This window comes from Cognatundibacterium curvum, assembly GCF_014284235.1.
GTDB classification, from domain to species: domain Bacteria; phylum Pseudomonadota; class Gammaproteobacteria; order Burkholderiales; family Burkholderiaceae_D; genus Undibacterium; species Undibacterium curvum.
Genome location: NZ_JACOGD010000004.1, coordinates 288358 through 346028, shown reverse-complemented (window position 1 = coordinate 346028; position 57671 = coordinate 288358). Strand labels below are relative to the sequence as shown.

The window sequence follows — 57671 nt, the reverse complement described above, 5'->3', positions numbered from 1 at the left end:
CAAACTCCGGGTGATCGGTCGCCAGCAGCAACTGATACGCATCGATTTTGAAGAAAAGCCGACAGACAGTGTATTACGCGATAAGCTGAATCGTTTTAATGCGTTGGTGCCTGGCTTTGATGTCGTGGTGTTTTCGGATTACGCCAAAGGCAGCCTGGTCAATGTTCCGGCTATGCTACAACTGGCTAAGCAGCAGGGAAAAATTGTGCTGGTAGACCCGAAAGGCAGTGACTTTTCTAAATATGCGGGTGCTGATTTACTCACGCCCAACAAGTCAGAGCTTAAACAGATTATCGGCGACTGGACATCCGAGGCAGACTTGCAGGAAAAAGCGCAGAATCTGCGCCGTTCCCTGAACTTACGCGCCTTATTGTTAACCCGTTCTGAAGAGGGAATGACCCTGTTCACCGAAAACACCGTTACCCACGTCCCTGCTGTTGCGCGCGAAGTATTTGATGTTTCCGGTGCTGGCGACACCGTGATCGCAACGATGGCAGTGATGTTGGCCAATGGCATGACACTTGAGGATGCAGTGCATATCGCCAATCGTGCGGGTGGTATTGTGGTTGGTAAGCTTGGAACTGCCACAGTGACTGAAGCTGAACTGTTTCCCCAGCAGTGAATTGTATTAAAAATAGTAAAATTTAGTCAACCTTGTCGAAATTTCTGCGTTAATAGGAACAGAGCGTTTTTATCGTTCTCCCGGTTGAGAAACCGGGTTCCTTGCTTGATAACAATGATGACTATTTAGGGAGTGATTCCATGTTAAAGAAATTATTCTTCGCAGTTGCTGCTTTTATGTTCAGTATGGGTTTTGCATTTGCTGACGTGGATGTAAATAAGGGAGATCAGGCTGCTTTGGATGGTATCAAAGGTCTGGGCCCCGCAAAGTCCAAAGCGATTATCGATGAGCGTACAAAAAATGGCAGCTTCAAAGACTGGGCTGATTTTGAATCCCGTGTGAAAGGGATAGGCGATAAAACCGGTACGAAGTTATCTGAAGCAGGCTTGACCGTCAATGGACAGGCTAAATCAGGCGCACCGGCAAAAGCTGCACCAGCAAAAGCGGATAAAGCGGCAAAAGCTGAGAAGGCTGATAAAGCTGAAAAAACAGAGAAAGTAGAAAAAGCAGCGAAAGCACCAAAAGCAGAAAAGGCTGAAAAAGCAGAAAAGATGGCTGATAAGGCCAAAGCTGATGCTGCAGATAAGTCGGATAAATCCGCAAAAGCTGTAAAAGCTGAAAAAACAGAAGCCTCTGCTTCTGCCAAAGAAGGAAAAACCAAGTAATTTGTCTGGACTTGAAAATTGCCTAAGCCTCTGATGATATCAGGGGCTTTTTTATTAGCTTATTCGAAATTGATATAAGCCTTATTCAAGTTTACTAAGTCAATGATTTTTCGGATGAATTTTTCGTATCAGTGATGACTGGTACGTGCTTTAGTCGTTTTTTGTCTGAGCTTAGACGTTTGCTGACTGCAAGTCTGGGCGACAAGCATTAAAATAAGCACTTACCAATCTGAGAATGAGACTATGTCCTATCTGACTATTGAAGATACTATCGGCAACACGCCTTTGGTTCGTTTGCAAAGATTGCCGGGTGAAAAAAATGCGCTGCGCAATAATGTCATTCTCGGTAAGCTGGAAGGCAATAATCCTGCTGGCTCAGTCAAAGACCGGCCGGCGCTGTCCATGATCAAACGCGCTGAAGAGCGCGGCGAAATCAAACCTGGCGATACACTGATCGAAGCGACCAGCGGTAACACTGGCATTGCACTGGCGATGGCTGCTGCTATGCGCGGTTACAAAATGGTATTGCTGATGCCCGAGAATCTGAGCATAGAGCGCCGCCAGAGTATGTCCGCATACGGCGCACAGATTATCCTGACGCCTAAAACCGGTGGTATGGAGTATGCGCGTGATCTGGCAGAGCAAATGCAAAAAGAAGGCCAGGGTGTGATTTTGGATCAATTTGCCAATCAGGACAATCCACTTGCTCACTATGAAGGAACGGGGCCGGAAATCTGGCGTGACACTGGCGGGCGCGTCACCCATTTTGTGAGTGCGATGGGTACCACCGGCACGATTATGGGCGTTTCTGCCTATCTGAAGAATCAGAACCAGGAGATACAGATCGTTGGTGCCCAGCCTGAGGAGGGTTCCTCTATTCCTGGTATCCGTAAATGGCCGGAAGCGTATTTGCCTAAGATTTATGACAAAGCCAGGGTCGATCAGGTAATTTCAGTCAGTCAGGCTGATGCTGAGCATATGGCACGCAGGATGGCGATTGAAGAAGGGATCTTTTGCGGCATTTCGGCGGCTGGCGCCTGTGAAGTGGCTTTACGTCTTGCTGAAACTGTGGAAAATGCAACGATCGTATTTATTGTCTGTGATCGCGGTGATCGCTATTTATCGACCGGCGTATTTCCAGCCTGAGTAGTTGCCGCCAGCTCAGTGGAATGTTAAATCAGCCGAATTACCTGAACTAGCTATTTAACTAAAAAAAAGCGTACAAGCCTAAAACTTGTAGGCTTTTTTATGGCATCAAAGAAAAAAATACCGAAAGTGCTGAATTAGCAGTTTCGGTATTTTACCTGGACAATCCGCTAGGCGCGGATGGCAAGGCTTATTTATGCAGCGTCTTTTGGTTTAAACTGCTTGTCGCTGATACGGAACTTCGCACGACGGTCACCCATCAATTCACGCAGTTCTTTGATGCTGACATCGCTGATTTCATGCATACGGATCAGCAGGGACGCACCGACCGGCAGGCGGCGATGTCTGATTTTACTGATTACTGGAGGCGCAACTTCCAAAGCTCTGGAGAGTGCCGCATCGTTTTTTAAGTGCAATTGCTTGATCAGAGTGTCCAACAAATTGTTTGGATCGTAGTCGATTTCATCTGATTCAAGCTGGGTCAGATTTGCCATAATTACCTCGCTATCTAGTCTATTGATGCCTGATTTAATTGCTTCAATGAAATTAATCAAACGGTAATATTGTATCTTTAAAACAGAAATTGCTTATCAGAAAAATAGCAAAACATTGTTAAATCCCTTGACACAGGGAATGCTATTTACGCCATTGTGTCAATAAGGCAATAGTACTGTAGATCAATACAAGCTGAAAAGCAATTTACTTTTTTAACAGATTACCAATTGATTTCATTCGCTTTTTTTACAAGCTAACAATTGCCTGTACCTGAAGTATTGGGCAAAATATGCTTGAGATCAATTGGTGAAAACGAAAGATATTGTTAAAAAAGTTTCGTAGAATTGCATTTATTGTTTCCTATTGGAAATTTTGTGAGAGTGGTAATGCTTTGTACCGAAGCGCTTTCAAGCCATGGTCAGCGACAGCGTCCAGCCTTGGCATCCAGCAAAAATGTGGTTGAAAAAAACAATTACATTTGTTCCCGCGCCTGACGGATGACACGACCCAGATCTATCACAGACATCGCATAAAAGTAACTGCGATTGTATTGGGTAATCGCATAGAAGTTATCTGTGGCAATCCAATATTCTGTCGCTTCTTCCCCGTTTTGCAAATCGATCAATCCTAGCTTTAATTGGGGTGCAATATCTGCGCTGGCACTGCTCGCCAATTTGCTCAATTCCTGATAGGTATAGCTGGCGCGCAGGCCTTGCGACAGCACCGTGCGCAGTGTTTCTTTGTCGTCACTGATCAGGGTGGCAGGGAAGGTGACGGGCACGCCCGGTTTCCAACCGTGTTCCGCGAGGTAATGGGCAACGCTGCCAATCGCATCAATGGGGGAGTTGGTCAGATTGATGCGCCCGTCGCCATCAAAATCCACCGCATATTTCCGTATGCTGCCGGGCATAAACTGCGGCCAGCCTATCGCGCCCGCATAAGAGCCTTTGAAGGCAAACGGGTCGACCTGAGATTCTCGCGCAATCAATAGCATATGCATGAGTTCATCGCGGAAATACTGCATCCGTGTCACTCTGGTTGGCGTGTCCGGGTAATCAAACGCCAGTGTGGTCAGGGCATCCAGTACACGGAAGCTGCCGGTGTGTTTACCAAATATCGTTTCTACGCCTATTAGTCCGACGATAATTTCTGCTGGCACGCCATATTGCCGTTCTGCTCTTTCCAAAGCCTCGGCATACTGGTTCCAAAACTGTACGCCAGCTGCTATACGATAAGGCTCAACAAAGCGACTGCGATAGACCTTCCAGTTTTTAGGCTTGCCGGGCGGCGCAGGCTTCATCAATTGTTTGGCGGATTCCGCATGCCTGACCTGAGAAAATAACTGCCTTAATTTTTCTTCGTCAAAGCCATGTAAATTCACCATCTGGCTGATGAAAACTTCCACTTCCTTCCACTGCTCGAAGTGTATATTTTCCTGTTGTTGGCTGGATGTGCTGTTCGTGGTTTTCGCTGTTTTTTTCGAGACTTTTTTGTCAGCGGCAGCAACGTCGGGATGTAAAGAGCAAGCCAGTAACAGCATCAGGCCAGAGAGGAGAAGGGAAGGGCGAGCGATCAACATGACATCCAGTTTATTTACAGGCAGACAGTAACTGCTTTAATTGTTTCAATGAGGCGGCATCGGAGCCAGCCTGTTTGCCATAGCAGCACAGGCTGTAATAATCAATAAATGCTTTTGCCCTGTGCCATTCTTCGGGAGCCAGCCTGGCTTGCAGCCGCACCAGATAGGCTTGTGGGCCTTCATGTGGTTTGCGTGGCAAAGCTTTCCTGGCCATCCGGTGGCAAAATGAAAAGTATACTCTATCAAGCGCCGGGATAGCTGGTTTGTTAAGCAGCAAAGGCAGGCTGATCACGCCCAGGATAAGGCTGCCAGCCAGGAACAGTATCCATGTCATTTGCACCCAGTCGACATCCTTCCATCCCAGCTTGTTGAGCAGCGATTGCTGCCCTTGTTGATTGTAATTGAGTACCCACTGATTCCAGTTATTGTTCATCGCATTCCATTGCATGCGCAAAGCCTGGCTGAATGAGTTGCCCTGCAGCGCCAGATTGACCAGACCAGCCAGACCGCTGGCTGGCAAAGCGCGGCTCAGGTTTTGCATCACGCGTTCAGGCGCTACCGCGGCGGTCGGATCTACCCTGGTCCAGCCCTGGCCGCTTAGCCAGACCTCGGCCCAGGCATGTGCATCTGACTGACGTACTTCAAAATAACCGTCTACCGTATTCAGGTTACCGCCCTGATAGCCAGTGACGATACGGGCTGGTATCCCGGCCGCCCGCATTAAGACCACGAAAGCGCTCGCATAATGTTCACAAAATCCGGCGCGGGTAGAAAACAAAAAATCATCGATCGCATCTTTGCCCAGCCGCGCAGGTTCCAGCGTATAGATGAAATTTTGCTGGCGGAAGTGTTGCAACACAGCCTGAATGTATGCCTGATGACTGCCTTGTTGCTGGCGTAATTCACGTGCATAGGCCTGGGTGCGCGGATTGAAGCCGACTGGCAGACTGAGCTCGCCAGCCATGTCTTGCAAGTCGGCCTGGGCATCCAGCCGGAAGTCAGGGTAAGACTCAACTTCATAGCGTATTCTTTGTTGCAGCACTGTGCGTGAACGCAGCTCGGACACATTGTTCATCACGCTGTCAGTGCCATCCGTAAAGCGGGGATTGTGCTGGCTTAACTCAAGCGCGAACAACCAATGCTGGCTGTGTGGTTCCAGAATAATGAGCTGCCGCAGCGGCTTGCCTGTGACGACCAGCTGGCTTGCATCATGCTGATAGCGACGACCCGGTGTCCAGGTTTTACCATCGTAATCTGTCATCACGATGCCGCGCCAGTACTGCAGGTTTTTTATGGGCGGCGCCTGATCGAATTTGACCCTGAATGCGATTTCTTCCGACAGAACCAGATTACTGATACCGCCCGGCGTCATGCTATTGGATAAACCTGAGCGACCCTGACCTGCATCTCCGGGCAAACCCCAGAGCGGGCCCTGAATACGTGGGAACAGAAAAAAAGCACACAACATCAGGGGCAACGCGAGGCCCAGCATAGAAAAACCAGCCCGTAAGCGTTGTCTAAGCGGTGGCAAAATGCCCGTGTACTGAAATGAAATCTGCGCACTTAACAGCAGACCAACTGCGCACAGGCTTAACAGGCCAACGCCTATCGTCTGTTGGTAAAAGTAACTGGTCAGTAACAGGAAAAAAGCCAGAAACAGCACCACGAATAAATCACGCCTGGCATGCATTTCCAGAAGTTTGCAGGCCAGCAAAAGTACTAACATGGTGACCCCCGCCTCTTTACCAAAGAAGGTGCGGAAGCTCAGGAAGATGCCCGCCATCATCAGTAGGCATACCGGCAGCAATAACCACATAGGCGGCAGGCGGCGGCCAGACAGCGTGAGCCAGATACGCCAGCCCAGAGTCAATGTGCAAGCGATGCTGACCCACAGATGCACATGCCAGAAATGCGGAAGCAGCACGCTGATACAGGCTGCTATCAGCAACAGCGTATTGCTCTTGTCGGCGCTGATATGATTTTTGTGGTGAGCCTTGTCCGTCATGACGTCGCCTCAGCCGGATGAAGTGCGAGCGCACGCAGACAGGCGTCCCTGTGCTGAGCACCCAATGCAGGCGCAAAGTTCAGCGTGCCAAGCCGGAATGCATACGGCAGCCCCTGGCGTTCTGCTTGCAGCACCCAGCTGCACATGCGCGCCAGCTTGAGTTCCGTGTCCAGCCGGCGTGGCAGGCGGGCGAAATCAATCACCACGTCGGCACCACTTTGTCCGTTAAACAGCTTACTGACTAATTGCCCGCCAGCGGCTGTGTCGACGCGCGCGATTTGCTTCCATGCCAGTTGGCGCAGCGGATCACCGGGCTGATAAGTGCGTACACCGGCAAAGTCTTCATCACCGTGCTGACCCGCATTGGCGCTTGATTCTGTGCCGTCCACAGGCAGCGGTGGTGGCTGCAATTCCGGCGCCGGATACACCAGCGCCTGTACATCCGGCAGCCAGGTGCTCCAGGCGCGCAGCAGACCCAGTGGGAACCAGGTCTGAATCGCGATTCTGGTCGCGGGTTGCCAGCCACGTTGTACAGAAGGGGCATGCAAAAATACACTGAGCTGTGATTGTGGCGCGATGTCACAGGCTTTACTGATCTGATCCTTAGCTTGCCAGCCGACCCAGATTGCATAGCGCGGGTTGCGGCGTGGATTGTTCAGATAGAGCGGAAAACGGATTTCTTCGCCAGCAAACACTGGATCGGGACTGCCAGCATGCAATTCCAGATAAGCGAGATTACGGAATCCCAGCAAGGCATTCACCACCATCACGGCAGCCAGCATAAAGGTTAGTGCAAAGCCCAGGCTGAGGCTGTAATTGGTCGCGGTCACAAATAACAGCAGCAGTACCAGCAACATCATCCAGCCTGGCCGGCTGGGCAAGGTATACACCCGGCGCTGTTTGAGTATCACACTGCCGGGCTCGGGCTGCTTTTCCAGAAAGATCACTCTGCGCAGATAACTGCGGATCGCATCGTTAGCCATGTTTGCAAGCGGCTTTCTCAGACGGGAACACTGCGCATCATTTGCAGCAGCAAATCCGCACTGCCACTGGTTTGCGTGTGTGAGGCGCGGAGCGGACGCAGCCTGTGAGCGATCACCGCTACCAGTACCGCCTGCACATCTTCCGGCACGACGTGATCCCGACCTTCCAGCGCGGCCCAGGCACGTGCCGCCTGCAGCAAGGCCAGCGAGGCACGTGGGCTCATACCTTCGGCAAAAACATCACCCTGGCGCGTTGCCTGGGCCAGTGCATATACATAGTCGATCAATTTAGCGGAGACATGGATGCTGCGCACTTCCTTTTGTGCCTGCATAAATTCTTCCGGTGCCATTTGTGCACGCAACTGGCTCAGCAACTGGCGGCGATCTGCGCCTGCCAGCAAAGCCTTTTCTGACGCGGCATCGGGATAGCCGAGCGACAGGCACATCAGAAAGCGATCCAGCTGAGATTCCGGTAGTGGAAAGGTGCCGATCTGATGCGATGGATTCTGGGTCGCAATCACAAAGAAAGGGGCGGGCAGACGGCGGGTCTGACCTTCTGCCGAGACCTGTTGTTCTTCCATCGCTTCCAGTAGCGAGGACTGGGTCTTGGGTGTGGCGCGGTTGATTTCATCGGCCAGTAAAACCTGAGTAAACACCGGGCCGGGATGAAACACAAATTGATTTTTTTCGCGCTCAAAGACGGAGACGCCGATGATATCTGCCGGTAGCAGATCGCTGGTGAATTGCAGGCGGTTGAAACGCAAACCCAGCGACGTTGCCAGTGCGTGTGCCAGCGTGGTTTTACCTACACCCGGTACATCCTCAATCAACAGATGGCCACCGGCCAGCAGGCAGACAATGGCCAGGCGTATTTGCGGCGATTTGCCCATGATGACTTGATTGACCTGATCTGCCACGCGGTGCACTTTTGAAAACATAGCTGCCTGCCTCTGTCCTGAACGAAACTCGCAGTGTAATCTGATTCTGCTAACGCGGTTGTAACGGCGAGCGTGCAGACGTCTGATTACGCGCAGAACTTATTGTGTCCAGTTTGCAAATTTATGCAATTCGCGGGAAACTGCCGGTAATTGAACTCAGGCATGCCCATGACCACCGCTTACTATACCCACGATGATTGCAAACGCCACGAAATGGGATCCTGGCATCCGGAATGCCCGCAGCGTTTGCAAGCGATAGAGGATCAGCTGATCGCCAGCCGTATCAAGGACCTGCTCGACTGCCGTGACGCACCCTTGGCAAGCGAGGCCAGTCTGGCAAGGGTGCATAGCGCCGATGCGATTTATCGTATCCGTGAAAACTGTCCGTCAGAACGTTCTGAATATGATCACTTCCCGTTAGATGCAGATACGGCGCTGAATGCCTATAGCTGGAAAGCCTCTTTGCGCGCTGCCGGTGCCGCGATTGCTGCGACTGATGCGGTGCTCAACGCTGAAATCGATAATGCCTTTTGCGCGGTGCGTCCGCCTGGTCACCATGCGACGGCCAAAGAGTCTATGGGCTTCTGCATGTTTAATAACGTCGCGGTGGCAGCACGCCATGCGCTGGATGTACGTGGCTTGAAACGGATTGCCATCGTGGATTTCGATGTTCATCACGGTAATGGTACCGAGGATATTTTCAGGAATGATGCGTCTGTGCTCATGGTGGGTTTTTTTCAGCACCCGTATTATCCCTACTGCGGTACTGAGCAGCCAGCCAGCAATATGGTGAATATTCCTGTTCCTGCACATAGCCAGGGGCAGGAAATCCGCAGTCTGGTAGAGCAGCACTGGCTGCCGGCATTACGTGCATACCGGCCGGAGATGATATTTTTTTCTGCCGGATTTGATGCGCATCGCGAAGATGATATGGGCCAGCTTGGTCTGGTCGAAGCAGATTACGTGTGGATCACGCGCGCAGTGATGCAGATTGCCGGTGAATTTGCAAAAGGGCGCGTAGTCAGCTGTCTCGAAGGTGGGTATAACCTGTCTGCACTGGGGCGTAGTGTCGCTGCGCATATCAAAGTGCTGGCGGGGCTGGATTAGGAGTCATCTATGAACACAAATCAATTAGCCATCTGCTTTGTATTTCAAGGCTGCTTATCTGCTGCCGTGATACCGGCTCAGGCTGCGCCACAATTTGCGAATACGGCAGTCATCGCTTTACCTGCGCGTGCCGCGACTCAGTTGCAGGAGGAAGTCAATCGTTTTCTGAACGAATGGCACGACGATGCAGCGCATTCCCGGTTAAGCTACTTTGATAAAATGACGCCTGATGCGGTGTATATCGGTACCGATAAAACTGAACGCTGGACACTGGATGAATTTAAAACCTGGGCAAAGCCGCATTTTGCACGGCCATCTGCCTGGGCTTTCAAGGTCAATGGACGCCATCTGCAAATGACTGAGGACCAAAGCGTGATCTGGTTTGACGAGCAGCTCACCACGGCAATGGGCCTGTGTCAGGCCAGTGGCGTCATCCGCAATACGCCTCAGGGTTTAAAAATCGCGCACTACCAGTTATCGCTCGCGGTGCCAAATGAGTTAGTCGATTACCTGGGTAAAGCCGTGCGTCAGTGGGAAAGCAGTGGCAAATTACCGGCTGGCGAAGTGAAATGATGCCGGTATCTGCGCCGAACTCTTTATAGGCTGTGATCCCCAACTAGCTTCAGCGTCATCAGAATTTCTTCTTGCATCTCTCCATTCACAGACAGTGCATCAGGTTCCCGTCCATACTCTGTCCAGCCAGCACGCAGATAGAGTTGATGCGCGGCCGTATTGCGGGCATTGACGCTCAGTCGTATATGCAGCAAGCCGGGCTGCTGGCGCGCGATACGGATTAACATCTGTAACAGACTTGCTGAAATGCCCTGGCCACGATAGGCTGGGGCAGTAAATACCCCCCAAAGCTTGGCGCAATGGCGCCGTTTAAGACCGCTGTCACGCTGTAATCCCATCATGGCGATTAACTGTGTTCCATCAAATGCACCGAAAATTCCGATATTGTCAGGATGGTTTATTTTATCTGTGAAGTAGCTTGCTGCTTGCAGGGATTCGCGTCCAAAATCAGCGCCAAAATTGGCTGGGCTGTCGGCCAGCGCCTGTAAGCGCAAAGTGCGCAGGGCGGCGCTGTCACTGTTATTCAGTATCCGTAGAGTGAAACTCATTGTGCTCAAATTTTCCTTAAAAGTTTTTTTGATCCGTTTTGGTTTGCCGCTGGCAAACGAGAATATTCAAGCAGAATAGCCTTGCTCAGCTTCACGGCGAGCATAGTCGTCACTCTTGCTTTATGCAGAGGTTAGTTTAAACGCATTTAAAAATAACAAGTCATTGATTTTAAAAAGAAAAAAATTGTTACTTCGCACGTTAAAGATACAACTTGTTACGGATTTTACTTTCTTTGCGACAAATTCAGTCCTAAACTTGCTGTGTAGTATTTCTCTCTTGAGGGCAAACCCGTTGAAAGACGGAGACGCAAAGCCACCGGCCTACAGCGCATCTGCGCCATGGTAGCGGGGTTGCCAACGTGGTCTATATCCTTACCCGTTGACATTGCGTGGTCCTCGCCCCACTTACGGAGCGTAGTCACGATGCATATTCTTAAAACAGCCAGCCACTCCCCGGTTTTTTCGCGGACTGTGATTTTTTCCGGTGTCATGCTGATGTTATCCGCTTGCGGCGACAGCAGTCAGCCAATTGCACAAAACACCGCCGTCAGCGCAGCACCCGCAGCGATTGCGACCGGCACCACCACGTTGCAGGCTGAACTGGCAGTCGTGCCGGCTGAAGCTGCCAATCAGCTCGCCACCCCGACTTTCCACGTTGCACCGGTCCTGCTGGAAACACCTTCTGATCTGGATGCCGATGCCAGTCAGCGTACGGCCTTGATGCCCGCGCATCAGCAGCCTATTCCAGTATCAACCGAGTATTTGTCACCCAAAGGTCTGACCGTAGATCAGATCCGCAGTGCGCAGCGCAGTTTTGAACTCAATGCCAGTACCAATGCCACCGGTTCTGCCAGCGCAGAACTGAAGCCAATGGCGACCGGCGCAGTCAGCACTTATACGCCGGCTCAGGTGCGTGCTGCCTACAACCTGGCAGCTATCCCAGCCAGCCTGACTGGTTTAACGGCAGCGCAAGCGGCCCAACTGGGTGCCGGGCAGACGATATACATCGTGAATGCCTATCACGACCCTAACATCGTGTCTGAACTGAATAACTTCAATCAGAAATTTGGTTTACCTGCCTGTACCGTGAAAACCATCGCGACTACGGCCAGCCTGCCTTTGCCCACTGCGCCGACTACTGGTTGCGAATTTTCGGTGGTGTATGCCAATGCGGCAGGCGGCATGAATGCAGCGGCGCCAGCCTATAACTCAGGCTGGGCCACAGAGATTGCGCTGGACGTACAGTGGGCACATGCGATTGCACCGCTTGCCAGAATCGTCTTGATTGAAGCACCGGATGCCTCGATCAATAGCCTGACCGGTGGTATCGCACTGGCCAATAAAATGGGCCCTGGTGCAGTGTCCATGAGCTTTGGTGCGGTCGAAGGTAGCTGGACTGCATCGGTGGATGCTGTATTCGGCACGGCAAATATGACTTACCTGGCAGCGACCGGCGATTATGGAACGCAAGTGAACTGGCCTTCGGTCTCATCCAAAGTCGTGGCGGTAGGTGGCACCACACTCAATTATTCCGGCACTGGCAGCCGCTCTGAATCGGCCTGGTCCGGTACTGGTGGTGGTGTCAGTGCATATACTGCGACACCGTCCTACCAGACTTCAGCAGTCCCAGGGATGGGAACACCGCTGCGCCGTACCGTGGCTGACGTATCCATGAATGCAGACCCAAATTCCGGTCAGTACGTTGCCGTAATTAATCCTGGCAGCGCTACGGTGAACTGGATCAGTGCCGGTGGTACCAGTCTGTCGACGCCACAATGGGCAGGTATCGTGGCAGTGACCAACGCCACCCGCGCGCTGACAGCGAAAGCCCCTTTGGGTGCGGTGCATGCCTCGCTGTATCAGCAGGCTGCAGTACCAGGCAATTATGCAAAGGCCTTTGCTGATGTGACCAGCGGCTCACATGGTAGCTGCGGCAGTTGTACTGCGAAGTCAGGCTATGATCAACTGACCGGCCTTGGAACGCCGAATGTATCTGATTTCGTGACGCTGATGGGGGGCAGCACCGTGGCGACCGCGCCAGTGGTGACCGGTGCAGCGATCAGCGGCAAAGTCGGTACGGCATTAAGCTTTACTGCATCGGCGACAGCTGCTAACCCGGTCACCTACACCTTGACTGGTGCGCCAGCTGGCATGACGATCAGCACGGCAGGTGTGGTCAACTGGGCGACACCGCTGGCAGGTACCTATGCCGTGACTGTGAATGCGACAGATACTAAAACAGCATTGGTCGGCAAAGGTGTCTACACCGTTACCATCGCACCTGCCGTTGCGCCTGTTGTAAGCGCCGCCACGATCACAGGCAAGGCGGGCACAGCACTCAGTTATTCCATCACCACCAGCTCGGATTATCCTGTGACTTATAGTCTGACTGGCGCACCAGCTGGCATGAGTATCAGCGCTGCCGGTGTGATCAGCTGGTCCAGCCCGGTACTGGGCAATTACCAGGTCACAGTGGTAGCAACTGACAGCAAAACAGGTCTGGTTGGTAAAGGCGTGATATCAGTCAGCATTACCGCACAAACGCCACCGGTTGTGACTGCTGCTTCCATCTCAGGCAAAGTGGGTACTGCACTCAACTTCACAGTTTCTGCCTCATCGGTTAATCCACTGAGCTACAGCCTCACAGGTGCACCGGCAGGTATGAGCATCAGCAGCGCCGGTGTAGTGAGCTGGGCGACACCTGTTGCAGGAACTTATCAGGTGACAGTGATTGCGAAAGACAGCAAAACCGGTTTGTCGGGTCAGGCAGTGTATACCGTCACGATTACCGCAGCGCCTCCATCTGGTCTGACGGTCAGTGCACCAGCCATCACTGGTGTGGCAGGTAAAGCTGTAAGTGGTGTGATTGCGATCTCGGCACCGGGCGCCAGCTGGGTCTCGGTCTCTATCTCCGGGGCACCACTCGGTATGGGCTTCTCTATGAGTGGCCTGAATATCACCGCGATCTGGCCAGCACCTGTCACTGGCAGCTACACCTTGAAAATCACGGTGACTGATTCGACCGGACGTACGACCAGCACCAATATGCCGATCACGATTACGGCAAAGTAAATCTCTGCCTGATAGTTGCTTGATTGTCCAATAGTTTCAGCCAGCGGGATCAGTTCACTGATCCCGTCTTTTTTTGCTTGTGGCGTGGCTAGTTTTGTTCAGGATTTAGGCTGACAAGTGGTACCGACTTTGATCGGGCCGAAGACTTTTTGCAGACCGCCGATCCCCCCGATTTGCTTGATGTACAGCTGCTTACGTGCCTTGTCTATCGCCAGTGTGTAGTGGTAGCTGTCTGAGATTCTGGGACCGGTTTGCGGCATTAGCGTAATAATCGCGAGCTCTTTATCCGCTGGGAACTGAGCAATAACAGGAAACGTATCCTGCACCCCGACCGTGGTAAAGCAAGCCCCAAGCTGGCGCTGGATCTCATTCACCAATTGCTGATCAGCGGCAGTCGCGGGTTCTTTCAAGGTCGTTTCAGCATGCGCCATCGCGAGGCTCCAGCAAGTACAAAGGGAAATAGCAAGGGTGTGACCGAATAGCTGACTGAATCGCATTGTGGCTCCTGTCAATTGGGCTAGGTAAGGAATTAAAGTAAGAATAAAATTAAGGAAGAAAACCAACTCTGTGATGTGGAATACTATCCACATAACACCAAGAGAGTAAACCGCTTTGCGTCAAGTTCTGCGCTCGCCTATCCAGGATCATTGCGAAAGTTGACCTTGCTTTGCGATGAAGAACATTGCGCTTCACCTAAACAGGCTCAGCTAAAGCGCGATCAATACTGGCAATCAGGGCATTAATATCCGCACTTGGATTGGCCGCCACATTGCGAAACCATCGCTTACCTAAAATCGAGGTCGTTGATGTTGATCCAACGGGTAAGCGCTGCGTGACATAGTCAAACGCGTTTTCGTTTTTGGGCCGCCAGACAACAATACCTGTTTGCGGTTCAGCATACAGTTCAAGCCGCTCGTCAGTCGCAATAAAATTTCTCAGACTGTGCGCAAGCCCCATACAGTGTTCAATGCGCTGGGCAACGCCTTCACGCCCCCATGCAAGCAGCGTGGCTAAAAGGGCTGTAGCAGTTGCGCCATGGGAGCCAAGCACACCAATATTGGGCGTCGCCAGATACGCGCCGCCGAAGCTAAGCGCTGCGTGGGCCTTCTCTGTGTCTCTGAACAAAACGAGCGCAGATTCTTTGGGTTGGAACAGCCACTTGTGTGCAGAGATGGCAACAGAGTCTGCCGACTCAATACCACCTAGTAAATGCGCATGCTTACTGAGTCTTAACGGACCTGCCCAGGCGGCATCGACATGGGTCCAGGCTGCCCGTCCCGCCAACACAAACGGGTCGATGGCACCGGTACTGGTTGAACCGGCGGTGAGTACCAAAGCGGATTTGCTCAAATCATCCGGCAATAGCGTCTGGTCCATAGCCCCATGGGCGTCTATAGGCACGCTCAGATAGCTGAGGCCCAGGATATGCGCTGCTTTCGCGATGGAGAGATGGGCCCCGTCTGATGCAATCACCTGCGTAACGCCTGCGCAATCGCGCGCGGACCACAAAGCAGTCAAATTAGCGACTGTCGAACCTGGTGTCATATGCCCACCATTCATACCGAAAAATGGAGCGAGCCATGCCAAAACCTGCTGCTCCATTTGACGAGCGACAGGTGCCGTTGCAGGATGAAGCAGATTCTGATTCAGCGATGCGTTCCACAGCGTCATAGCCCAGCTTATCCATGGCGTAGGTGGGTCCATGTGGGCAAAAGAACTGGCCTCACCTAAACGCGCTGCACCACCAAGGATGCCAGGTGCTAACGCATTCAGCACAGCGTCGGAACCCATTCCCAGCTCCGGTAGTTGTACCGGTAGATTGAGAACTTCCGGTTTGTCGAAATGATGACCCATCAAGTCTATGGCCTTATGCAATCCTTCCGGATTGACGGCGAACTCTGTGTCCATATCTTTACCTTATTTGCTATGTGAGTCTTAGTTTAAGCGCAGGTACTGAAGTGTTTGACTTTCACCACTTGTATCTTCCACGACTGTCAGCAGCCAAAAAACGAAAGCTAAGCGAGTAGTGGTAATCGACTCACATCCTGAGTCCGGTCTGCGTCTTTTTTTCAATAACTGCGAATTCTTAGCGAGCGCTTAGTCAGCCGGGAAATCAGGTATGAAAGGCAAATTATCCTGCATCCCAAGCTGAGGTCCTGTTACAACAAACTCTCAGCTTTATCTGAATTTCATTCGGGCTCTTGTCAAATTTTCTGGAGAGAATCCTAGCGAAAACTATCGCATTAAATAGTGATTAGCTGTAAATGATTTCGAACTTCGATAGAGTTATTTGAGACCCCATCAATGTCAGCCAGTTCCGTGCTAACTCAAATCAGTTTGCAAGACGAAAGTGTCAGTGAGTCTGAATGTGAACAATGTTTACTTCACATTGATGAGACAAGATTTTCCTTGAATAAAGTATTTTAGCTGCCAATATTGATTCACTGAAACTGTATTCAAGTGCTCAATTCCCAACTTGCATGTTGTGTCGAGCAGCATCTCGATTTACGTCAGATGTAACACATCGGAAGGTGGATGGTGAGCTGACGCTTAAGTTGAGGTGTTAAACCGAAAAGTAACAATGGTCGTGATCAACAAGGAGATCAAAATGATGCAGCGTATTTTAATGAGTTTCGCACTCTCCCTTTTTGCTGTCTTTTGTCCGCTTCAGGCTTGCGCTGCAGAAGTGGGTACTGCGGATGATGCCATCGCGTTGGTAAAAAAAGCCGTCAGCTATCTCAAAGAAAATGGGCCTGAGAAAAGTTTTGCAGCATTCAATGACTCCAAGGGACAATTTACCAATAAGGATCTTTACATCTTCGTGATCAATCAAAAAGGAAAAATGGTCGCACATGGGATGCTGCCAAAAATTGTTGATAAGGATGTTTTGGAAATGAAGGATGCTGATGGAAAATTTCTCTTCAAGGACATGCTAGCCGCGACAAGTAAGCAAGCCAATGCATGGGTGTATTACAAGTGGCCTAATCCGAGCACAAAAAGTGTTGACGATAAATCGACTTATCTCGAACGGGTAGACGAGTTTGTAATTGGTTGTGGTATCTACAAAAAATGAAGTATATCTATCCTGAAAAGAAAGAACGATGTAATGCATGGCTGGAAAACGAGGATTGATCAAAGCATTGATGGATGCTCGGTTTCAGTCATGCACGGTTTCAATGATAGCGGCTGCGCCGTGCTCAGACCCTCCCACGAAACCCAGATTAAAAACAAAGTTACTGATGCTGCCTGTCTTTTGCGGATTCTCGTCCGGCAGGGTTTCACCGAAGGGGGCACTGAACGAGGGTCGTAAAACGTAAAGAATTGGTAGGGGGCAATAGTTGAAACTCATCGCTCTCTGCATGCTGAAGAAGATTAGTGATGAATACTTTTTTGTGCCTGCCGAAAGCGAAAGTTTTCTCTAACAAATGGAAACAATATAAAAAATTGTAAATATCCGCTTAAAACAATGCCGCCCCATAGTATGAGCACTTCAAGCATTTCATATTTGTGCAAATCGACGCCGACGCTATCCAGTCCATAAACTAATAATCCAAACAGATAAAGGTAAAGCAGTCCAGAAGGAAAGGATAATACTGCCATGCCGATAATCAGATATATCTGTGATTCATTTCTTAGAGTTCTGGATAATTCTGGATTCAAACCAAATTGGTAATACCACCAACCTAACACAATAAGAGACGCAGCGAACCAAGCGAAGAGCGCAATTTTTTGTTTCATTTTTTCCTCACTATAAGCCACATTTTTTTCTGCAAGTTGCGTTTGCATTGTTGTCATATTGTTGGCATTGTGTGCCCATGCTTGGAATAACGCTATACCAAGGACGTGGCTTCGACCACTCATTTTGCATACACTTCTCAAAGCACTGATTGTCATCTTGAGTCTTTTTGCAAGAATTTTTATCGAAGTAGTCTTCGTCAGGCGTTGTCGGTTTTCCAGGGCTACTTATAGGGTTGCCGCTCGGTCCTTGTCCTCCGCAAATGGAAGTCCCATTTGGGAACACAATGCAACTGTACTGATGATGAGTGATATTGTCAGGTGAAACATACCCTCCGGGTTTCTGACCTAAGCCTCGTATGCATTGGTAGGTCGATAATCCAAGCGGATCTGTGTTGCTGATCGGGTTTGCGTCATCGAAAAGGTAGGCGTTCAAGCCACCCCGCAACCCAATCGGATCACTCTGAATATACCGTCCCGTCTGCGGATCATAATCTCTGAAATAGTTATAGTGCAAATTCGTTTCGCGGTCGAAGTATTGCCCCGCAAAGCGCAGATTAAAAACAAAGTTACTGGTGCTGCCTGTCTTTTGTGGATTCTCGTCCGGCAGGGTTTCGCCGAAGGGAGCACTGTCCCAGCGCCAGACCGGGGTGCCGTTACTGTCAGTGATGACTCTGGGGGTGTTGAGATGATCGGTGTGGATATCAAACACTTTTGCTACGTGGCTGGTGACGGTGATGATCACAGGTGATGAGACGGTACTGGCACCCAGGTTATCCGTGGCTGTTGCGGTCAGGGTGTAGCTGCCTGCAGAGACATTATTCCATTGTGTGGTGAAAGGTGGCTGGGTCAGGCTGGCGATGTTAGTTGTGCCGTTAAAGAAATCCACTTTGCTGATGGTGCCATCACTGTCACTGTCACTGGCATTGGCAGTCAGGGTAATGCTGGCAGGGGCCGCGCTATTGAGCGGGCTGGCCGTCAGGCTGATGAAAGGTGGGTTGTTATTGATGACGCTGATGATCAGGGGCGAGCTGGTGCTGGTGTTGCCTGCGCTGTTAGTGGCTTTAGCGGTCCTGATTGTGTTCGTATAAATCTAAGCGATGAAAGCAACGCGTTAAGGTGTAATCCCGAACTTCTTATAACGCAATAGATGAAACTCACTGCTCCCTACGCATGCTATTTATTCTTGAATTTCAAAATTATGTAAATTGCAATTCCGGGCAGGAAAATAATGAAGACTATTATTGTTCCCTCAAGAGAGGCAAATGGTAGGTAAATTAAGCATATAGCCGCGACTACGCCATATATGGCGGTTATAAACTCAAAAATTTTGCTCCAGTTCATGGCGCTTCAATATTTATTTTATGGAAATGGCATTGGTGGAAGTTTTGGCCAATTTGGATTGTCAGGCCTATTGACAGGTGGTTCTGGACATGAGGGTTTTGGGTCGCAAATTGTCTGACAAGCCTGATAGGTTAAGTAGCCACCTACAATCAATCCAATTTTCGATGTCATTACCGATTTTATATCAGATATTGCTTCTCCAACGTACACAACACTGACATTTGAACTGCCTGCCATCTTACCTGCTGCTGCACCAACTGCTCGACCGCCCAAATCCCCTAGTACTGTTTTTGCCGGTATACATCTAACCATACAACTGCCATATGGATTTACAGGTTTTTCTGGAAAATTGGGAAAAGTCTTTTTAAGGAAATCATATAATTCAGGTGGCGCCTGAAGACCCATGGGGTCAATCAACCCAACCGGATTCCCTGCCACATACCCATAAGTATTTATCCCACCTTGTAGCCCAATCGGATCACTCTGAATATACCGCCCCGTCTGCGGATCATAATCCCTGAAATAGTTATAGTGCAAATTCGTTTCACGGTCGAAGTACTGCCCCGCAAAACGCAGATTAAAAACGAAGTTGCGGGTGCTGCCTGTCTTTTGCGGATTCTCGTCCGGCAGGGTTTCGCCGAAGGGGGCACTATCCCAGCGCCAGACTGGGTTGCCGTTACTGTCCGTGATGACTCTGGGGGTGTTGAGATGATCGGTGTGGATATCAAACACTTTTGCTACGTGGCTGGTGACGGTGATGGTCACAGGTGATGAGATGGTACTGGCACCGAGATTATCCGTGGCTGTTGCCGTCAGGGTGTAGCTGCCTGCAGGGACATTATTCCATTGTGTGGTGAAAGGTGGCTGGGTCAGGCTGGCGATGTTAGTTGTGCCGTTAAAGAAATCCACTTTACTGATGGTGCCATCACTGTCACTGGCATTGGCAGTCAGGGTAATTCTGGCAGGGGCCGTGCTATTGAGCGGACTGGCCGTAAGGCTGATGACAGGTGGGTTGTTATTGATGACGTTAATGATCAGGGGTGAGATTGAAAAAGATGGCGTCGAATACGCCATCGTTGCCGATGACAACTTCAACTACAACGACCCCTACTACAGGGCCATGTTTGAACCACCTAGCTTCCTGTGGACCCCAGGTGGCTCCCCCATTCTGGTGGGAGGCAGTGTCAGCGCCAAGAAAGTCGCCGTCGGTGGCAAACTCGGCATCATCCAAGACCCGTTCGGCAAAAAGGGTAGCCCCAAATTCCTGGGTGCGACCCTGCCACTGGACGGCTATGGCATCCGTAATCTGAGCGTCTCTGAAGACGGCAAAGTCTTGCTCGGCCAACTGTATGGCGGATACGGAACCGATAACCCCAATGTCCAAAAGGAACACCAAACCCATGTGTGGAACGTCGGTGCCATCATCGATGCGGCCTTAGCGATGACAGACAAAGAAAGGGAAATTCATCACATCAAATTCACGGATCAGCAAAACGACACGATCAACAATGAACAACGGGTTGACGCGGGAGCGGGTGTGCCTATTGGGACGTATTTTGATCCGGAACCTGTTGTTGTGAAAGTTGAGGGTAATTTGGGCGATGTCATTGAGGTCGATCTCAAACGGATGATTGCTCATGAATTGCTCGGTTTGCCTAAGCCTGGTCCCAAATTGACAGATGCAGAAAAAGCCCTGATCAATCAAAAGAATGCACAAATTCAAGAGATTATAGATAACATCGATAATTTTAATTTTGTGGCAAATAAAAAAACAAAATTGACCGATGTGTCAAAGAAAGATGAACGCGCATTTACCTTGGTGACCAATGATAAGTTGGAACCCATCTCCCAGGATAAAAATGGAAAAGATGCGACGTTTAAAGATGAAGGCCGGCTCTTTATGGCAGCCAATCTCATGCAAAAAGCTACAGAGAAAAAAAGCGGTAACCATACGGGTGATACCGTCGTTGAACGATTACGGAAGGGAGAGAACATCAAAGGGGGTATGTCGGAAAGCTTCCTTATCACCTACCAGTTGAAGAAGGATGTTGATCCAGGAAATGGAAAAGCAAAAATCGCAAAGGGCTCTGGCACGGCAAACGTAACTGTTACCGCGAATGATTTCGCCGAAGCGAAAGATACGATTTTCTTTGGTGATCGTGACTTGAAAAAACCTGGCTATAGCGCCTTCAAATTGTCTGGTGATGTCAAAGTTGGTTCGACCAATACGCTGGATGTTTACCGGGTTGAGCAGCGTCTGCAGTATTTAGGATATGGCGTTGCCGCGGCGGCTGTTAATGGCGCAGGCGAAGTAACAGTTGATGGTAAGTTGGATAGTAAAGAAGAAGTTGATTTAAGAATGTTCAGGCAAATCGTCGCAGGAAAAACTGAATATGATGCAAAAGAAGGTAGTAAGCCTGCCGTGACAGAAAAAGTCGGAAAGAAAACTGTCGTGAAGGCGCCAGAGGGGCCACCAACGCCAGTGGAAGTGAAGAAGGGCAGTGATTTAGAAAACTGGCTCAATGCGTTTAATGCGCCGCATTGGATGAAATTCACTGGTTTTTCTGGCGATGCGAAACCGGATCAGCTCAATGGCTGGGTGAATAAAACCACTGGAGAAAACAAAACGCTGGGAACAAGTTGGGTATATGACTTAATGGTTGCCGGTCAATATGCCGCCAAAGTGCAGGGAAGAACGCCCCTCTGGTTTAAGGGAGCAGGTTCATTAGGTGCGCAATTAGATTTAGGTATCAATGAGAAATACATTTCATCTGCGATTCAAAATAAATTGTATGACGAAGAGTTTTTAATTGGACTTTCCGCAGCCGATAGCTATGACTTGAAAAATGTTGTGGCTAAAAATACAAGTGATGCCACACCTCAAGAGCGTCTCAAATATTTGTTGCAAGAGCGTAATCGTATAAAACAAACGGGTGTTGGCACCTGGGATACGCAACGCGCTACACAATTGGCTGATCTGCTCAAATACGTCAACAAAGTAAATCCGGCGGTAAATAATCCGAACAACAAGGCCGAAGCCTTAAAAGATTTCTTGACGGTGTATTCCGCCACACAAAATGATACTGTGGCAAATAATGGATCGCTTGATGAACAGTTACAGCTGATTAAATCAGGCGGTACCGATAAAAAAGAAATTCAAAAACTGTTATTCGGCGATGGTACGCAGGCGAATGGGTTGATTAAAAGAGATGGTCTGTTGATTGGTAGTAAAGCCGATAAGGGCGATCTTGATACAAGCTTTGATGCCAGGAGTCTGGCTGCGATATTAAACAGTACTGAGGCAATGGTCACGCCGTGGGTGGAGACGATCAATAAAGCGTTGGCATCTGGTGATATTAATACACCTAAATTGTTGGCAGTGTTTTTAGCCAATGTGGCACAAGAAACTGGCGGACTACGAACTACTGCACAAACTGGGAATTTTACAGATCCGCTCAAGAGGGGCCGGGGTATTTTGCAACTGACAAATAGAGATACCTATGAAAACGCTACCTTTGGGAATTACGTTAAACCCGATGGAATTCTAGATGAATGGAAGCCCTCCCTCAATGAATGGCTTGGCCTGCAGAAGGACTCAACTGCGCATCCACGAGGAATGAACCCCGAAACGGATAAACAGGCTTTTGTGACACGTAATCAAACAACCGGGCAACTCACGGTAACCGGTAAAACCGAGCCAAATTGGTGGGTGCGTGCCACATTTGAACCAAACCCAAAATTGTCGAAGGGCAAGGCAACTGAATACGTGAAAGCAGATAGTGCGGGTAATTACACCATCACCAGTAAAGATGCGTATCCAGCACTCAGGGATGTTCAATTAAGAGCCGTCCAATACAACTTTCTGGAGAAAGAAGGTTATGAACAGTTGGAAACCGGCAAAAATCTAATGTTGGCGGCCAAGTCGGGTGTCTGGTACTGGCGGTTTGCCAAGAAAAATGATTTGAACCTCAAATCTCTCTCTAAAAATATGGATGGTCTTTACCAAGAATCTATCGACAAAATTAATAAACGGGAGGCGACTGCTGCCCCTAAGCCTGCCAAAGATAGGCGTGACCATTATGTTCATGCAAAAAGCGTGGTAGAGGCTGGAAATACCTACGGAAATATGAGAGCGTTACTAGGCGATATCGGATTAAAAGCCGTTAATCAGGGCGACTACAATAACCGCTTTGGTATTACATTAATGAAGCGTGATGCCAAGCGCATTGGCGAAGCAGGCAGCCTTCTATTGGCAGAACAATCAAGCTTTGCTATGTCTTCAGGTCGTGAGGCTTTATCGGCGGCGCTAAAAGCGGATTTTAATATTCAAGCTGGAGACATCGATATGTTGTTTATGGACTTACCCAATACAGAGCCATTCTCCCTCAATAACATGGAAAATGTGGCGGCAGCTACCACTCCTGCACTTCATGGAACCCGTTATGGCGTCTGTGAATTTCAAGAAAAAGGTAAACAGATTCCTTTGTTTTATAGTCAGTATATGGAGGATTTTTTACCGAAGAAATTTTTGGATGGTGTTTCTGGGCCATCTGGTGACGGCTTAGACAGGCTCGGTGAATGGAGGATGGGTATAAAAGTCAAGGTTATTCGCAACCCTGACCATGGCAAAATGGTATCGGAAGATGGGGGGGATCCATGGTATGCACCCAATCCTAATTTTGTAGGCAAAGACCGTGTCGAAGTTTTAGTGAGCGGCAAGGACTTAAAAGGGAATGCAATCTCCAGAACGTTAGTCTATTTCATCAATGTTTTACCAAAGAAAGAATATACCCGCTTACTCGCAGAAAAGACAGATTATTATGCTTTCGTCAAACACTATTGCGGTTCACGGAAGATTACCTGGCCGATTGTCGATGAACCGGGTGTGCCTGCAAAAGGTGAGACGAATACCGACGGTTATTTCAACTGGTTCAACTTAGGCGGATCGTCTGATTTGAATATCGTACTTGCTAACGCCAGTTCTGCCATTACTGGTTGGGGTGACCTAAGCGGCTCCGCCGTAGGCCAAACCACAGGCACCGGCAGCACCGCCCAAATCACGCTAGACAGCAACGCCGCAGGCCACGGTTGGTTCATCGATAACACCCCAGATCAAAACGACGAGTTCTTGCCGACCTCGAATCCCGATGTCTGGATCGCCAAAGCAGGTTCAGCCGCCGATGGTAAGATGGATATGCTCTCCGTGCTCTTGCATGAATACGGTCATGCTCTGGGCATAGAACACAGTGGCGATGATGGCGATTTCATGGCTGCCAGTCTGCAGCCCGGTGAGCGTCGTTTGCCGAGTCCGGACGAATTAAGCTTGATGGCCCGTCTGGTCGCGGCCTTGAAACAAACGCCAGTTGATCCAACTGCATCCGGCTTGCCGGTTTCTAATGTGAGCTTGATGTCCTGGTACCGACTCCGCCGCGCTGAATATGGTTGGGTCTTGGATACTGATCAAACGCAGCTGGTGTCACGTGTCGACCTGACAGCTAGCCTGGGATCTGCCAATGCTAACCAGGCTGCGCAAAAAGAAACCGCAGTCAACAATACCCTGAGTCAAAACAGTAAAGACTGGCAAACCCTTGGTGATGTCAGGTCCAATAACGCTACCATCACCCTGGGTGAAAGTAATCAGGCAAACGCCCACCTCACCCAATCCTTCGCAATCAAACAAGGTGACCGCTACTTAAGCTTCACCGTCGCCAATAACGGCATGCAAAGCAACGGCGTTGATGAAGACGGTTCTGAGTCTGGCCCGGATGATGCCTTTGAAGTCGCGCTGCTGAATGCCAACACAGGCGCGTCGGTAGTCGGCACAGACGGCTTGAGCCTGAGCGATGCGATCTTAAACATCCAAAGCGATGGCACGGAGCATAAGGCCAGTTCGGTACGCAAAGTGCACAACGCCGATGGCAGCGATACCTACTTTGTCGATCTGCAGCAAGCGGTGAATAATGGCAATGGTTTAGTCACCGGCACACCAGTCAGCCTGTCGTTCGACCTGATGGGCTTTGGCATACAGAATAGTCATGTCTCACTGCGTGACATCAAACTGGTGCAAGACCCAGTGGCCTTTGATGACGAAGTCAGCAGCAAGGAAGATGCGACCGCGACCATCGATGTCCTCAGCAATGATCTGCTGGGTGGCGGTGTTGCTAGCAGCGCGGCCCAACTGAACATCGTCAGCCAGCCTGCGCACGGCAGTATCAGCATCAACGCAGACGGCACGATCAGCTATGTGCCCGCCGCGCATTTCTATGGCAACGACAGCTTCAGCTACACCACCACCGTCGATGGTCGCGTGTCTAATCAGGCGACCGTTACTTTGCATGTAAGTCATGTCAACCATGCGCCTGTCGTCACCTCAGACAATGTCGCGATGACGGTCACAGCAGGCAAGCCAGTCGCTTTCAACCCATTGGTCTTGAGCCAGCATTACGGGTATTTACGCAAATTTCTTAGCAAATCAACGTCAGGACTACGACGCTGCTGAACTGATGTATAAAAAGGCTCTGGAACTCGCCCCAAATGATGCGAACATTATTGCTAATTTCGTTTCGCTATTGATATGTAAGAACGATAAGGCATCACTGGATAGTGCGTCCCAACTTATTCTACGTGCAATTACATCAGCTAAAGGCGAAGCTACACAGACTGTAGCGTAAGTCTTTTTGTACGCGTGTTTATTGGCAGAGTTAGACCTTGGTCATTTAGAGCAACGTCTAGGCCAACTTAAAGGCTTGTTGAGACTAGGATTTGAAAGAGGCGTATGGGATTTTAGCTTGGTATTTGATGCCGTATTGCCGAAAATCGAGACGGTGCGACACGATTTTTATCGCACACTTGGGCAAGCAATTCTGGATCAGAACGAAGTCCCTGCTCTAGAGCGCAATTCAATCTGGCGAGATATCATCGAAAGAGACCCATTTGTAGTTGAATGAGATCGAGTGGGTACAATCACAACGGAAAAATTGTACCCACCTCAAATTTTGTCAGCTACCTTATCAAGCCTACCCTGAGAATTAATGGGTGTGTACGCTTGTTTTTCACGCTGCCAGCGATGAATGAAATACATGAAACCGGCCGCTATATCCTGCAATTCACCTGATTTACCATGCCTTACGGAATTTTTAGGCATAAGCCGGGCATACTTCCGTACAATATCGCTTTGATTTAGCAAAAAGAAGAATAAGCATGTCCATACAATGGTTCCCCGGTCACATGAACGCTGCGCGCAAGAAGGCAGCGGAAACCATGGAAAGTACCGATCTGGTGATAGAAGTGCTGGATGCACGTATCCCTCAGGCCAGTTGCAATCCTATGGTTGAGCAACTGCGCACCTTCCGCCAGCGTCCCTGTCTCAAGATTTTGAACAAGGCTGATCTGGCGGACCCGCAGGCAACCAAGGCCTGGCTGGATTATTTCAATGCCCAGAAAAATGTGTTTGCGGTAGCGATGAGCTGTAAGAAGCCGGCCGATGTCGCTAAAGTGCCTGGCTTTGCGCTCAAGCTGGCACCGCATCGCGGCGTGCCGACTAAGCCTTTACGCATGATGATCATGGGTATTCCGAACGTGGGTAAATCCACGCTGATGAATGCCTTGCTTAAAAAGCGGGTGGCGAATGTGGGCGATGAGCCTGCGGTGACCAAGACCCAGCAAAGGCTGTACCTCGGTAAGAACATGATACTGACCGATACCCCGGGTATGTTGTGGCCGAAAATTGAGCATCCTACCGATGGCCTGATGCTGGCTGCCAGCCATGCGATCGGTATTAATGCGCTGATCGAGGAAGAGATCGCGACTTTCCTGGCTGAGCTGTTATTGCAGCATTATCCGCAATCGCTGGTCAGCCGCTATGGCTTTCAGCTGGAAGGCATGGATGGTGTCGCTGTGGTGGAAGGGATTGCCAAAAAGCGTGGCTTTAAATTGAAAGGCGGCGACCTCGATTTCGAAAAAGCGTCCCATACTTTGCTGCTCGATTACCGCAGCGGTGCCTTGGGTCGCATCAGCCTGGAAACCCCGGCCAGCCGTGCGCATTTGCTCGCGACCTATGTGCCGCCGGTGTTGCTGGGGCAGGGCAAGAGCGTGCAAACGGGAATGGAAGAGCAGGAGCCGGAAGACGAGTAAGGTTCGTGCAATGCTAGCCCGCGCCACACTGAGCGTGGCAGCCCTGCGGCGCTTCTGCATTGCTTGCGATCAGGCTTACTTTTTGCCCATGACTTCGCTGGCAAATGTGACCAGATAATCCATCAGACCATGACTGGCTTTGACCGCCAGTTCAACATTGCCCTTGGCAATGGCTTTGGCAGCCAGCATGTGGCAACGCGCACCTTCCTCGACATCACCCGCATGCTGATAGGCATACCAGAAACGGCGGCATTGTATGACCAGCGGTACCACCGCCTGAACGGCGGATGGATTGCCGCAAGCTTCATGCACTATCGTGTCAAATGCCTGATCGGCCGCCATGTAAGCGCCCAGATCATGGCATTTGGCTGCGATGAGCATTTTGTCTGCCCAGAGCAGCATATCTTTTCTTTGTTCGGCAGTGGCGAGTTGAGCTGCCTGCTGCGCGATCAGGCCTTCTAATACGCGACGTGTCGCTATCACATTCATATATTCGCTGGCATCGATATCGCTGATCACCAGACCACGGCGTGGCATTTGTACGATCAGGCCATTCGATGACATACGCATCAGCGCTTCGCGCAGCGGGGTGCGGCCGAGGCCGGTTTTCTCTACCAACTCTGCTTCTACTACAGGTGAGCCCGGTCGCAACTCGAGTTTCACTATCATGCTTTCAATTGCATTGTATGCAATGTCGGCTGCCCGCATTTTTGGTGCATTAGCAGCGGAAAATTCTTGTTTTACGAGCATGTTTATTCCCTCATCTGTACCAATTTTTAGCGGCTCAGGAGCGGCACCTTGGCTTTAACGGGGATTTTACCTTGTTAAAAAATACAATTTCAATTATTTGCAATGTCGGAATGCCTGAAAGACAGCGCTGTCACAGAGTGTCACAGCATGACTCCCCGATGCTAGTCCCGCAGCTTGTTGTTCCTAGGCACATTTGTGTGCCGGATTTTGCGGGTGATTTTGTTGGCCTGAGGTATTTGGCTTGCCTATCAGGTATCCTGATGTCTGCAATCTTAATATATTAACGGCATGCGGTCAGACATGCTGGTGTGCAGAAAGGATGGAAATGGAAGAGGGCAGGCAGTATTCCGTACAGGATCAGCGCGCGTGGCTGGCGCAGCATGTAGCGGATGTGTTTTTCGCCGAGAGTCTGTTCGACTCCATGGGCGATATCGTGTTTTTCGTTAAAGATACGGCAGGGCGCTACATCGTGGTCAACCAGACTTTGGTCAGACGCTGTGGTTTGCGCGAAAAGTCTGCTTTGCTGGGGCGCAGTGCCGCAGATTTATTCCCCACTTCCTTAGCCGTCAGTTACGCGACGCAGGATGCGATGGTATTGAAAGGCGCAAAGGAATTACGCGATCAGCTGGAATTGCATTTGTATCCGAACCGCAGCCCGGGCTGGTGTCTGACCCAAAAGAAGCCGCTGCGTGATCAGGCTGGCGCCATCATCGGTTTATGTGGGGTATCGCGCGATCTGGCTGCGCCCGATCAACGCCATCCGGTCTATGCCAAGGTGGCAGCGGCAGTCAGCCACTTACATCAGCATTATGCGCAGACCGTGAGCATGGCCGAGTTAGTTGAACTGACCGGCTTATCGGTGGCCCAGCTGGAGCGCAATTTTCATAAGATATTTTCGCTGACGCCGCGTCAGATGATGGTCAAAATCCGGCTCGATGCGGCATCGGCTATGTTGTCGGCATCCGATTGCAGTATCACCGAAGTCGCGCTGGCTTGTGGCTATCAGGATCACAGCGCGTTTTCACGCGTATTTCGTGCCACCGTAGGAATGACGCCCAGCGATTATCGTGAAGTGATGCGTGACAGTCAGCCTGCGAACTGATGCGCGCAGGCTGCTTTCAGTTTGCAGGCTTAACGTATGCCCCAGATGAAGGGGTCGTGCTCGTTGAGTAGCAGTCTGGCTTCGGCATTCACAAAGGCTGAGCCGCGCAGGCTGGGTAAAATCCGCGTCCGTTCAGCATCGGCAAAACGATAGCTGGCTTCAAACACGCTGCCGATAATGCTTTCCTGACGCCAGACTTGTTGCTCTTTCAGTTTGCCATCTGCCGCCAGGCAAGCCAGTTTCGCGCTGGTGCCGGTGCCGCAGGGCGAGCGGTCGTAGGCTTTGCCGGGGCAAAGCACGAAATTCTTACTATGATTATTGGCAGAGTCGGCGGCGCCAAATAATTCTATGTGGTCGATCACTGCACCATGTTCACCGCTGATACCGGCTGCTTCCAGCGCCTGCCGCACTCGCCAGGCAAAATCCGTTAATTGTTCAAGCTGTGTCAGCTGCAGCTGCATTCCATGCTGATTAATCAGGAAAAACCAGTTGCCACCCCAGGCGATATCGCCGCTGACTGTGCCTATGCCCGGCACCTCGATGCTGACTGCATGGCGGTAGCGGTAGGCTGGTACATTATGCACCGTCACGCTCAGGTCTTCATGTAATTCAGCCTGCACGATACCGACTGGTGTATCGATGCGATGCAGGCCAGGTGTAATACGGCCCGCATGGGCAAGCGTGACCAGAAAACCTATCATGCCGTGACCACACATGCCCAGATAACCGACGTTGTTAAAGAAGATCACGCCGGCCACGCAATCCGGATGCGGTGAGTGACAGGCCAGTGCGCCGACCAGCACATCTGAACCGCGTGGTTCACACACCGTCGCAGTACGGTAATGGTCAAACTGAGTGCGGAAGATCTCCAGTTGCTGAGCCAGGCTGCCCGCACCAAGCGGCGGGCCGCCCGCCATGATGACGCGGGTAGGTTCGCCGCCGGTGTGGGAGTCGATAATGTCTATGCTGGTCATGATGGGCCTTAGGATTTTTTGCTGAGAGTTGATTGCTGATTGCTGATTGCTGAGTGCAGACGGATGCCGGATTGATGTCGAGCTTATCACCCACGCAGGCAAGCTGTCTTGATATGTTCACCAGCTCAGCTTGTGGAAATCGGCACAACAAGTCTGCTCAGGCAATTGTCGGCGTCTGGTCACAATTGCTGGCGTATCACGCAATTCCAGTGTGCGTTGGCGCTGTGCAATGGTAAAGTAGCGCCGGATATTGACCTGATGAACTCCCGGATTTTCTGATTGCATGACTCTGATTGCGCACCACTCTGCAGCACAACTCCCTGATGAGGTAAAATGGCGGCTGACGCTTGGGCTGCTGGTCTCTGTGCTCTTGCATGTACTGGTGTTATCGCTGCGCTTTGGCATACCGGGTAGCGGTCCGGCCGCAGCACTATCCTCAGCGCCGTCTGCATCTGAGCAACGTGCCGAAGTGCCGCAACTGGCCTTGCGTATCACCATGCCAGCACCGCCAGCGCAGAGTTCATCCACAAGCCCAGCCTCAGCCCCGGCTGAAAAAGCCCAGCCTGCATCGACACCAGCCTTATCTTCCATCGCAGCGCAAAGCAGGGCATCAGGCGTAGCCGTGAATGGCATACAACTGATCGCGCCGCGTCCGCCTGCTGTAGTACTTACGCCGCCACCAACATCCGCGAAAACGACTAAGACCAAGCGCGCTTATGCCTCTCAGGCGCCGGTTGCACCCAAGCGCAAGATAGCGCTGTCTGAAGTGAAGGCAGTCATCGCCCAGGATCAGTTCAGACTGGATAGTTTTGTGGTGGCTGCTCAGGCGCCGGAAGATATCAAGAAAGCGCCTGAGGAAGAAACCGAGCGGCGTCGCTTTCCTGATCCTGTCAGTCAGAGTGGTGAAGAAAAAGAGGATGATCCTGTCGCTGTCACCCCGGAGCGCTATCAGGCTGATGCAGAAAAACGTCAGCGCAAACAGGCCGAGCGTGAGCGCCAGTTAGCGGCTCAGCTCAGCGAGACTGCGGATATGCGCAGTCAGCAAACTTTGGTCAGCCAGATTCAGCAAAGCCAGAAAAGCGACATAGAGCAATTCCGCCTTGCTCAGGCCGAGACCGACCGTCGGGAACAGGAAAAAGCTGAACAGGAAAAGCGCGCAGCAGAACTGCGTGAACTGAAAAAACAGGAACAGGAAAAACAAGAACAACTGCGCCATGAACAGCAACTGCAGCAAGCACACACGGCTGCAGAAAATCGTCTGACCGAAATGCTGCAGCAACGCAGTCAGCCAGCAGTTGTTGTTGATGCAGGTTTGCAGCAGCAGCTTGCGCAGGATAAGCAGATGCGCGAGCTACAGAAAAATCAACGTAACGCAGCACTGCAGAAACGGGAGTTGGAACGCGAGCAGGAGCGTGAACGTGAACAGGAGCGTCAGCAACTGGCGCAACTGGCGAAGCAAAAGCAGGAGCAAGAGCAGGCCAGGCAGCAGTTGGCAGCGCAACAGCAGCGTGAGGCTGAGTTGCAGGCGGCTGCTAAAGCGGCTCAGGCTGCTCAGGCTGCTCAGAGCGCTGCGGTCCAGTCCAGTATGGCAGATAAGGCGCAAAGTCAGGCCCGGGCTGTACAGGTCATCGCTGGCAATAGCAGTGTCAGCCAGAATACTGCACCCGCACAGGGAATGGCGACCGCTGCTGGCGCAGGTGCAGGTGTATCAGCCCAAGCGCAGAACAGCCAGTCTGGTAACGCAAGCGCCGGCAGCAATGGTAACGCCACAATACCGGGTACCGGTAGTGGTAACGGCAGTGCCGGTGGCAATGGCAGCGCACTCGCAAGCGCCAGTCAGGCCAGTTTGCAAAGCGATCTGGCTAACCGTTTGCGCGAACAGGCACGCGGCTTGGATTTGCTGCGTGGTGCGCCGCCGGTACCGCGCGACTCAGTCGAGAAATCACGCCGCCGCAGTGTCTTCAGCACGAGTGAGCGCGATGTGCAGTTACGTGCCTATGCCGATAGCTGGAAACAGAAAATCGAACGCAATGGCAATCTGAACTACTCCAATACTGCCAGAGATAAAGCACGCGGAGACCCGATAGTCACAGTGTCTATCCGTAGTGATGGCACCGTAGAGGAGGTGACCATACACCGCTCCAGTGGCCGTATGGATCTGGACCAGGCGGTGCGCAATATCGTGCGCCTCAATGCGCGTTATGCGGCCTTTCCACCTGCGGTGGCGGCACAATACGATGTGATTGAAATTCGCCGTATCTGGAGTTTTGATGACAGCCTGCGCATACTGGAAGAATTGCGCTGATCAGCAAAATTGCATGAATTGCCCTACACTGGGGACAATTCACGAACAGGGCAGGACACTCTATGCATATCTTAATCACAGGCGGAACCGGGCTGATCGGCCGTCGTTTATGCTCAGCCTTGCTGGCGCAGGGACATCAGCTCACTGTTCTTACGCGTCGCCCGCATCAGCTGGCCGCATTGTGTGGTGCCGGGGTACAGGCGATGCAGGACCTGGAGCAATACACGCCCGAACTGGAGTTCGATGCCGTCATCAATCTGGCGGGCGAATCCATCGTCGATGCGCGCTGGACTGCGGCGCGTAAGCAATTGCTGCGTCTCAGCCGCATTACTTTGACTGAGCAACTGATGCACAAAATGGCGCAGGCCAGGAAGAAGCCTGCTGTGCTGCTCAGCGGCTCGGCCATTGGCGTGTATGGCAATCGTCATGACGAAATGATCGATGAAACTGCCAGTGCCGGTGGTGATTTTGGCGCGCAGTTATGCGTAGACTGGGAAGCCGCCGCAATCCCGGCAGCACGCTTCGGAACCCGGGTCTGTGTGCTGCGTACGGGCTTAGTGCTCGATAGTGCTGGCGGTATTTTGAAAAAAATGCGCCTGCCATTTCAACTGGGTCTGGGTGCGCGCATAGGCGATGGCCGTCAGTGGATGAGCTGGATACATGTCGATGATTATGTGGCCATCATGCTCAGATTGCTCACAGATGAGCGTGCCAGCGGCTGCGTCAATATGGTCGCGCCAGAAGCTGTGACGAACCGTGAATTCACGCAGTTACTGGCGCGCAGTCTGCAGCGTCCGGCCTGGCTCTTCACCCCGGCCTGGGTACTGCAACTCGCATTGGGGGAGTTGTCGGAATTGCTGACCGGTGGCCAGCATGTGCTGCCGACCCGTCTGAATAAGCTGGGATACCAGTTCAGCTATCCCAGCCTCTTGCCTGCATTACAGCATCTGAACCGTCAGCATGCCTGAAGGCGCTTGATGACTGCGGCTTACTGAGGCTTACGGCAGGGCTGCCGGGTTTGCCAGGTAATTCGTCGTCAGAGTTTTGAACTGGCCGCCATCGGTATTGATACTGGTCTGATTCACTTCACCGGTGCTGAATACCACGCCCAACCCGCCTGCCGCCACCATTTCAGACGCATGGGTCAGGAAGTAGCGCGCACGGTTATCACGCCATTTACCGGCGCTGCCACCGGCAACTGCAGACGGTACACCAAGCGGAGTCTGCCACCACAGCACGGGTAATTGCAGGCCAGTGTTATACGATTTGGCGAGCGCAAAATGTTCAGTGAAATTAGGGGATTTGATATTCGCTTCATCCCAGTACCAATTCGTACCGGCGCGCTGGCAATAGCTGGGCTGGGGAATCGCTTCAAAGCAACCGGCATCGCGGTCCAGCGTTTGCATCACGATGAAATCGGCTTTGTCTGCGCCCAGTTTTTGCATGTAGCCGAGTGCCGTTGAATACAGATCACCAAACAGCGCCGGTGGAAAACCCACGTAGGCATTGGGTGCATATTTACGTGCAATTTGTACCAGGCATTGCGCGAGTCCGGCGACATGATTGCCCAACGTGCTGCAATCGGCATCACTGTTCACCAGTGCGAACACCGTAGCCGGGTCGGCATTGGTGGACAAGCGTTGGGTATAGCCCCAGAAATCCGGCTCAAAATTCACCAGTACCGGTTTGCCATAGGTTTTAATTTGCTGGAACAGCAGACGCACATTATTCCAGTAACCAGTCATGAAAGCCTGATTCGACAAGCCCGACAGATTGCCATCACCATTGCTGGCCATCTGATACAGCGTGAACATAGGCACAGCGCCCAGGGTATCGGCGTTTTTAGCGACCACCTGCACATAGGCGCCGCTTGGACTGTTCCAGGTAGGCCAGGAACCTGCACCTACACCATTCAGATACTGATCATAAATATCAATTTTCAGATTTTGTTTCTGGACATCGGCCAGATCAGCCGAACCCAGTCCGACCAGCATACGGCTGGACTTGCCCAGCTTGGCGGCCAGCACTGCGGCTTTCTTTTCCAGCGTAGTCGGTGGTGTGACCGGAGGCAAAACCGGGGGTATTACTGTGTCACCGCCGGAGGCGCTGCTGCCCCCGCCACCGCAGGCGGTCGCGATCAGCAGAATCAACAGGGATAACAAATAAGGAGTTTTCATGACAGATTTTCCGGTGTGATGCTGGTGACGAAATTACTGACATGATAGTCTAAGCCTGCGCAATGCGCCTTGGATTAAGTAAAATCCGCAGTGCCCGGTGGTTGGACCTGTTAGTCCGTACTACTGTACTTCTCCGCTAGTTTGTAAGGTTTGCATGAGTTCTCGTGAAACTTGTCAGCACTGTTTACGTGCTGTCAGAAATTGTATCTGTCCTTGTGTCAGACCTGTCCATACCCGCCATGAATTATTGATATTGCAGCATCCGCTGGAGATCAGTCATGTCAAAGGCAGCGGACGCTTGCTGCATCTGTGCTTGCCAGGATCGTCTTTGATACTGGCGGGTGAGCAGTTTGAGCAGGCGGCACTGGCACAGGCTTTGCACGGAGACTGGCATAGCAGCACAGCGGCGGCACAGCAGTCAGGCAGACTGACCGTCTTACTGTATCCCGATACGACGGAGTCTGAGGCGCAGGACTTGCACAGCCATGGCAGCGCCTGGGAACCGTCTGCCAGTGAGCCACCGCTCAGATTAGTGGTGCTGGATGCGACCTGGCGTAAGAGCCGTAAGATGTTGTATCTGAATCCCTTATTGCAAGCGCTGCCGCGCTGGAGTCTGCGTCAGATGCCAGCCTCGCATTACCGTATCCGCAAAGCCCATCAGCCCGATCAGTTATCGACGCTGGAAGCCAGCACCTATGCGCTGATGGCGTTGCAAGCCGAAGCCGATTTCAGCCCTGTGCTGCAAGCTTTCGATCAGATGGTGGAGCAGCAGTTGGGCTGGATGCAGCAAAGCCGCTGAGTTTCAACTACGCGCAGCCAGATGAAAAAAGCCCCGCCAGTGTTGAGTCTGGCGGGGCTTTTTGCTATGAGCAGAACAGAATTACAGCATGACGTTCAACAGGGCGTTACCGATACCCATCAACGCCGCACCCGAAATCAGACCGGCACAGATAGGTTCACAACCTTCAACCCAGAACTGGTGACCGGAAGTGCCTGGTTCAGGATGTTTGCGGCCCATCCACCAGAACGCGGCAGCACCCAGCCACATGGCCAGACAGGCTTCTGGCGGCAAAACCACACCGAGGCCAATCGCGACTGCAGACAGAGGGATTTTGCCCTTGGTGATCATTTTTCCACCTTCTATCACCAGCGCTGCCAGTGCCGCTACCACCATGGCGATAATCGCCGAAGTCGGCAAACTGCTCACGCCTTTGGCGATCAGTTCCGCCATACCTTTCCATTGCATTGCAGATGGATGCGAGAAGCGGTCGCTGACGATAGTCGCCGTATCACGTATGCCTTGTGCATCGGCAGGCAGGAACAGCAGGTAGTAAATCGGGATACAAGCCAGTGCGCCAGAGATAATGCCGATCACATGACCGATTGCCTGCTGACGTGGTTTCGCGCCCAGCATATAGCCCGGTGTGATATCAGACAGCAGATTGGAGGCATTCGATGCCACTTCGGCAGTCATACCGGCCGGGATCATGTTCGATGCCGGATTGGTACGGTCTATTACGCCCATGGTGATCTGCGTGATTTTGGACAGTGCACCCGTCGGCGACCAGGAAGTCAGTGCCATGGAGTTAGCGCAGATCACAGCCAGCAGGAATACCAGCGGTAAGGCGGCGAAAGTCAGCACCATAGGAACGCCGAAAAAGCTCAGATTCAGCCAGGCACCCAGCAGACTGAAGGCTGGGATACCGATATAAGAAACCATCAGCGGCAGTTCTATATGTGCCAGTATGTCCGGGCCTTTGGCGACAGACTTTTGTTTGCCCAGGGATTTGAACAGGCTGGTAAAAATTTCAGGCTTGGCAGCCAGCGTGACTATAGAGCCGACCACCATGATGGAGACGGCCCACCACAGACCCCACTGGTTCAGAATCTCAACGCGGGAGATAGGAACCAGCTTACCGTTCGGTGCGATACGTTCAACGATATCGCCTCTTTGTATCATCAGTGGTCCGAGCAGCGCGAAGTTCAGCAAGCTACCCAGCAACAGGCTGCTCGCGACGCGTATACCCATCAGGCCACCGACGCCGAACATGGCGGCGTCAACCGTCAGGCGCAGACCCAGTGCACGGAAATCCACACCCAGGATTTTGGGTATCCACAGGTCGTACTTCACGGCCAGCTGGTAATAATAGGTATCGATGCGTTCCTGTAAATGCCAGGCTTCAGTCATGCCTGCCCACTTATCCATTTGCAGCACTTTGAATTGCAGCAGCTTCATCCAGCCATCGCTGATCAGGAATTGATAAGCACCGGCCCATAAGGTGGTCAGGCCCAGCAATCTGGCCTGACGCATACCTTCTTTGCCATCACCGGAATACAGGGTGTCCAGCACCACGCCGCAGGCGCGGCCTTCGGGAAACGGTAACTGATCTTCATTGATGAAGCGGCGCTTGAGCGGAAACGCAACCAGCACGCCCAGAATAGAGCAGACCACCATCCAGATCAGCATTTGCCACCACGGGATGATTTGTCCGGTCACGAGCATGTAGGCGGTAATCGGTGCCACCATAGGCATGGTCATATAACCGGCAGCCGTGGCGATAGATTGGGCGCAGTTATTTTCCAGTATCGTAAAGTCTTTGGCGACGCCGGTCTTCGACAGAATTCTGAACAGCGCAAAGGCCAGAATGACCGAGGTCAGACCTACACCGATATTCACGCCAGATTTTGCCGCGATATACAGCGCTGTCGCGGACAAGATGCCACCTAATAAAAAACCGGTCAGGGCGGAGCGGAAGGTGAGTTGTGGCATATCGCCACGGTAAACGTTTTTGAACCACCACTCGTCCTTTTGGGCGCGAGTCCAGGTCCGGATCTGCTCTTCATTCAGTTGTTGCAGGGCCATTGTGTCTCCAGGATCAGGAAGTCAGACTGGGCCAGCACGGATAATATTGCAGCTTGTCGACAATGCTGAGGCGGCGATTGCTGGCACGCTTATGCGTGCTCGCTTGGCCGGAACAGCTTTGTGTCCAAACTGCGTATTAATCGTGTGGCATTGTTATAAAAACGAGTAACCGGTATTCAGTCCTTACCGCGACTTTCTGCCGATTATGAAAATTTTCTTTCAGAGGCGGCAGTATCTTAGTCTGTGCTCACTGTGTCAAGCACGCATTCAGTACCTAAGACTATGCTGCCAGCAGACTGTTGCGCAGCATCGCAGAAGGGCTGTAGTCATCCGCTAAGACTGTGGCAAAAAGCAAAAAACCCCGCATTGCTGCGGGGTTTTTCAGTGTGCAGGCGAGTGTCGCTTGCGACGGCTATTACATCATGCCGCCCATGCCACCCATACCGCCCATACCACCCATGTCGCCCATGCCGCCAGCTGGTTTGTCTTCAGCCAGTTCAGCAACCAGTGCGTCAGTTGTCAGGATCAGAGCAGCAACAGAAGCCGCGTTTTGCAGAGCAGAACGGGTTACTTTTGCCGGGTCCAGAATACCCATTTCGATCATGTCGCCGTAGGTGTCGTTAGCAGCATTGAAACCGTAGTTGCCAGAGCCGTTCACGATTGCGTTTACAACAACGCTAGGTTCGCCACCGGCATTCGCTACGATTTCGCGCAGCGGTGCTTCGATCGCTTTCAGAACCAGCTTGATACCTGCGTCCTGATCTGCATTGTCGCCTTTGATTTCGCCAGCAGCAGCACGTGCGCGCAGCAGAGCAACGCCACCACCAGGAACCACGCCTTCTTCAACCGCTGCGCGAGTTGCGTGCAGTGCATCTTCAACGCGTGCTTTCTTCTCTTTCATTTCAACTTCAGTTGCAGCACCAACCTTGATCACAGCAACACCGCCTGCCAGTTTGGCAACGCGTTCTTGCAGTTTTTCACGGTCGTAGTCAGAAGTTGCTTCTTCGATTTGAGCGCGGATTTGTTTTACACGTGCTTCGATACCGATAGCCTGGCCAGCGCCGTCGATTACGGTAGTGTTTTCTTTACCGATTTCGATGCGTTTTGCCTGACCCAGATCTTGCAGAGTTGCTTTTTCCAGTGTCAGACCGACTTCTTCAGCGATAACCTGACCACCAGTCAGGATAGCGATGTCTTCCAGCATTGCTTTACGACGATCACCGAAACCAGGTGCTTTAACAGCAGCTGTTTTCAGGATGCCACGGATGTTGTTAACAACCAGAGTTGCCAGTGCTTCGCCATCTACGTCTTCGGCGATGATCAGCAGTGGGCGGCCGGATTTAGCAACTTGCTCCAGAACTGGCAGCAGATCACGGATGTTGGAGATTTTTTTGTCGAACAACAGGATGAACGGGTTTTCCAGAATAACCGCTTGTTTTTCCTGATTGTTGATGAAGTATGGGGACAGATAGCCACGGTCGAACTGCATACCTTCAACGATGTCGAGTTCGTTGTTCAGGGATTTGCCGTCTTCAACTGTGATCACGCCTTCTTTGCCGACTTTGTCCATTGCGTTAGCAATGATGTCGCCGATGTCAGCGTCAGAGTTCGCGGAGATAGAACCTACCTGAGCGATTTCTTTAGAAGTGGTAGTTGGCTTGGACAGAGTTTTGATTTCAGCAACCAGTGCGGAAACTGCTTTGTCGATACCACGTTTCAGGTCAGTCGGGTTGAAGCCCGCTGCTACATATTTGAAGCCTTCACGTACGATAGCTTGTGCCAGTACGGTAGCTGTTGTTGTGCCGTCACCAGCATTGTCAGATGTTTTGGACGCAACTTCTTTCACGAGCTGTGCGCCCATGTTTTCCAGTTTGTCTTTCAGTTCGATTTCTTTAGCAACGGAAACGCCGTCTTTAGTCACTGTAGGCGCGCCGAAAGAGCGTTCCAGAACTACGTTACGGCCTTTAGGGCCCAGAGTAACTTTTACTGCATTTGCCAGAACGTTAACACCGTTCACGACCTTAGCGCGTGCGTCATCGCCGAATACGACTTGTTTTGCTGCCATGTTAATTCTCCAGAATCTTGAGGATATCTATCGTGCTATAGAAAGGAATTACTTCTGTACGATCGCGAAGATGTCTTCTTCACGCATTACCAATACTTCGTTGCCGTCTACTTTGACGGACTGGCCGGAGTATTTGCCAAACAGAACGCGGTCGCCAACTTTGACTTCCAGTGCGCGCACTGTACCGTTATCCAATTGCTTACCTGCACCAACGGCCAGTACTTCACCTTGGTCTGGTTTCTCTGCTGCTGCGTCAGGCAAAACGATACCGGAAGCGGTCTTAGTTTCTTGATCCAAACGTTTGACGATAATGCGATCGTGCAGGGGACGAAGATTCATACTAACTCCTAAAATAATTACAAAAGTAAAACTACCGAAGTAAAACGAGGCTTACAGCACAACCAGTTGCAAGACTGAAAGCATTGCGCGGTGTTGCGTAAGGCCTATCAGCAAACAAACAAAAATGTGCGCCTTAGATGGGTGCCGTATTGCCACTTTCAAGCCCTGAACATGCAAATTCGCATACGTATTCGCTGCAAATCCATGTCATGCCAGAGCGCACATCCCATCCACGGCCAGATTGCCCGCAATGCTGAAACCCTGAGATTTTAACATTGTTAGCACTCTCTTGTGTTGAGTGCTAATTGTAGGGGCGAGGTCAGGCTTTTTCAAGAGTTGGCTTTGTGTGCCGGATGCGATGTACGGTGTGTCGAAATTCATTTAACTTTGAATTTTGGTCACTTATCTTTGAACTATTGTATGAATCCACTTAGCTTGGAACTCTGTTCAGCTAAATTGGAACTACTCAGGACGCTAGCACATTTTTCTGCCCAAGTAGTAGAGCTGGTTTAAGTTGCTATTATGGCTAAGAAATATGTTAGCTGTAATTGCATGCAGTGTAATGGTTGTTAACTTCGAGGCTTCCTAAGATACGTGAAATGATGGCAACATAGCTTGCGCAGCAGACCGAGATCCAGAGCTTCAACAGTATTGAAGATATTCGCGCCCTGAATAATTTCGTAGAAAGCAACCCTTTTCCTAGTCCGATTACAGGCGTCAGGGATATGTTGTTTTCTGCTTTGAAGCCGCGAAATCGACTTTGCCATAGTTTTTTCCGCGAACACAATATCAGATGATTTTCTGAAGCAGGCAGGAGTATTATGCTCAACGATCTAAATGGGATACATGCTTGCCTTCTTAATGTATTTTAAACAGTTATCTTTATTAGCCAGGTTGAATTGGATTCAATGTTGGAAAATGCCCCATTCGCAGATCCAGTCTCTGTTGATTTTTTCCGACAGCCATTTTCCAATTTGTTTCAAATTCAGGTTCTCAAGAAAATCGAATAATGCCCCGACCTGGTCGATGTCGCTGTTACGCAGCTCCGTTACCGAGTCTAAAGAAAAATAACCACATTTTTAAGCTTCAATATGCATAAATATCTCTTACTTTTTCTGCTATTTTCCAGTACCGCTTTTTCCCAAGAAAAGGTGTCAATACCAACTCCAGCCAGATCGGAACCGATAAAGGTACCGGTAATATCTTTGCGGCCAACTGATGCGCCCTATCCCAAAGAACTCTCTTCGAACGGAGTTCAGGGAACTGTAGAGGTTTTAGCTATATTCGATGCTGATGGTAAGCCTGTTTCTGCATCCGTCTTGCAAACTTCTCGCTCTGAAAAACTGGATCTGGCAGCGATTGCACTGGTGAAATCATTGACGTATAAGCCAGGTGAAACAAAACAAGGAACATCTTCCACTGAAGTATTGATTCCTATCGAATTTTTACGTGATTCTTTTTTGAGTCTTCCTCAAAAATTATGTAAGGAGTTTAATGTTGACTTAGAGTATTTTAAATCCACTTTCCCTGAAAAAAAATTACAGGAAATGAGTGTGGTCAGTCTCTCTATCGGTTATCTTGTATTAGCTGGGAATCCATCGATTGAAAAAAAGATTGCGTTGGCAAAGAGTGTTAAGGAAGCAGTTCCGATGGCTATTTCATCTTGCTCCTCTCAACCTGAAACCAAATTTTTTGAATCGTTTAAGCAAGCAGTTAACGAGCTCATAGCTAAAAGTGCTCACTAATATCAAGGTCTTGCTCGAACTGGTATGCGCATTGATACACACTGTACCAAAGCAAAAATTAACCGCACTAGCCAGATGCAAATACAGCCTTCTTTAATTTTTAAGAAATGTGAATTTTATGGGAAAAGAACATGGCTTCGTTAGGGTCTGGAGTGCCCTTTTTGCAGGTGCGATTTATGGGTTATCAATACGTTTGGGTTTCGAGGCTAAAAGTCTTGCTCCATTTTTCCAGATTGTATCAACCGCTTTTTTAGTAGTTACCCCGTTTTGTGTCGGTGCGATTGCTGTCTTGCTATACGCAGGTAGTGAACATATTTCTTTAGGAAAGCAGGCTGCTATCTCCGCCGTTACCATGATGCTATTTTTGGTGGCAATGTTCGTGACCTTGCTGGAAGGGCTTATTTGTCTTGTACTGGTCGCGCCGGTATTCCTGATCGCTTCAGTACTGGGTGGCCTCATTGCAGGCTTTATACACAATAAACTTAAAGTTAAGCGTTCATCTTTATCTGCTTTTGTCATTTTACCGCTTTTACTTGGCCCAATAGAGGCAAACCTGCCTGTAGAAAGCAGTGAACAAATCGTAAGCTCCAGCATACAAATTCAGGCGCCGCCGGAAGTTGTCTTCGATCAGCTTGCAAGTGTTCGCGCGATAGATCCTAAGGAATTGGGTTTTTCATTCGTACATATGATTGGTTTGCCTCGCCCCTTAGAGGCAGAAATGAATGGAGCTGGTGTCGGTAGCGTCCGAACTTCGCGGTGGGAGAAGGGCGTCAGTTTTCAGGAGGTGATTCAAGAGTGGGATCGTCCCAAGCTATTGCGCTACCGCTTCCATATTCCTGCGGGTTCGATACCCAGAGATGCGTTGGATCGCCATGTTGAAATGGGTGGAGAGTATTTTACTGTGCTCGACGGTGGCTACGAATTAACGACAAATCAGAGTGGTGCTACAGAGTTAAAACTGACAACTCACTTCCTCAACAAATCACAGCTGAAAATTTACGGTGATCTTTGGGGGAAAATGGTGCTGACCGATTTTCATCAATCTATACTAGGTTTAATGAAGAACCGGGCTGAAAAAGCAAACAGCTTATTGAACCAGCCTGTCACTTACGGTCGAGATTGAAATCCAGCAGTCGTAAAACGTAAAAGAGTCAGATTACCCGGTCTCAAATCAATACTCAATTTTTGAGGAAAATTATGACTCAAGGTCTTGCTTCCTGCAGTTGTGGTCAGCTCACTGCGACAGTCACTGGCGAGCCGGTGCGGGTTTCGATTTGTCATTGCCTGGCCTGCCAGCGGCGTACCGGCAGCGTGTTTGGTCAGCAAGCCAGATTTTTGCGTACGCAAGTTGTCCTGTCCGGGGCATCGACGGTGTATGTGCGGGTGGCGGATGAGGGCGCCCATATACGCTTTCATTTCTGTCCTACTTGCGGGGCTACCGTCTATTATGAACCGCAAGGGTTGGAAGACTATCTGGCCATACCGGTCGGTGCATTTGCTGATCCGGCTTTTCCTGCGCCCCAATTTTCTGTGTATGAAGAACGCATGCATAGCTGGGTGATTCCTCCGGCTGGGGCGGAGCAACTACCCTGACTGTTTTTCAGCATTCGCAGAGCGGTGATGCTAATTTGGGAGGCAATATGGGGGCGATGACTTTGGATGAACACTGCATCGTTATGGATGCGAAACTGACTGCCACACCCGTGGCGCACACGCCAACGATGTATCAAGAGCTTGATGCCCGCTTTGCGCAATTTCAGGGATGTGTGCTGCTTTCCCAGCATAGGTTTACCGAAGATTGGACTTGTTGGGAAATGCATCCGCATGGTGATGAAGTGCTGTATTTGTTGGCCGGGGCAGCGAGCTTATATCTGTACGTGAACGGCGCAGAGCAGTGCGTGGAATTCCGGCAAACTGGCAGCGTGCTGGTGATTCCTAAAGGCGTCTGGCATACCGCGAAAGTTGAAGCAGATTGCACGATACTGTTCATCACGCCCGGTGAGGGCACACGCAACGGGCCGGACCCGCGTACCCAGAGCAGTTAGGAAGTTTTTTTGACTTCTTCAGGCTATATTTTGCATGTCATTTATTTGCTTTTCAGGTAAGATTTTCTCCTGCATTCCAGTGCCATCCGCGCGGAAGTAGCGGGCATGAATCGAAAACTTTGAAAGGTGAACCGATATGATGACATCGACCCGGCGTGAAGCAGCGCTGCAGCTGCTGGAAGCGACAGGCATGCGTAAATCCAGTTACGCGCCACCCGGCGTGCTGTTGCTCTGGCGTCTGGGTATCGATTGTCCGCCACCCCATTTCGCCAGGTTCTGGTCTGTGTTGGTGTTGTCTGGCGTGTATTTCGGAATTTTTTGGGGGCTGCTGATGTGGCTGTTTATGTGGCTGTCTAGTGCTGCGAGCAAGTCGCTGCTATTTGCCTCCTTACCGCTCGCAGCCTGCTTTGCAGGCGGCTTTTTTGGTCTGGGGATGGCGATCTATTACGCATATGGCCGCAAAAAATATCAGCTACCACTTTGGGAAGACGTGCAGTGATTTTCGCTTCCAGCAGCCATCACTCTGACAACTTTGAAATCTGATTTTCCCCTCCTATGAAATCACCATTTCTGCTCCTGATGCTGATTCCGCTCACTTCCTGCTATGCGCTGAATCAGGAGCGCTTTACTAACTACGCTACTGAGGCGGTTCCAGCTGGGACAGCATGGAATCAGGCAATAAGCCGCCTGGCGGCAGATGGTTTTCGCTGTGAGGCGGACGGTGCTGTAGCCACGTTGAGCTGTACCAGGCTGCGCCAGAGTTTGTTGCCTTATACCTGTATTGAACGTATTCAGTTGCAGCCGGATGCGGAGAAAAAAATTGTGGACACAGTCAAAGTGCCAGCGATAGCTTGTGCCGGTTTGTAGCTGACAAGCAGATCAGAGAATGTTGACGGCGCAATGACAAAAGGCGGATGTCCATGAATACGGACATCCGCCTTGGTTTTACTGCCTTGCTTTATGCGAGATCGAAGCGATCGAGTTCCATCACTTTGTTCCAGGCTGCGATGAAGTCACGGATGAAACGTGCTTGTCCATCGCTGCTGCCATACACTTCGGCCAGTGCACGTAATTGTGAGTTGGAGCCGAATACCAGATCGACCACGGTGGCAGTCCATTTCAATTCACCACTTTGACGATCACGGCCTTCCAGTACGCCTGCATTGGTGGATTGCTTCCAGCTGGTACGCATATCGAGCAGATTAACGAAGAAGTCATTGCTCAGTACGCCAGGACGTGAAGTCAGCACGCCATGCAGACTGCTGCCGGTATTGGTGCCTAACACACGTAAGCCACCGATCAGTACTGTCATTTCCGGTGCGGACAAGGTCAGCAACTGGGCTTTGTCGAGCAAGAGTTCCGCCGCGTGACCCGCCAGTCCAGACTTGGCGTAGTTACGGAAACCATCAGCGGCTGGCTCCAGTACTGCGAACGAATCGACATCGGTCTGCTCCTGGCTCGCATCCATGCGGCCTGGTGTGAATGGCACCTGCACCTGTTCACCAGCCTGCTGTGCTGCGGCTTCTATGCCTGCGGCACCGGCCAGTACGATCAGATCCGCTAAGGACACTTGTTTGCCACCAGTCTGCGCTGCATTGTAGGCTTGCTGTATCGCTTCCAGCTTGCCCAAGACTTTTTGCAATTGCGCAGGTTGATTGGCTTCCCAGTTTTTCTGAGGCAGCAAGCGGATGCGCGCACCATTGGCTCCACCGCGTTTATCGCTGCCACGGAAAGTGGATGCCGATGCCCAGGCGGTGCTGACCAGTTCGCTGACCGACAAGCCGGTCGCCAGTATCTGTGCTTTCAGCGCGGCGATATCCTGTGCATCGATCAGTGCATGCTGACGGGCTGGAATCGGATCTTGCCAGATCAGGGTTTCTTGCGGTACCAGATGACCGAGGTAGCGGCTGACCGGGCCCATATCACGGTGGGTCAGCTTGAACCAGGCGCGGGCAAATGCATCTGCTAACTGCTCAGGATGCTGCAGGAAGCGGCGTGAAATCGCCTCATACGCAGGATCAGCACGCAAGGCCAGATCAGCCGTAGTCATCATCGGTGCATGGCGCAGGGCCGGGTCATGCGCATCCGGCACAGTAGTGCGGGCGGCCGGATCTTTTGGCGTCCATTGATGGGCACCGGCCGGGCTCTTAGTCAGTTCCCATTCATAGCCGAACAGGGTTTCAAAATAGCCGTTATCCCATTGGATAGGATTCGGTGTCCATGCGCCTTCAATGCCGCTGGTGATCGTGTGTACGCCTTTGCCGCTGCCGAAACTGTTTTTCCAGCCCAGGCCTTGTTCTTCGATACCTGCGCCTTCCGGTTCAGCGCCCACTTGCGCCGCATCGCCTGCACCATGGGCTTTACCGAAGGTGTGACCACCTGCGATCAGGGCCACGGTTTCTTCATCATTCATCGCCATACGGGCAAAGGTTTCGCGTACGTCACGGGCGGAGGCGAGTGGGTCAGGATTGCCGTTCGGGCCTTCCGGATTTACATAGATCAAACCCATCTGTACTGCTGCCAATGGTTTTTCTAATTCGCGATCCCCGCTATAACGCTGGTCTCCCAGCCATTTTCCTTCTGAACCCCAATAGATATCCGCTTCTGGCTCCCAAATATCAGGGCGGCCACCGGCAAAACCAAAGGTTTTAAAGCCCATGGAATCGAGTGCCACGTTGCCGGCCAGGATCATCAGATCGGCCCAGGAAAGGTTCTTGCCGTATTTCTGTTTGATTGGCCACAACAGGCGGCGCGCTTTATCCAGATTGCCGTTATCCGGCCAGCTGTTGAGTGGCGCAAAACGCTGGGCACCGGCACCGGCACCACCGCGGCCATCGGTCACGCGATAGGTACCGGCGCTATGCCAGGCCATGCGGATGAAGAAAGGACCATAGTGACCGTAATCGGCAGGCCACCAGTCTTGCGAGTCGGTCATCAGTGCGTGCAAGTCTTGTACGACTGCGTCCAGATCGAGTTGTTTGAAAGCTTCTGCGTAGTTAAAGTCCTCACCCATAGGATTGGCACGCGCAGAGTGTTGATGCAGGATGCTGAGATTGAGTTGATTCGGCCACCAGTCAGCATTAGAAGGGGCTCCGGCTACCGTTTGTTGGCGGGCACTACCTGAAAAGGGGCACTTGGCTTCGTTCGACATTTTGTATCCTTTGGTGAGTTGTTGTGTACTGCCAGAGTCATTCTAGAGATGCGCGTGTTTTAGGTCTATTTGATTAAAAATATCAATTCAATTGATTTTTACTATTGACTGCGCTCACTGCGCTGACTGCGCGCTTTGAGTGTAGCAGTCGGGTGTTACTTCCGCGTGTAACTGAAAGGGAATCGCTGCAGCCGCTTGTGGTGCAGAGCACTCGCTCCCTGATAACAGGACTGGTATCAGAACATCGCGCAAAGCGGGCGGCTGAAGTTGAGGATCTGTGGATAACGAGACGCGATCAGGTTTTCGGGGCTGTTTTTCATTGCAGAAAATGGAAAGTATTCTTAACTGGTATGCATGCACGTTGCGGCAAAGGCACAGCGAGTGTGGCTTGCTCTGTTCTGTGCAGGGCAGTACTATTTACCTAATGCAATAAATTTGTGAGTTTTTGTCAAGTCCGCTTTTTTGGCTTGAGGAATTGCGAAAATAGCGCCGTTATCAGGAAATATTCTTTTAAAGAAAAAAGGTGGGCCATGCCGGCCAGTATTTCGGCTGGACACGCCGACGGATTTCCAGGCTGCCAGGCCAGTCATGTCCTGAAGTCAGGTTTTATCCGGTAAAAGTGCCTCGTTTGTGCAGTTCACCATGTACTGCACGATCAGGAATAATGCAACACCGGGGGATATCCGGTTCTGTGGCTGATCCGCTCAATGCAGTCAGGTACGGAAACGGTCCCATGTCCCACACAATTTGTTTGCGTTAGTTCTGACCATATTTTGAGATGAATATGTGGCAATTTGAGCACTTTGGAGACTGTAGTATGTGTAAGCGTGTCGTTGCTGGTTTGTTGTCTATGTGCTGTGTTTTTTGTGTGTTTCCAGCCTGGGCAATGACAGTTACTTTTTTGAATCCGGGAAAATCCGATGAGATTTACTGGGTGCATGCCACGCAAAGTATGGAAGCTGCGGCACGTAGTCTGGGTGTACAGCTGGAAGTATTGTATGCTGAACGCAATCATTTACAGGCCTTGACCTTCGCGCGTCAGCTGGCCGCCAGACCCCGTTTCGCCCGTCCTGATTACGTCATTTTGTCCAATGACTATGCCACGGGCCCAGAATTGATACGGATACTGGACGCTGCCCAAATCAAAACTTTTTTATCTTTTAGCGGTATCTCCGATTCTAAAGAGCGCGCCCGCATAGGCGTGCCGCGCAGTCTGTATCGGGGCTGGCTCGGCAGCCTGGAGCCGCAATCCGAAGAGGCGGGTTATCTGACGGCCCAAACCCTGATTGCCAAGGCGCGTGCCGCCAGACTGACTGCGCCTGATGGCAAGCTGCATATGCTGGTCATTGCCGGTGACCGCTCCACCACCTCATCACTCAAGCGCAATACAGGGATGCATCGTGCCGTGAGTGAGTCGGCAGATGTCATCATCGATCAGGAAGTGTACGCAGAATGGAACCGGGCCAAAGCACAGGAACAGAGTGAGTGGCTGTATTTGCGTCATCCACATGCACGGCTGATCTGGTCCGGTAATGATTTGATGGCCTTTGGTGCAATGGAAGCCTGGCGTGCCAGAGGCGGTAAGCCCGGCAACGATGCCTTATTCAGTGCCATCAATACCTCTGCTGAAGCTTTCACCGCGCTGGAATCTGGCAGCCTGAGTGCGCTCGCGGGTGGACATTTCATCACGGGTGCTTTCAGTCTGGTGATGTTGTATGACTACCATAATGGAAAAGATTTTGCAGAAGAAGGCCTGGAATTGGGCAAGTCTATGTTTATTTTATTTTCGAAAGAAGACCTGAGTCGCTTCCGTTTTTTGTTCGGGAATACCGGCTTTACACAAGTGAATTTCAGAAAATTCAGTAAAGTGTTGAATCCGTCCATCAAAAGCTATCACTTTAGTTTTGCACAACTGATGACACGGGCTGAGGAAAAAAAATGAGCGACAGAGTCTTAGAGCCAATTTCAAGCTCATTGTTACGTCGCTTATTCAAATGGTTGATCCTTTGTATTCTGGTGTTCAGCAGTCTGCAAGCCTGGTTGAATTACCGCACGATAGAGCGTAGTTTTAACATGATGGTCAGCGATGTGGCAGCCACCCATCTGCCCTTATTGTCGGTTGCGATCTGGGATATCGAACCACAGGCGATACAGAAGCAGATCAATCTCTTACTCGACAATTCGCATATTGCTTATGTGATTATCCAGACCAGCACGGGGCAGCAATTCGTTGGAGGTGATGCAGAGAAAATCTTCAATGCAGAACGTATCGTCCGCAATATTCCTGCTCCTGCAGAACAAAACGGCAATGTCGGCGTGCTGGAGCTGGTGATCGATAAAACGGTATTGCGTCAGGAGTTATTTCGCAGTTGTATGTTGGTCGCTGTCGAGGTAAGCGTGCTCGGCATCTTTATCCTGATCACAGTGTCGGCTATTTTGCGCCGGGATTTGGAAAAACCCATGCACCAGCTGGCAGACTTTGTACAAAATCTGCAGGCAGATCAGTTGTCCAGCCAGCTCGAACCCGATCTGGAGCCGCGTCACCGCTACACGGAAATCGGGCTGGTACTGGATGGTTTCCGTACCATGCAAAACAGCATACAAAAACACATACATCACCAGGATGAACTGGTACATGAGCGCACGTTGCAGCTGGAAAAAGCCATGGGTGCACTCAAAGTTTTGTCCGTGACCGATGGCTTAACTTCTTGCTATAACCGTCTGTTGTTCAACGAGCGTATGCCAGGTGAGATTCAGCGTGCAGCCCGTTATCAACGCGCACTATCGGTACTGTTCTGCGACATCGACTTTTTCAAGTCTGTGAATGACCAGTATGGGCATTCGGTCGGTGATGCAGTCTTGATTGCATTTGCACATACCTTGAAGCAGGCATTGCGTTCAGAGGTTGACTGGCTGGTACGTTATGGTGGCGAAGAGTTTCTGGTGATCCTGCCGGAGACGGATTTACCTGCTGCATTAGAAGTGGCTGAACGTATGCGGCTGGCGGTACAAAATGAGCTGTCTGTATTGCTGGAGGACGGTAAGCTGCTACGTATTACTGCCAGTTTTGGGGTAGCTCAGAAACAAGATAAGGATAGTGTGGAAAGCCTGGTGCAAAGAGCGGATCAATGGCTGTATTTTTCCAAGACTAATGGCCGCAATCAGGTGCAACCGCGTTTGGACGAAAACTGACCGCAGCGGCTTTACCTGATCGCAATGCGATTGATCGCAAAATGTGATAAGTTCCGTTTTATGAAATCTCTCTCCTGGCGCACCGTGATCTTAGTCTGGCTGATGCTGCTGCTTCCCTTGCAAGGGTTTGCTGCGGTCAGCATGTGGCATTGCGTCCAGAATAAAAATCTGCAATACAGTGTTAAGCTGCAGACAGCAAAAGCTGATTCTCATTGTGAGCAAATGCAGCCGTCTGAACAGCCTGAGTACGCTGCGTCCGACACTGCATCGCCCTCTGACCATCAGCTCCTGAAACAAGCGCAGGCAGATCACTGCCACGGAAAATCCCTGTGCTGCGTGGCAGTGCTGATGTCAGCTGCCAGTTTGAATTCACCAGGCCTGACCGTGATACGCATGGCGGCTGCCACCCCTTTGCCTGCCTATCATTCAGCCGAGTTATCGCTGCCTGAACGTCCTCCCCGGTTACTAAGTTAACGCTCAGCGCAACAATCGCTGAAGTATGCGCAGTCGGATGTCAGCCCTTACAGGCTGACATCTGTTCGCATGCCGGTTTGCGCCCTGCGCCAGATAGCAGTGGGGCGTGTGATATCCGCTTATTGAACTGGGAATCTATGTTTTCTCCTTACCGTTTTTCTCTTCTCGCGCTGCCGCTGTTGATGGCCGGATGCGCGGGATTTTCTGTCGATCAGTCGACCGCAGAACTGAACCGCCAATTTCCACAGCAGACTCAGGGCGAGCTGCAACTGGCACGCGACAGCAGCCAGGCTCAGGCCTTGCGCCAGCAGGCCGATGCTTTGCTGAGTACGCCGCTTAGTCAGCATGATGCAGTCCGGCTCGCTTTGTGGAACAGTCCCGCTATCCAGTCCTGGCTGGCGCAGCACTGGGGCGATGGTGCCCGTCTGGTGCAGCAGGGCAGGATTGCCAATCCATTGCTGAATCTGGAACGTAGCCAGCTCGCCGGTGAGCTGGAAATTGCGCGCAGCCTGAGCGTGGGTTTGCTGGACTTGCTCAGTCTGCCGCGCCGTCAGCAAGTCAGTGCAGCGCAATTACAGCAGGCACAATTACAGTTCAGTCAGCAAGTGCTGCAACACATCACCCAACTGCGGCTGGCCTGGGTACGCGCAGTCGCTGCGCAGCAAAGTCTGGAGTATGCTCAGCAAGTCAATGAAGCGGCGGAGGCCGGAGCCGAACTCGCACGCAGAATGCGTACTGCGGGTAACTTCAGTGCTTTGCAGGCAGCCCGCCAGCAAAGCTTTTCTGCCGATGCAATGGCCAGACTGACAGAAGCCAGACAAGCGCAAACGGCCAGTCGTGAAGCGCTGGTGCGCTTACTGGGGCTCGACGCAGAACAGGCGCAGGCCTTGCAATTGCCAGCGCATCTGCCCGATTTGCCCGCCCAGCCCTTAGCACCCGAGCAGATCGCCAGCCAGCTGCCGCAGAACTGGCTGGATGTGCGTATCGCCGCAGCCGCACTGCACACCGCGGCACAGCGTCAGGGCCTGCAATTGTTGCAAGGCTGGACGGATATTGAACTCAGTGTGAAGCGCGATACCGTGTTTGCCTCAGCAGCAGAAAGCGGTGCTGCGGCAGGTGCGCGGGTAAAGCGCGGGCTGGGCCTGAGTATCCGCCTGCCTTTTTTTGATCAGGGACAGTTGCAGCGTGATGCGATGCGCGCCGATACGCTGGCTGCCAGCTACCAGCTGGAAAACAGCCTGCGTCAGGGTGCTTCACAATTACGTGAAAGCTATGCGGCTTACCACAGCAGTTATGAGATTGCACGCCACCATCGCGATGTGATGCTGCCTTTAAAACGTCAGATTGCTGAGCAAAATACGCTGCGTTATAACGGCATGCTGATCAGCGTATTTGAACTGTTGGGTAGCAGTCGCGAACAGATAGAAGGCGTGCTGGCGGCGATACAGGCGAACCAGCAATTCTGGATCGCCGATGCGGAATTGCAGGCCAGTCTGCTAGGCGCAGCCAGCCCGACTGCGCTGCGTCCTGCCAGCCGTGCTGCGACGTCGTCTGATGTGGCGCATTAAAAACTACTACGTTAAGTACACATGTGCGACCGGCTGTCTTTGCCAGTCGTGATCAGAAAAATTTGCAAGACTACCTAGAGGCGTATTGCAGTGAGCTGCTCACCGATGGCAGCCATGCCTATGCCTGAGTCAGGAAGAAATACGATGAACTCAAGAAGATCTTTTTTTAAAGCAGCCAGTATGGCGGGTATTGCTGGTGGTGCGCTGGCAGCCAGCGCAGTCAGCCGGGTTGCACTGGCCGGCTTACCGGAAGTAGTCAGTCAGAACAGCGCCGCCTCCATGCCGCCGCTGCTGCCACCGAATGGACGTCCTTACCGTCCCGTCATGACGCTGAATGGCTGGACGCTGCCCTGGCGTATGAATCAGGGTGTGAAGGAATTTCACCTGATCGCGGAACCGGTGGTGCGTGAAATCGCACCCGGTATGAAAGCGCATCTGTGGGGTTATAACGGACAAAGTCCGGGGCCGACCATAGAGGTGGTAGAGGGCGACCGGGTCAGGATATTTGTGACCAACCGTCTGCCGGAACACACCAGTGTGCACTGGCATGGACAACGCTTACCAAATGGTATGGATGGTGTTTCCGGACTGACTCAGCCTGCTATTCAGCCCGGCAAAACCATGGTCTATGAATTTGTGGCGCGCCGTCCCGGCAGCTTCATGTATCACCCACATGCCGATGAAATGACGCAGATGGCGATGGGCATGATGGGCGCCTGGATCACGCACCCGAAACAGCCGCATCCGCTGATTACCGAAGCGGACCGCGACTTTGTGTTCTTACTCAATGCCTTTGATATAGAGCCGGGTGCATCCCGGCCCAGTATCTCGACCATGACGGAATTTAATTTATGGTGCTGGAATAGCCGGGTATTCCCGGGCATAGATAGTCTGGCTGTGCGTCAGAATGACAGGGTGCGTATACGCGTCGGCAATCTCACCATGACCAATCATCCTATACATATTCATGGCCATGAATTTACCGTGACAGGTACCGATGGTGGCCCAATACCGAAAACCGCACGCTGGCCCGAAGTCACCACAGATATCGCGGTAGGCCAGATGCGTCAGATCGAGCTGATCGCTGATGAAGAGGGCGACTGGGCTTTTCACTGCCATAAAAGCCATCACACCATGAATGCGATGGGCCACAATCTGCCATCGATGATAGGCGTCGATCAAAGTGGTGTGGCGGAAAAAATTCAACGCCTGATTCCGGCATACATGACCATGGGCGACAAGGGCATGGCCGATATGGGCATGATGGAGATGCCTTTACCGGACAATACTTTACCGATGATGACGGGTGAGGGCCCATTTGGAGGGCTGGAGATGGGCGGTATGTTCAGCGTGATGAAGGTACGCAAGCAGCAAAAGCCGGGCGACTATAGTGATCCCGGCTGGTTTGCGCATCCTGCCGGTACTCAGGCCTGGGAATATACCGGCGAGTTGCCTGAGGCTTTACGTGCACCGCCGCCAGCCAGCGGATCTGCGCACAGCATGCACGGCAAGGAAGTTGAAGTGCAGGTGGTGAAACCGCAAGGTCACGCAGGGCATGGCGGCCATCAAGGACATTGATGTGTCTCGCGGCTGAAGCCACTGAATATGCAGTTGCGTTTTCAGGGCCGCTTGGTATCCAGCTGTGCTGCGGTAGAGACGATCTGGGCCTGACTCCAGTGGCGTGTAATCCAGATCGTCAGCGCACTGCCGCACAGGGTTTTTTGCCATACGCCAGCCTGCGGTAACTGACGCGATAAATGCGCAGACGCGATGCGCCAGGCAAAGCTGGTCACGGCAGGCGGTGCATCCTGGCCAGTCGCGGAAAACAGATAGCTGACCGGATTCAGCTGCACTTCTTCGGCCGGTATCTGAAAGCCAGCCTGCGCCCATTGTGCGGCCTGTTGTTCCTGACTCAGCAGCGTAGTGGCTGGCTGTGGCAAGCTCGTCAGTGCGTGCAAACCGTAGTAGTACAAACCCCAGGGCAGCGCCAGACCAACGCTGGCGCAGAACAGGGTGATGGCGAACAGGGTATTACGCAGGAAGTGAGATTTCATGGCTGTTGTTTCTGTTGTTGATGCAGCTGATCTGCTTGATGTGCCTGGTGCAGCGCTATCTGCTGCGCCCAGGCTGCAGTGGCATTGTCCCAGAAGGCATTGAGATTGTTCGCTGATGGCGAAATATGTAAGCCCAGAAAGCGCGCTGCAGGCAGCAGCGCGTCCTGCAGCAAATCATTGTCGCCACGGTCGAAGGCGAGTGCGCCGGTTTGTTTTGATAATTTTTCGCCATCCGCATTATTCACGACAGGCACATGCAGATAGGCTGGCCTTGGCAGTCCGAGTAACTGCTGCAGATAACACTGACGCGCAGTCGAATCGAGCAGATCGGCACCGCGCACCACATGGCTGATGCCCTGCGCAGCATCGTCGACCACCACCGCCAGTTGATAAGCCCAGAAGCCATCGGCGCGTTTCAACACAAAATCACCGACCTCGCTGGCCAGATCCTGAGTCTGGGCACCGAGCAAGCGGTCTTCAAACTGAAAGACCGCAGCCTCGCCATCAGGTACCCGCAAACGCCAGGCGCGGGCTGTTTTACCCGGTGCCAGACCAGTACGACAAGTGCCGGGATAGACCTGGCTGGCCGCCACACCGGCACGCAGCCTGGAATCAGCGATTTCTTTGCGCGAGCAGGAACAGGGATAGACTTGTGTCGCCAGTTGTTCCAGTGCCTGTTCATACAGTGGCTGGCGCTGGCTTTGCCAGCTGACTTCGCCATCCCAGTGCATGCCACAGCGTTGTAATGAATGCAGGATATGGCGATCTGCGTCCGCAACATTGCGGTCAAAATCCAGGTCCTCTATGCGTAACAGCCAGCGTCCCTGATGTGCTCTGGCATCCAGATAGCTGGCCATTGCAGCGACCAGCGAACCCAGGTGCAGCGGGCCGGTGGGCGAGGGCGCGAAGCGTCCGGTATAGCCGGTGGAGGAGGTGACCGGGGTGACAGATGCTGCCGAAGTGCTGCTGAAAACAGACATGTTCCGCTATGCCTCATTCATGATGGTTATCCATCAGGCTGCGCTGTACCTGTGGATCACTCAGTTTTTGTAAAAACCATTGCAAGGCCTTGCCTTTATTCGCGCTGCGCCAGACGATGCGGTTATTGCCAGCTGGACGGTGGGCGCTGGTCTGTTTTTCGACCAGACTGCCCTGATCCAGATAAGGCTGAGCCAGCCGTCGCGGCAGATGGCCGCAACCGAGTCCCGCCAGTTGCGCAGCCAGTTTAGCCTGCATCGATGGTACCGTCAGCGTATCCTGACCGCGCAGCACACCGGCTGACATACTGGGTAAGGTCAGACCGGTATCACCGACCACGACCGCGCGAAATGTCTGCAGGGTTTCCGGCATCAGCGGTTCTGGCAAGCTGGCCAGCGGATGGGAAGGCGCGACGGCAAATACCCAGTCCAGATTCCCCAACAGACGGCTTTGAAACTCAGCCTGGGTACGGAAGGCATCGGGTCCCTCGTAGGCGGCACCGATGGCCAGATCCGCGCGTCCGGTGACCATGGTTTCCCATACCCCGGATAACACTTCCTGACTGATGCGCAGGCGCGTGCCGCAACCCTGTAGTTCAAATTCCTGCAGTAAGGGGATCAGGTCTTCAAAGCGGATCACGCCATCAAGTACGATGCGGAATTCGGCTTCCCACCCTGAGGCGGTACGCTTGACCCGGTTTTCCAGCTCCTGCGCCGCGTTCAGCAAATGGCGGCCCTGCTGCAGTAATTCGGCACCGGCCTCGGTCAGTTGTGCCTTATGCCCGCGCCTGTCAAACAGCAGCACATCCAGATCTTCTTCCAGCTTACGTATGCTGTAAGTGATCGCTGACGGCACTTTGTCAAGCGCCGCCGCAGCCGCTGCAAAGCTGCCTTTGCGCGCGATTGCATCGAGTATTTGCAGTGCTTCCAGCGTCAGATTCATGCTTGTTCAAAAAATTTGAATAAAGTCGATAAAATTTACACCTTATATCCGCTGATATCAATATGTATAGTGTGGCTTCTGACATCAAAATATTTGAATGGGGGGCATTATGCTTATTCGCAGAACATCAAAAGAACGTGGCTATGCAGAACATGGCTGGCTGAAGTCCTACCATAGCTTTTCCTTTGCCGAATATTACGACCCTCAGCACATGGGCTTTGGTCCGCTGCGCGTGATTAATGATGACTGGATCGCTCCCGGCATGGGCTTTGGTACTCATCCGCATCAGGATATGGAAATCATTACCTATGTGCTGGAAGGCGCAATTGCGCACAAAGACAGCATAGGCAATGGCAGCACCATCCGTCCCGGTAATGTGCAGTATATGAGTGCCGGTACCGGTGTGCGTCATTCTGAGTTCAATCCGGACACAGCGCACCACACGCGCTTGCTGCAAATCTGGATACAACCTGATGCACTGCGTCAGCCGCCGCGCTATCAGGAACAGCAATTTAGCCGTGAAGAAAAGCTAGGCCGTCTGCGCGTGGTCGCGTCACCGGATGGCTCGGAGGGTTCGATTGCGATACGGCAGAACGCTACGCTGGCGATAGGCTTGTTTGAAGCTGGTCACAGCCTGGAGCAGGCTATCACAGCGGGGCGGCTGGTGTATGTGCACCTGGCACGTGGCAGCCTGACTGTGAATGGTGTCAGCATGCAGGAAGGCGACGCGCTGATGTTGCAGGATGAAGCTATACTGAGTTTGTCTGAAGGTCAGGACGCCGAAGTGCTGGTATTTGATTTGCCACGTTAAGTTCAGGCGGCAGCGCCGCCTGTTTTATTTTCTCGTCGAAGGAGATACACATGAGTAAAGTAGCTATCGTTTTTCATTCCGGTTATGGCCATACCACCAAAGCAGCACAAGCCGTAGAGGCCGGTGCTGCAGCAGCAGGTGCACAGACTGAGCTGATACAGATCAGCGCTGAAGGCACGATCAGCGATGCACAGTGGGCCAGTCTGGCGGCTGCCGACGCAATCGTATTCGGCTCACCGACCTATATGGGCACGGTTTCCTGGCAGTTTAAAAAGTTTGCCGATGCCAGTTCCAAACAGTGGTTTACCCAGCAATGGAAAGACAAAATCGCAGCTGGTTTCACCAATTCTGCGACCATGAATGGTGACAAACTGTCGACCTTGCATACCCTGTTCACGCTGGCGCAACAGCATTCCATGATCTGGGTTGGTACTGGCCTGATGCCTGCTAACAGCAAGGCAGCGCAGCGTAATGACATCAATTTTGTCGGCAGCTTTGCCGGTCTGATGACCCAGTCTCCATCCGATGCCAGCCCGGAAGAAGGCCCGCTGCCGGGCGATCTGGAAACCGCGAAGCTGTTTGGTCAGCGTATCGCTCAAGTGGCTCAGCGTTTCAATCAATAAGCTGGCCTGATGCACACCACCGCTGGCAAGCAGCGGGCGGTGGTTTCAGTTTGCACTGGTTTCAGTCTGCGCTTACCAGCAGTACCTGAGGCGGTTCCGGCAATTGCTGCATGAATTTTTCTACCGACTCCACACTCACGGTATCGATTTGTCCTGCCATACGGCGTTCAAACGGATGATCGTCAAAACTCACATTGGCACGGAACATGCGCGCGCCCAGCCGGGTCATACTGGATAACTGCAAGTTCTGAGGCTGATAGCGCTGGGCTTTGAGCCAGTCCTGCGCCTGTTGCCGGGTTTGAATACACGGATCGCTGGCTGCAGCGAGCACTTCCAGTCCCCACTGATTCGAATTCTGATAGCGCGTTGCATAAGCGAAGGCCAGCATATTGTAGGAAGCTTCATGCAACTGCCTGGCATGACCGGACGTGATCTGTTCCGCCAAGGCGTTTTGCAGTGTTGCTGACGGTATCAGTAACAGGCTTTCGAAGCGATGCATATCATCCAGAAAAAAATTACCCAGTCCTTCGTGATACAAGGCGGAATTGGCCGTACCACAGTCATTGAG

Annotated in this window: 50 protein-coding genes and 1 riboswitch (2 of these 51 only partly in view); of the genes, 27 read left to right on the top strand and 23 right to left on the bottom strand. The window is 51.7% G+C overall.

Going from position 1 to position 57671, the window contains the following annotated elements; genetic code table 11:
• From rfaE1 to cysM, 3 genes are all read left to right on the top strand, one after another.
• Positions 1–622, top strand: the 3' portion of a protein-coding gene (gene rfaE1, locus H8K43_RS09715; protein ID WP_186903635.1) for a D-glycero-beta-D-manno-heptose-7-phosphate kinase. 299 nt of this gene lie to the left of the window's left edge; 622 of the gene's 921 nt are visible here — the last part of the coding sequence; its start codon lies off the left edge, out of view; it ends in the stop codon at positions 620–622.
• Between the two features lie 101 nt (positions 623–723).
• Positions 724–1287: a ComEA family DNA-binding protein gene (locus H8K43_RS09710; protein ID WP_230403811.1), complete on the top strand. Its 564-nt coding sequence runs from the start codon at positions 724–726 to the stop codon at positions 1285–1287.
• A 243-nt stretch (positions 1288–1530) separates the two neighbouring features.
• Entirely contained in the window at positions 1531–2433 is a 903-nt protein-coding gene (gene cysM / locus H8K43_RS09705; RefSeq protein WP_186903634.1) for a cysteine synthase CysM, read from the top strand.
• Positions 2434–2627: 194 nt separating this feature from the next.
• Here cysM and H8K43_RS09700 read toward each other — a convergent pair whose 3' ends face one another.
• From H8K43_RS09700 to H8K43_RS09680, 5 genes are all read right to left on the bottom strand, one after another.
• Positions 2628–2927: a hypothetical protein gene (locus tag H8K43_RS09700; protein WP_110257001.1), complete on the bottom strand. Its 300-nt coding sequence runs from the start codon at positions 2925–2927 to the stop codon at positions 2628–2630.
• A gap of 473 nt (positions 2928–3400) precedes the next feature.
• A complete protein-coding gene (mltB, locus tag H8K43_RS09695) occupies positions 3401–4507 on the bottom strand; it encodes a lytic murein transglycosylase B (protein WP_186903633.1) in 1107 nt (368 codons plus the stop codon).
• A gap of 10 nt (positions 4508–4517) precedes the next feature.
• The gene (locus H8K43_RS09690; RefSeq protein ID WP_186903632.1) at positions 4518–6512 is read right to left on the bottom strand and encodes a transglutaminase TgpA family protein; all 1995 of its coding nucleotides are present in this window, start codon (positions 6510–6512) and stop codon (positions 4518–4520) included.
• The gene (locus H8K43_RS09685; RefSeq protein WP_186903631.1) at positions 6509–7495 is read right to left on the bottom strand and encodes a DUF58 domain-containing protein; all 987 of its coding nucleotides are present in this window, start codon (positions 7493–7495) and stop codon (positions 6509–6511) included. Before H8K43_RS09685 ends, H8K43_RS09690 begins: the two co-directional genes overlap by 4 nt.
• 17 nt (positions 7496–7512) lie before the next feature.
• A complete protein-coding gene (locus tag H8K43_RS09680) occupies positions 7513–8433 on the bottom strand; it encodes an AAA family ATPase (RefSeq protein WP_186903630.1) in 921 nt (306 codons plus the stop codon).
• Between the two features lie 168 nt (positions 8434–8601).
• Here H8K43_RS09680 and H8K43_RS09675 point away from each other — a divergent pair, with 168 nt between their 5' ends.
• A complete protein-coding gene (locus H8K43_RS09675) occupies positions 8602–9540 on the top strand; it encodes a histone deacetylase family protein (RefSeq protein WP_186903629.1) in 939 nt (312 codons plus the stop codon).
• A 9-nt stretch (positions 9541–9549) separates the two neighbouring features.
• A complete protein-coding gene (locus tag H8K43_RS09670) occupies positions 9550–10113 on the top strand; it encodes a nuclear transport factor 2 family protein (RefSeq protein WP_186903628.1) in 564 nt (187 codons plus the stop codon).
• Between the two features lie 23 nt (positions 10114–10136).
• Here H8K43_RS09670 and H8K43_RS09665 read toward each other — a convergent pair whose 3' ends face one another.
• The gene (locus H8K43_RS09665; RefSeq protein WP_186903627.1) at positions 10137–10661 is read right to left on the bottom strand and encodes a GNAT family N-acetyltransferase; all 525 of its coding nucleotides are present in this window, start codon (positions 10659–10661) and stop codon (positions 10137–10139) included.
• A gap of 272 nt (positions 10662–10933) precedes the next feature.
• Positions 10934–11020, top strand: a riboswitch (cyclic di-GMP riboswitch).
• Positions 11021–11084: 64 nt separating this feature from the next.
• Between H8K43_RS09665 and H8K43_RS09660 the strand changes: the two genes are divergently transcribed.
• Complete coding sequence (locus H8K43_RS09660; RefSeq protein ID WP_186903626.1) at positions 11085–13733, top strand: S53 family peptidase; 2649 nt, start codon at positions 11085–11087, stop codon at positions 13731–13733.
• A 98-nt stretch (positions 13734–13831) separates the two neighbouring features.
• Here H8K43_RS09660 and H8K43_RS09655 read toward each other — a convergent pair whose 3' ends face one another.
• On the bottom strand, positions 13832–14164 hold the full coding sequence (locus tag H8K43_RS09655; RefSeq protein ID WP_186903625.1) for a hypothetical protein: 333 nt from the start codon (positions 14162–14164) through the stop codon (positions 13832–13834).
• 262 nt (positions 14165–14426) lie between these two features.
• Positions 14427–15641, bottom strand: a complete 1215-nt coding sequence (locus tag H8K43_RS09650) for a pyridoxal phosphate-dependent decarboxylase family protein (RefSeq protein WP_186903624.1) — start codon at positions 15639–15641, stop codon at positions 14427–14429.
• A gap of 700 nt (positions 15642–16341) precedes the next feature.
• On the opposite strand from H8K43_RS09650, the gene H8K43_RS09645 reads away from it, so the two are divergent.
• Positions 16342–16806, top strand: a complete 465-nt coding sequence (locus tag H8K43_RS09645) for a cache domain-containing protein (protein ID WP_230403805.1) — start codon at positions 16342–16344, stop codon at positions 16804–16806.
• A gap of 299 nt (positions 16807–17105) precedes the next feature.
• Here H8K43_RS09645 and H8K43_RS09640 read toward each other — a convergent pair whose 3' ends face one another.
• Together H8K43_RS09640 and H8K43_RS09635 are read right to left on the bottom strand one after the other, a co-directional pair.
• A complete protein-coding gene (locus H8K43_RS09640) occupies positions 17106–17519 on the bottom strand; it encodes a hypothetical protein (protein ID WP_186903623.1) in 414 nt (137 codons plus the stop codon).
• Positions 17482–18405, bottom strand: coding sequence for an RHS repeat-associated core domain-containing protein (locus H8K43_RS09635; protein WP_230403835.1), 924 nt, complete (start codon positions 18403–18405; stop codon positions 17482–17484). The genes H8K43_RS09640 and H8K43_RS09635 overlap by 38 nt, the downstream gene beginning before the upstream one ends.
• Between H8K43_RS09635 and H8K43_RS09630 the strand changes: the two genes are divergently transcribed.
• On the top strand, positions 18365–18559 hold the full coding sequence (locus tag H8K43_RS09630) for a hypothetical protein (protein ID WP_186903622.1): 195 nt from the start codon (positions 18365–18367) through the stop codon (positions 18557–18559). The two genes, H8K43_RS09635 and H8K43_RS09630, sit on opposite strands and share 41 nt — an antisense overlap.
• A 271-nt stretch (positions 18560–18830) precedes the next feature.
• Here H8K43_RS09630 and H8K43_RS19255 read toward each other — a convergent pair whose 3' ends face one another.
• Entirely contained in the window at positions 18831–19886 is a 1056-nt protein-coding gene (locus H8K43_RS19255; protein WP_408058509.1) for an RHS repeat-associated core domain-containing protein, read from the bottom strand.
• Between H8K43_RS19255 and H8K43_RS09620 the strand changes: the two genes are divergently transcribed.
• Together H8K43_RS09620 and ylqF are read left to right on the top strand one after the other, a co-directional pair.
• Positions 19834–25311, top strand: a complete 5478-nt coding sequence (locus H8K43_RS09620) for an Ig-like domain-containing protein (RefSeq protein ID WP_186903621.1) — start codon at positions 19834–19836, stop codon at positions 25309–25311. The genes H8K43_RS19255 and H8K43_RS09620 overlap by 53 nt on opposite strands.
• Positions 25312–26012: 701 nt before the next feature.
• On the top strand, positions 26013–26945 hold the full coding sequence (gene ylqF / locus H8K43_RS09615) for a ribosome biogenesis GTPase YlqF (protein WP_186903620.1): 933 nt from the start codon (positions 26013–26015) through the stop codon (positions 26943–26945).
• Between the two features lie 75 nt (positions 26946–27020).
• Here ylqF and H8K43_RS09610 read toward each other — a convergent pair whose 3' ends face one another.
• Complete coding sequence (locus tag H8K43_RS09610) at positions 27021–27695, bottom strand: GntR family transcriptional regulator (protein ID WP_186903619.1); 675 nt, start codon at positions 27693–27695, stop codon at positions 27021–27023.
• Positions 27696–28014: 319 nt separating this feature from the next.
• Here H8K43_RS09610 and H8K43_RS09605 point away from each other — a divergent pair, with 319 nt between their 5' ends.
• The gene (locus H8K43_RS09605; RefSeq protein WP_222611001.1) at positions 28015–28797 is read left to right on the top strand and encodes an AraC family transcriptional regulator; all 783 of its coding nucleotides are present in this window, start codon (positions 28015–28017) and stop codon (positions 28795–28797) included.
• 29 nt (positions 28798–28826) lie between these two features.
• Here the strand turns inward: H8K43_RS09605 and H8K43_RS09600 are convergent, their stop codons facing one another.
• Together H8K43_RS09600 and H8K43_RS09595 are read right to left on the bottom strand one after the other, a co-directional pair.
• Positions 28827–29771, bottom strand: a complete 945-nt coding sequence (locus H8K43_RS09600) for a 4-hydroxyproline epimerase (RefSeq protein ID WP_186903618.1) — start codon at positions 29769–29771, stop codon at positions 28827–28829.
• A 117-nt stretch (positions 29772–29888) separates the two neighbouring features.
• Positions 29889–30056, bottom strand: coding sequence for a hypothetical protein (locus tag H8K43_RS09595; protein WP_186903617.1), 168 nt, complete (start codon positions 30054–30056; stop codon positions 29889–29891).
• Here H8K43_RS09595 and H8K43_RS09590 point away from each other — a divergent pair.
• Together H8K43_RS09590 and H8K43_RS09585 are read left to right on the top strand one after the other, a co-directional pair.
• Entirely contained in the window at positions 30055–32076 is a 2022-nt protein-coding gene (locus H8K43_RS09590; RefSeq protein WP_186903616.1) for a TonB family protein, read from the top strand. The two genes, H8K43_RS09595 and H8K43_RS09590, sit on opposite strands and share 2 nt — an antisense overlap.
• Positions 32077–32138: 62 nt before the next feature.
• Positions 32139–33044 (top strand): TIGR01777 family oxidoreductase, encoded by a 906-nt coding sequence (locus H8K43_RS09585; RefSeq protein WP_186903615.1) that lies wholly within the window; start codon positions 32139–32141, stop codon positions 33042–33044.
• 30 nt (positions 33045–33074) lie between these two features.
• Here H8K43_RS09585 and H8K43_RS09580 read toward each other — a convergent pair whose 3' ends face one another.
• Positions 33075–34253, bottom strand: coding sequence for a hypothetical protein (locus H8K43_RS09580; protein ID WP_230403802.1), 1179 nt, complete (start codon positions 34251–34253; stop codon positions 33075–33077).
• Between the two features lie 154 nt (positions 34254–34407).
• Here H8K43_RS09580 and H8K43_RS09575 point away from each other — a divergent pair, with 154 nt between their 5' ends.
• Entirely contained in the window at positions 34408–35052 is a 645-nt protein-coding gene (locus H8K43_RS09575) for a tRNA-uridine aminocarboxypropyltransferase (protein WP_186903614.1), read from the top strand.
• 81 nt (positions 35053–35133) lie between these two features.
• On the opposite strand, the gene H8K43_RS09570 is transcribed toward H8K43_RS09575, so the two are convergent.
• The 3 genes from H8K43_RS09570 to groES all read right to left on the bottom strand — a co-directional run bounded on the left by H8K43_RS09570 (position 35134) and on the right by groES (position 39520).
• On the bottom strand, positions 35134–37116 hold the full coding sequence (locus H8K43_RS09570) for an OPT family oligopeptide transporter (protein ID WP_186903613.1): 1983 nt from the start codon (positions 37114–37116) through the stop codon (positions 35134–35136).
• 415 nt (positions 37117–37531) lie between these two features.
• Positions 37532–39181, bottom strand: a complete 1650-nt coding sequence (gene groL / locus H8K43_RS09565) for a chaperonin GroEL (protein WP_162021342.1) — start codon at positions 39179–39181, stop codon at positions 37532–37534.
• Positions 39182–39229: 48 nt separating this feature from the next.
• Positions 39230–39520, bottom strand: a complete 291-nt coding sequence (groES, locus tag H8K43_RS09560) for a co-chaperone GroES (RefSeq protein ID WP_162021341.1) — start codon at positions 39518–39520, stop codon at positions 39230–39232.
• A gap of 1091 nt (positions 39521–40611) precedes the next feature.
• Here groES and H8K43_RS09555 point away from each other — a divergent pair.
• The 6 genes from H8K43_RS09555 to H8K43_RS09530 all read left to right on the top strand — a co-directional run bounded on the left by H8K43_RS09555 (position 40612) and on the right by H8K43_RS09530 (position 44177).
• The gene (locus H8K43_RS09555) at positions 40612–41265 is read left to right on the top strand and encodes an energy transducer TonB (RefSeq protein WP_186903612.1); all 654 of its coding nucleotides are present in this window, start codon (positions 40612–40614) and stop codon (positions 41263–41265) included.
• A 118-nt stretch (positions 41266–41383) separates the two neighbouring features.
• On the top strand, positions 41384–42388 hold the full coding sequence (locus tag H8K43_RS09550; RefSeq protein WP_186903611.1) for an SRPBCC family protein: 1005 nt from the start codon (positions 41384–41386) through the stop codon (positions 42386–42388).
• Positions 42389–42462: 74 nt separating this feature from the next.
• Positions 42463–42858, top strand: a complete 396-nt coding sequence (locus H8K43_RS09545) for a GFA family protein (RefSeq protein WP_186903610.1) — start codon at positions 42463–42465, stop codon at positions 42856–42858.
• Positions 42859–42905: 47 nt separating this feature from the next.
• The gene (locus H8K43_RS09540) at positions 42906–43310 is read left to right on the top strand and encodes a cupin domain-containing protein (protein WP_186903609.1); all 405 of its coding nucleotides are present in this window, start codon (positions 42906–42908) and stop codon (positions 43308–43310) included.
• Between the two features lie 136 nt (positions 43311–43446).
• Complete coding sequence (locus H8K43_RS09535) at positions 43447–43809, top strand: DUF6404 family protein (protein WP_186903608.1); 363 nt, start codon at positions 43447–43449, stop codon at positions 43807–43809.
• 56 nt (positions 43810–43865) lie between these two features.
• Positions 43866–44177, top strand: coding sequence for a hypothetical protein (locus H8K43_RS09530; protein ID WP_186903607.1), 312 nt, complete (start codon positions 43866–43868; stop codon positions 44175–44177).
• A 91-nt stretch (positions 44178–44268) separates the two neighbouring features.
• Here H8K43_RS09530 and katG read toward each other — a convergent pair whose 3' ends face one another.
• Positions 44269–46461 (bottom strand): catalase/peroxidase HPI, encoded by a 2193-nt coding sequence (katG, locus tag H8K43_RS09525; RefSeq protein ID WP_186903606.1) that lies wholly within the window; start codon positions 46459–46461, stop codon positions 44269–44271.
• A gap of 886 nt (positions 46462–47347) precedes the next feature.
• Here katG and H8K43_RS09520 point away from each other — a divergent pair.
• The 5 genes from H8K43_RS09520 (at position 47348) to H8K43_RS09500 (ending at position 53273) form a co-directional block, all read left to right on the top strand.
• Positions 47348–48403 (top strand): ABC transporter substrate-binding protein, encoded by a 1056-nt coding sequence (locus H8K43_RS09520; RefSeq protein ID WP_230403800.1) that lies wholly within the window; start codon positions 47348–47350, stop codon positions 48401–48403.
• Positions 48400–49653, top strand: coding sequence for a GGDEF domain-containing protein (locus H8K43_RS09515; protein ID WP_186903605.1), 1254 nt, complete (start codon positions 48400–48402; stop codon positions 49651–49653). The genes H8K43_RS09520 and H8K43_RS09515 overlap by 4 nt, the downstream gene beginning before the upstream one ends.
• 60 nt (positions 49654–49713) lie before the next feature.
• Positions 49714–50127 (top strand): hypothetical protein, encoded by a 414-nt coding sequence (locus H8K43_RS09510; RefSeq protein ID WP_186903604.1) that lies wholly within the window; start codon positions 49714–49716, stop codon positions 50125–50127.
• Between the two features lie 137 nt (positions 50128–50264).
• Entirely contained in the window at positions 50265–51695 is a 1431-nt protein-coding gene (locus H8K43_RS09505) for a TolC family protein (protein WP_186903603.1), read from the top strand.
• 144 nt (positions 51696–51839) lie between these two features.
• A complete protein-coding gene (locus H8K43_RS09500) occupies positions 51840–53273 on the top strand; it encodes a multicopper oxidase family protein (protein ID WP_186903602.1) in 1434 nt (477 codons plus the stop codon).
• A gap of 41 nt (positions 53274–53314) precedes the next feature.
• On the opposite strand, the gene H8K43_RS09495 is transcribed toward H8K43_RS09500, so the two are convergent.
• The 3 genes from H8K43_RS09495 to H8K43_RS09485 are packed head-to-tail and all read right to left on the bottom strand — an operon-like array spanning position 53315 to position 55669.
• On the bottom strand, positions 53315–53749 hold the full coding sequence (locus tag H8K43_RS09495) for a hypothetical protein (protein ID WP_186903601.1): 435 nt from the start codon (positions 53747–53749) through the stop codon (positions 53315–53317).
• Positions 53746–54729, bottom strand: coding sequence for a tRNA glutamyl-Q(34) synthetase GluQRS (gene gluQRS / locus H8K43_RS09490; RefSeq protein ID WP_186903600.1), 984 nt, complete (start codon positions 54727–54729; stop codon positions 53746–53748). Before gluQRS ends, H8K43_RS09495 begins: the two co-directional genes overlap by 4 nt.
• 13 nt (positions 54730–54742) lie before the next feature.
• Positions 54743–55669, bottom strand: coding sequence for a LysR family transcriptional regulator (locus H8K43_RS09485; RefSeq protein WP_186903599.1), 927 nt, complete (start codon positions 55667–55669; stop codon positions 54743–54745).
• Between the two features lie 109 nt (positions 55670–55778).
• Here H8K43_RS09485 and H8K43_RS09480 point away from each other — a divergent pair, with 109 nt between their 5' ends.
• Positions 55779–56480: a pirin family protein gene (locus H8K43_RS09480; protein ID WP_186903598.1), complete on the top strand. Its 702-nt coding sequence runs from the start codon at positions 55779–55781 to the stop codon at positions 56478–56480.
• Positions 56481–56530: 50 nt separating this feature from the next.
• Positions 56531–57103, top strand: a complete 573-nt coding sequence (locus H8K43_RS09475; protein WP_186903597.1) for a flavodoxin family protein — start codon at positions 56531–56533, stop codon at positions 57101–57103.
• A 61-nt stretch (positions 57104–57164) separates the two neighbouring features.
• Here the strand turns inward: H8K43_RS09475 and H8K43_RS09470 are convergent, their stop codons facing one another.
• On the bottom strand, positions 57165–57671 hold the 3' portion of the coding sequence (locus H8K43_RS09470; protein ID WP_186903596.1) for a DUF2145 domain-containing protein. 342 nt of this gene lie beyond the right edge of the window; 507 of the gene's 849 nt are visible here — the last part of the coding sequence; its start codon lies off the right edge, out of view; the stop codon is at positions 57165–57167.

What these genes read in the sequence shown, in the direction of transcription:
- H8K43_RS09555 (WP_186903612.1), top strand. Translation starts at nt 40,612, where the DNA reads ATGCATAAATATCTCTTACTTTTTCTGCTATTTTCCAGTACCGCTTTT.
- H8K43_RS09505 (WP_186903603.1), top strand. Translation starts at nt 50,265, where the DNA reads ATGTTTTCTCCTTACCGTTTTTCTCTTCTCGCGCTGCCGCTGTTGATG.
- H8K43_RS09580 (WP_230403802.1), bottom strand. Translation starts at nt 34,253, where the DNA reads ATGAAAACTCCTTATTTGTTATCCCTGTTGATTCTGCTGATCGCGACC.
- H8K43_RS09655 (WP_186903625.1), bottom strand. Translation starts at nt 14,164, where the DNA reads ATGGCGCATGCTGAAACGACCTTGAAAGAACCCGCGACTGCCGCTGAT.
- H8K43_RS09685 (WP_186903631.1), bottom strand. Translation starts at nt 7,495, where the DNA reads ATGGCTAACGATGCGATCCGCAGTTATCTGCGCAGAGTGATCTTTCTG.
- H8K43_RS09670 (WP_186903628.1), top strand. Translation starts at nt 9,550, where the DNA reads ATGAACACAAATCAATTAGCCATCTGCTTTGTATTTCAAGGCTGCTTA.
- H8K43_RS09700 (WP_110257001.1), bottom strand. Translation starts at nt 2,927, where the DNA reads ATGGCAAATCTGACCCAGCTTGAATCAGATGAAATCGACTACGATCCA.
- H8K43_RS09680 (WP_186903630.1), bottom strand. Translation starts at nt 8,433, where the DNA reads ATGTTTTCAAAAGTGCACCGCGTGGCAGATCAGGTCAATCAAGTCATC.
- H8K43_RS09600 (WP_186903618.1), bottom strand. Translation starts at nt 29,771, where the DNA reads ATGACCAGCATAGACATTATCGACTCCCACACCGGCGGCGAACCTACC.
- H8K43_RS09690 (WP_186903632.1), bottom strand. Translation starts at nt 6,512, where the DNA reads ATGACGGACAAGGCTCACCACAAAAATCATATCAGCGCCGACAAGAGC.
- H8K43_RS09535 (WP_186903608.1), top strand. Translation starts at nt 43,447, where the DNA reads ATGATGACATCGACCCGGCGTGAAGCAGCGCTGCAGCTGCTGGAAGCG.
- H8K43_RS09575 (WP_186903614.1), top strand. Translation starts at nt 34,408, where the DNA reads ATGAGTTCTCGTGAAACTTGTCAGCACTGTTTACGTGCTGTCAGAAAT.
- H8K43_RS19255 (WP_408058509.1), bottom strand. Translation starts at nt 19,886, where the DNA reads ATGGCGTATTCGACGCCATCTTTTTCAATCTCACCCCTGATCATTAAC.
- H8K43_RS09545 (WP_186903610.1), top strand. Translation starts at nt 42,463, where the DNA reads ATGACTCAAGGTCTTGCTTCCTGCAGTTGTGGTCAGCTCACTGCGACA.
- H8K43_RS09515 (WP_186903605.1), top strand. Translation starts at nt 48,400, where the DNA reads ATGAGCGACAGAGTCTTAGAGCCAATTTCAAGCTCATTGTTACGTCGC.
- groL (WP_162021342.1), bottom strand. Translation starts at nt 39,181, where the DNA reads ATGGCAGCAAAACAAGTCGTATTCGGCGATGACGCACGCGCTAAGGTC.
- H8K43_RS09540 (WP_186903609.1), top strand. Translation starts at nt 42,906, where the DNA reads ATGGGGGCGATGACTTTGGATGAACACTGCATCGTTATGGATGCGAAA.
- H8K43_RS09570 (WP_186903613.1), bottom strand. Translation starts at nt 37,116, where the DNA reads ATGGCCCTGCAACAACTGAATGAAGAGCAGATCCGGACCTGGACTCGC.
- H8K43_RS09485 (WP_186903599.1), bottom strand. Translation starts at nt 55,669, where the DNA reads ATGAATCTGACGCTGGAAGCACTGCAAATACTCGATGCAATCGCGCGC.
- H8K43_RS09550 (WP_186903611.1), top strand. Translation starts at nt 41,384, where the DNA reads ATGGGAAAAGAACATGGCTTCGTTAGGGTCTGGAGTGCCCTTTTTGCA.
- H8K43_RS09475 (WP_186903597.1), top strand. Translation starts at nt 56,531, where the DNA reads ATGAGTAAAGTAGCTATCGTTTTTCATTCCGGTTATGGCCATACCACC.
- H8K43_RS09640 (WP_186903623.1), bottom strand. Translation starts at nt 17,519, where the DNA reads ATGCAAACGCAACTTGCAGAAAAAAATGTGGCTTATAGTGAGGAAAAA.
- H8K43_RS09605 (WP_222611001.1), top strand. Translation starts at nt 28,015, where the DNA reads ATGGAAATGGAAGAGGGCAGGCAGTATTCCGTACAGGATCAGCGCGCG.
- H8K43_RS09665 (WP_186903627.1), bottom strand. Translation starts at nt 10,661, where the DNA reads ATGAGTTTCACTCTACGGATACTGAATAACAGTGACAGCGCCGCCCTG.
- H8K43_RS09520 (WP_230403800.1), top strand. Translation starts at nt 47,348, where the DNA reads ATGACAGTTACTTTTTTGAATCCGGGAAAATCCGATGAGATTTACTGG.
- H8K43_RS09585 (WP_186903615.1), top strand. Translation starts at nt 32,139, where the DNA reads ATGCATATCTTAATCACAGGCGGAACCGGGCTGATCGGCCGTCGTTTA.
- mltB (WP_186903633.1), bottom strand. Translation starts at nt 4,507, where the DNA reads ATGTTGATCGCTCGCCCTTCCCTTCTCCTCTCTGGCCTGATGCTGTTA.
- gluQRS (WP_186903600.1), bottom strand. Translation starts at nt 54,729, where the DNA reads ATGTCTGTTTTCAGCAGCACTTCGGCAGCATCTGTCACCCCGGTCACC.
- groES (WP_162021341.1), bottom strand. Translation starts at nt 39,520, where the DNA reads ATGAATCTTCGTCCCCTGCACGATCGCATTATCGTCAAACGTTTGGAT.
- H8K43_RS09595 (WP_186903617.1), bottom strand. Translation starts at nt 30,056, where the DNA reads ATGCAATCAGAAAATCCGGGAGTTCATCAGGTCAATATCCGGCGCTAC.
- H8K43_RS09530 (WP_186903607.1), top strand. Translation starts at nt 43,866, where the DNA reads ATGAAATCACCATTTCTGCTCCTGATGCTGATTCCGCTCACTTCCTGC.
- H8K43_RS09480 (WP_186903598.1), top strand. Translation starts at nt 55,779, where the DNA reads ATGCTTATTCGCAGAACATCAAAAGAACGTGGCTATGCAGAACATGGC.
- H8K43_RS09500 (WP_186903602.1), top strand. Translation starts at nt 51,840, where the DNA reads ATGAACTCAAGAAGATCTTTTTTTAAAGCAGCCAGTATGGCGGGTATT.
- katG (WP_186903606.1), bottom strand. Translation starts at nt 46,461, where the DNA reads ATGTCGAACGAAGCCAAGTGCCCCTTTTCAGGTAGTGCCCGCCAACAA.
- H8K43_RS09510 (WP_186903604.1), top strand. Translation starts at nt 49,714, where the DNA reads ATGAAATCTCTCTCCTGGCGCACCGTGATCTTAGTCTGGCTGATGCTG.
- cysM (WP_186903634.1), top strand. Translation starts at nt 1,531, where the DNA reads ATGTCCTATCTGACTATTGAAGATACTATCGGCAACACGCCTTTGGTT.
- H8K43_RS09590 (WP_186903616.1), top strand. Translation starts at nt 30,055, where the DNA reads ATGACTCTGATTGCGCACCACTCTGCAGCACAACTCCCTGATGAGGTA.
- H8K43_RS09610 (WP_186903619.1), bottom strand. Translation starts at nt 27,695, where the DNA reads ATGCTCGTAAAACAAGAATTTTCCGCTGCTAATGCACCAAAAATGCGG.
- H8K43_RS09495 (WP_186903601.1), bottom strand. Translation starts at nt 53,749, where the DNA reads ATGAAATCTCACTTCCTGCGTAATACCCTGTTCGCCATCACCCTGTTC.
- H8K43_RS09645 (WP_230403805.1), top strand. Translation starts at nt 16,342, where the DNA reads ATGATGCAGCGTATTTTAATGAGTTTCGCACTCTCCCTTTTTGCTGTC.
- H8K43_RS09660 (WP_186903626.1), top strand. Translation starts at nt 11,085, where the DNA reads ATGCATATTCTTAAAACAGCCAGCCACTCCCCGGTTTTTTCGCGGACT.
- H8K43_RS09620 (WP_186903621.1), top strand. Translation starts at nt 19,834, where the DNA reads ATGACGTTAATGATCAGGGGTGAGATTGAAAAAGATGGCGTCGAATAC.
- H8K43_RS09650 (WP_186903624.1), bottom strand. Translation starts at nt 15,641, where the DNA reads ATGGACACAGAGTTCGCCGTCAATCCGGAAGGATTGCATAAGGCCATA.
- ylqF (WP_186903620.1), top strand. Translation starts at nt 26,013, where the DNA reads ATGTCCATACAATGGTTCCCCGGTCACATGAACGCTGCGCGCAAGAAG.
- H8K43_RS09630 (WP_186903622.1), top strand. Translation starts at nt 18,365, where the DNA reads ATGGTGCCATCACTGTCACTGTCACTGGCATTGGCAGTCAGGGTAATG.
- H8K43_RS09675 (WP_186903629.1), top strand. Translation starts at nt 8,602, where the DNA reads ATGACCACCGCTTACTATACCCACGATGATTGCAAACGCCACGAAATG.